General features: G+C 67.8%; 34 protein-coding genes and 1 pseudogene (2 of these 35 cut by a window edge). 13 read left to right on the top strand and 22 right to left on the bottom strand.

Annotation, left to right across the window (positions count from 1 at the left end; genetic code table 11):
* On the bottom strand, positions 1-315 hold the 5' end (the start) of the coding sequence (locus D6M19_RS34550) for an RNA polymerase sigma factor (RefSeq protein ID WP_206428490.1). 1,191 nt of this gene lie to the left of the window's left edge; only the first 315 of its 1,506 coding nucleotides appear in the window; its start codon is at positions 313-315; its stop codon lies beyond the left edge, outside the window.
* A 180-nt stretch (positions 316-495) separates the two neighbouring features.
* Positions 496-1,080, bottom strand: a complete 585-nt coding sequence (locus tag D6M19_RS09730; protein WP_123024979.1) for an XRE family transcriptional regulator — start codon at positions 1,078-1,080, stop codon at positions 496-498.
* Positions 1,081-1,368: 288 nt separating this feature from the next.
* On the opposite strand from D6M19_RS09730, the gene D6M19_RS09725 reads away from it, so the two are divergent.
* Positions 1,369-2,310 carry a hypothetical protein gene (locus D6M19_RS09725; protein ID WP_234834790.1) on the top strand — a complete coding sequence of 314 codons (942 nt, stop codon included), beginning with the start codon at positions 1,369-1,371 and terminating at the stop codon, positions 2,308-2,310.
* A gap of 14 nt (positions 2,311-2,324) precedes the next feature.
* On the opposite strand, the gene D6M19_RS09720 is transcribed toward D6M19_RS09725, so the two are convergent.
* Positions 2,325-2,942, bottom strand: a complete 618-nt coding sequence (locus D6M19_RS09720) for a hypothetical protein (protein ID WP_123024978.1) — start codon at positions 2,940-2,942, stop codon at positions 2,325-2,327.
* A 95-nt stretch (positions 2,943-3,037) separates the two neighbouring features.
* Positions 3,038-3,706 (bottom strand): TetR/AcrR family transcriptional regulator, encoded by a 669-nt coding sequence (locus tag D6M19_RS09715; RefSeq protein WP_123024977.1) that lies wholly within the window; start codon positions 3,704-3,706, stop codon positions 3,038-3,040.
* 57 nt (positions 3,707-3,763) lie between these two features.
* Between D6M19_RS09715 and D6M19_RS09710 the strand changes: the two genes are divergently transcribed.
* Together D6M19_RS09710 and D6M19_RS09705 are read left to right on the top strand one after the other, a co-directional pair.
* The gene (locus D6M19_RS09710) at positions 3,764-5,209 is read left to right on the top strand and encodes a carotenoid oxygenase family protein (RefSeq protein ID WP_123024976.1); all 1,446 of its coding nucleotides are present in this window, start codon (positions 3,764-3,766) and stop codon (positions 5,207-5,209) included.
* A 14-nt stretch (positions 5,210-5,223) separates the two neighbouring features.
* Positions 5,224-6,630, top strand: a complete 1,407-nt coding sequence (locus tag D6M19_RS09705; protein ID WP_164478411.1) for a flavin monoamine oxidase family protein — start codon at positions 5,224-5,226, stop codon at positions 6,628-6,630.
* Here D6M19_RS09705 and D6M19_RS09700 read toward each other — a convergent pair.
* From D6M19_RS09700 to panD, 3 genes are read right to left on the bottom strand one after another with little or no spacing between them, the layout of a single operon-like run.
* Entirely contained in the window at positions 6,605-6,856 is a 252-nt protein-coding gene (locus D6M19_RS09700) for a hypothetical protein (protein WP_123024974.1), read from the bottom strand. The genes D6M19_RS09705 and D6M19_RS09700 overlap by 26 nt on opposite strands.
* 8 nt (positions 6,857-6,864) lie before the next feature.
* Positions 6,865-8,190: a lysine N(6)-hydroxylase/L-ornithine N(5)-oxygenase family protein gene (locus D6M19_RS09695; RefSeq protein WP_123024973.1), complete on the bottom strand. Its 1,326-nt coding sequence runs from the start codon at positions 8,188-8,190 to the stop codon at positions 6,865-6,867.
* Positions 8,190-8,597, bottom strand: a complete 408-nt coding sequence (gene panD / locus D6M19_RS09690) for an aspartate 1-decarboxylase (protein WP_123024972.1) — start codon at positions 8,595-8,597, stop codon at positions 8,190-8,192. The genes D6M19_RS09695 and panD overlap by 1 nt, the downstream gene beginning before the upstream one ends.
* 263 nt (positions 8,598-8,860) lie before the next feature.
* Between panD and D6M19_RS09685 the strand changes: the two genes are divergently transcribed.
* Positions 8,861-9,769, top strand: coding sequence for an ABC transporter substrate-binding protein (locus tag D6M19_RS09685; protein ID WP_123025057.1), 909 nt, complete (start codon positions 8,861-8,863; stop codon positions 9,767-9,769).
* Between the two features lie 14 nt (positions 9,770-9,783).
* On the opposite strand, the gene D6M19_RS09680 is transcribed toward D6M19_RS09685, so the two are convergent.
* Genes D6M19_RS09680 through D6M19_RS09665 form a run of 4 tightly spaced genes read right to left on the bottom strand, consistent with a single transcriptional unit; the run spans position 9,784 to position 39,234 of the window.
* Entirely contained in the window at positions 9,784-35,487 is a 25,704-nt protein-coding gene (locus D6M19_RS09680; RefSeq protein ID WP_123025056.1) for a non-ribosomal peptide synthase/polyketide synthase, read from the bottom strand.
* Positions 35,484-37,265, bottom strand: a complete 1,782-nt coding sequence (locus D6M19_RS09675; protein ID WP_123024971.1) for an ABC transporter ATP-binding protein — start codon at positions 37,263-37,265, stop codon at positions 35,484-35,486. Before D6M19_RS09675 ends, D6M19_RS09680 begins: the two co-directional genes overlap by 4 nt.
* Positions 37,262-38,989 carry an ABC transporter ATP-binding protein gene (locus D6M19_RS09670; protein ID WP_164478410.1) on the bottom strand — a complete coding sequence of 576 codons (1,728 nt, stop codon included), beginning with the start codon at positions 38,987-38,989 and terminating at the stop codon, positions 37,262-37,264. The genes D6M19_RS09675 and D6M19_RS09670 overlap by 4 nt, the downstream gene beginning before the upstream one ends.
* Positions 38,986-39,234, bottom strand: a complete 249-nt coding sequence (locus tag D6M19_RS09665) for an MbtH family protein (protein WP_123024970.1) — start codon at positions 39,232-39,234, stop codon at positions 38,986-38,988. Before D6M19_RS09665 ends, D6M19_RS09670 begins: the two co-directional genes overlap by 4 nt.
* Before the next feature lie 88 nt (positions 39,235-39,322).
* Between D6M19_RS09665 and D6M19_RS09660 the strand changes: the two genes are divergently transcribed.
* Positions 39,323-40,267 carry a methionyl-tRNA formyltransferase gene (locus D6M19_RS09660; protein ID WP_164478409.1) on the top strand — a complete coding sequence of 315 codons (945 nt, stop codon included), beginning with the start codon at positions 39,323-39,325 and terminating at the stop codon, positions 40,265-40,267.
* Here D6M19_RS09660 and D6M19_RS09655 read toward each other — a convergent pair.
* The 5 genes and pseudogenes from D6M19_RS09655 to D6M19_RS09635 form a co-directional block, all read right to left on the bottom strand.
* Positions 40,246-41,046, bottom strand: coding sequence for an ABC transporter ATP-binding protein (locus D6M19_RS09655; RefSeq protein WP_123024968.1), 801 nt, complete (start codon positions 41,044-41,046; stop codon positions 40,246-40,248). The two genes, D6M19_RS09660 and D6M19_RS09655, sit on opposite strands and share 22 nt — an antisense overlap.
* Entirely contained in the window at positions 41,043-42,104 is a 1,062-nt protein-coding gene (locus D6M19_RS09650; RefSeq protein ID WP_123024967.1) for a FecCD family ABC transporter permease, read from the bottom strand. The genes D6M19_RS09655 and D6M19_RS09650 overlap by 4 nt, the downstream gene beginning before the upstream one ends.
* On the bottom strand, positions 42,101-43,153 hold the full coding sequence (locus tag D6M19_RS09645) for a FecCD family ABC transporter permease (RefSeq protein ID WP_206428489.1): 1,053 nt from the start codon (positions 43,151-43,153) through the stop codon (positions 42,101-42,103). Before D6M19_RS09645 ends, D6M19_RS09650 begins: the two co-directional genes overlap by 4 nt.
* Before the next feature lie 5 nt (positions 43,154-43,158).
* The gene (locus tag D6M19_RS09640) at positions 43,159-43,962 is read right to left on the bottom strand and encodes a siderophore-interacting protein (RefSeq protein ID WP_123024966.1); all 804 of its coding nucleotides are present in this window, start codon (positions 43,960-43,962) and stop codon (positions 43,159-43,161) included.
* Between the two features lie 34 nt (positions 43,963-43,996).
* Positions 43,997-44,453, bottom strand: a pseudogene (locus tag D6M19_RS09635) (OsmC family protein).
* A 66-nt stretch (positions 44,454-44,519) separates the two neighbouring features.
* On the opposite strand from D6M19_RS09635, the gene D6M19_RS09630 reads away from it, so the two are divergent.
* Together D6M19_RS09630 and D6M19_RS09625 are read left to right on the top strand one after the other, a co-directional pair.
* Positions 44,520-45,653, top strand: a complete 1,134-nt coding sequence (locus D6M19_RS09630; protein WP_123024965.1) for an FAD-dependent oxidoreductase — start codon at positions 44,520-44,522, stop codon at positions 45,651-45,653.
* Complete coding sequence (locus D6M19_RS09625; RefSeq protein WP_123024964.1) at positions 45,650-46,540, top strand: SDR family NAD(P)-dependent oxidoreductase; 891 nt, start codon at positions 45,650-45,652, stop codon at positions 46,538-46,540. Before D6M19_RS09630 ends, D6M19_RS09625 begins: the two co-directional genes overlap by 4 nt.
* 5 nt (positions 46,541-46,545) lie before the next feature.
* Here the strand turns inward: D6M19_RS09625 and D6M19_RS09620 are convergent, their stop codons facing one another.
* Both D6M19_RS09620 and D6M19_RS09615 read right to left on the bottom strand, forming a co-directional pair.
* Positions 46,546-47,709: an acyl-CoA dehydrogenase family protein gene (locus D6M19_RS09620; RefSeq protein ID WP_164478408.1), complete on the bottom strand. Its 1,164-nt coding sequence runs from the start codon at positions 47,707-47,709 to the stop codon at positions 46,546-46,548.
* Positions 47,702-48,892, bottom strand: a complete 1,191-nt coding sequence (locus tag D6M19_RS09615; protein WP_123024963.1) for an acyl-CoA dehydrogenase family protein — start codon at positions 48,890-48,892, stop codon at positions 47,702-47,704. Before D6M19_RS09615 ends, D6M19_RS09620 begins: the two co-directional genes overlap by 8 nt.
* 150 nt (positions 48,893-49,042) lie before the next feature.
* Here D6M19_RS09615 and D6M19_RS09610 point away from each other — a divergent pair, with 150 nt between their 5' ends.
* From D6M19_RS09610 to D6M19_RS09600, 3 genes are read left to right on the top strand one after another with little or no spacing between them, the layout of a single operon-like run.
* The gene (locus D6M19_RS09610) at positions 49,043-50,263 is read left to right on the top strand and encodes a PP2C family protein-serine/threonine phosphatase (RefSeq protein WP_123024962.1); all 1,221 of its coding nucleotides are present in this window, start codon (positions 49,043-49,045) and stop codon (positions 50,261-50,263) included.
* Positions 50,260-51,885 carry a sensor histidine kinase gene (locus D6M19_RS09605; RefSeq protein WP_123024961.1) on the top strand — a complete coding sequence of 542 codons (1,626 nt, stop codon included), beginning with the start codon at positions 50,260-50,262 and terminating at the stop codon, positions 51,883-51,885. Before D6M19_RS09610 ends, D6M19_RS09605 begins: the two co-directional genes overlap by 4 nt.
* The gene (locus D6M19_RS09600) at positions 51,882-52,322 is read left to right on the top strand and encodes a response regulator (RefSeq protein WP_123024960.1); all 441 of its coding nucleotides are present in this window, start codon (positions 51,882-51,884) and stop codon (positions 52,320-52,322) included. The genes D6M19_RS09605 and D6M19_RS09600 overlap by 4 nt, the downstream gene beginning before the upstream one ends.
* A gap of 6 nt (positions 52,323-52,328) precedes the next feature.
* On the opposite strand, the gene D6M19_RS09595 is transcribed toward D6M19_RS09600, so the two are convergent.
* The gene (locus D6M19_RS09595; protein WP_123024959.1) at positions 52,329-52,781 is read right to left on the bottom strand and encodes an ATP-binding protein; all 453 of its coding nucleotides are present in this window, start codon (positions 52,779-52,781) and stop codon (positions 52,329-52,331) included.
* A gap of 48 nt (positions 52,782-52,829) precedes the next feature.
* Complete coding sequence (locus D6M19_RS09590; protein ID WP_123025052.1) at positions 52,830-53,189, bottom strand: STAS domain-containing protein; 360 nt, start codon at positions 53,187-53,189, stop codon at positions 52,830-52,832.
* A gap of 97 nt (positions 53,190-53,286) precedes the next feature.
* Here D6M19_RS09590 and D6M19_RS09585 point away from each other — a divergent pair, with 97 nt between their 5' ends.
* The gene (locus D6M19_RS09585) at positions 53,287-53,718 is read left to right on the top strand and encodes a PPOX class F420-dependent oxidoreductase (RefSeq protein ID WP_123024958.1); all 432 of its coding nucleotides are present in this window, start codon (positions 53,287-53,289) and stop codon (positions 53,716-53,718) included.
* On the opposite strand, the gene lipE is transcribed toward D6M19_RS09585, so the two are convergent.
* Together lipE and D6M19_RS09575 are read right to left on the bottom strand one after the other, a co-directional pair.
* Positions 53,697-54,962 carry a lipase LipE gene (gene lipE, locus D6M19_RS09580; RefSeq protein WP_123024957.1) on the bottom strand — a complete coding sequence of 422 codons (1,266 nt, stop codon included), beginning with the start codon at positions 54,960-54,962 and terminating at the stop codon, positions 53,697-53,699. The two genes, D6M19_RS09585 and lipE, sit on opposite strands and share 22 nt — an antisense overlap.
* Entirely contained in the window at positions 54,959-55,444 is a 486-nt protein-coding gene (locus D6M19_RS09575; protein ID WP_123024956.1) for a peroxynitrite isomerase, read from the bottom strand. The genes lipE and D6M19_RS09575 overlap by 4 nt, the downstream gene beginning before the upstream one ends.
* A 22-nt stretch (positions 55,445-55,466) precedes the next feature.
* Here D6M19_RS09575 and D6M19_RS09570 point away from each other — a divergent pair, with 22 nt between their 5' ends.
* A complete protein-coding gene (locus D6M19_RS09570) occupies positions 55,467-56,237 on the top strand; it encodes a beta-phosphoglucomutase family hydrolase (RefSeq protein WP_123024955.1) in 771 nt (256 codons plus the stop codon).
* A protein-coding gene (locus tag D6M19_RS09565; RefSeq protein WP_123024954.1) for a glycoside hydrolase family 65 protein crosses the window boundary here: on the top strand, positions 56,237-57,671 show its 5' portion. It continues 923 nt past the right edge of the window; the window shows 1,435 of its 2,358 coding nt (coding positions 1-1,435); its start codon is at positions 56,237-56,239; its stop codon lies beyond the right edge, outside the window. Before D6M19_RS09570 ends, D6M19_RS09565 begins: the two co-directional genes overlap by 1 nt.

Raw genomic sequence — 57,671 nt, 5'->3', positions numbered from 1 at the left:
GGAGAGGGTTTCGCGGCGGCGGTCCCGCAGGCGGCGCAGCGCCTCATTGCGGGCGATGGCATACAGCCACGGTCGAAGCTTGTCGGCGTCGCGCAGCTGGCCCAGCCGTGAAGCGGCAGTGCAGAACGCGTCCTGGACGCAGTCGGCGGCGTCGTCGCGATCGCGCAGCATCCCGACGCAGAAGTCGTGGAGTCGGTCGGCGTACCGGTCGTATATGCCTGCGAACGCCACACGGTCACCGGCAGCCGCGGCGCGGGCGAGGTCCGCGTCGGTTTCGGCTGGGCCCACGATGTCCCAGTGGGGTACTGCCGTCATGACTGCGCTTCCCATGACACGGGTAGTGCGGTTATTCGATCAGGTCAGTCGGGAATAGGCAAGGGTGTCGGTCATGTGTGCTCCTCTCCCACGGCGAACCCGGCTGGGTCGCACTCATAGGTAGGAGACGCGGGCGCCGCGGCGCCGGACACTTTTTCTCGGAGAATTTTCAGCCGGAAACTAGCCGGCGTTCTCTTCCGCGAAATGCTCTTCGTGACCGTTGACATGTGACCCGTCGTGGTCGTGGTGCTCCTCGGCCTCATGATGCTCGGGCTCGGATTCGTGATGCTGCAGGTGTTCGGTGCCGGGCACTCCGCCAAGCGCGGCGATGGTGTCCCGGATCTTTGCGGCCTCGTCATCGTTGGGCGTGCCACCTGCCTCGAGCTCATCGGGCAGATGGGTGGGCAGTCCGGCCCCGTTGGCCACCTCCTCCGCCGACAGCTTGGCGTGCACCCGTGTGACGTACAGCTGCTGGCCCAGACTCGATCCGGGGGCGGCGGCGGCATGCTCCATGAGGGAGTCATACCGGCGCCGTACGTTGCTGAGCTCGACGATCACGGCAGGTGAGGGCCTGCTACTGCTTGCTGCGTCACCCAGGGCCGAGCGCAGTTTCCGCATTCCCTCGAGCACGACATCGGCCCGCTTATGGAACTTCTTGTCCTCGGCGAACGGCAGGGCGTCGATCGCGGCGCTGTACATGTGCATCGCCGCCTCGGACAGACTGACGATGATCGACGAATCATCTTGTGGCGCGGCTTGTCCCATGGGCAACTCGAATCTCTCAAAGGTCAGTTCCGTTAGCGGTGAGCAGCCGACGACGTGTGCCTCCCCGTCGCCCCGCTCGACTTGAGCACGGGTTGACACTAGCGGGCGTGCCGCGCTTCGTCACCGCGAGTCCCTGGCGCGGGGCGTTACCTGCAAGACAAGCGCGGCCGAACGGCCGTGAGGCCGGGTCGGCCGGACGGTGTGATGACGGCGCGCGGGGTTCCCTAGTCTGTACCCCGAGTCTCTACCCGGAACGCGGGGAGGCTCGGGCGGAACGGGAGATCGGTGATGACAGGACTTGTCGAATCCACGGCCAGCGACCAGTCAGAACGCGGCGAGGTGCGGGACGCGAGCGAGCCGACGCCCGGGACCGCGCTGGCCCGGACGGACGGCGGCTGGTTCGCTGCGATCGACGGCTGGCGCGGAGTCGGCTGGCTGTCCTGCGGTGCCGCGGGCGGACTGGCCATCGCGTGGTTCATTCTGCTCGGCCCCGGCGATGCCGGCTCGAAGGCGGACTGGTTCTTCGGCGCCGCCGTGTTCTGCGCGGTGCTGGTCATCATGTGGCAGACCGTCAACGTCCAGCGGCAGGCGAACCAGCGAGCGGCTCAGGCGGAGGACCGGTTGCGCATCGAGCTGGCGGCCGCCGAGCGGCGCTCGACGGTCGAGCGGGCCGCGGCCGAAGAGCGCTCCGCGCGCGAGTTGGCACTCACGCAGAAGCTGCACAAGGTCGAACTGGAGAGCCAGCTGAAATCGCATCGCGCCGCGATGGATGCCCACCACAGGCAGGCCGAGGTCGAACGCACACAATTGCGCAATCAGCTTCAAAAGCAAGCGGTGATCGAGGTGTCGCGGGCGGTCGGCCTGCATACCCAGATGCTGGCGACGCTGTGGAACCGGGGCGCGGGCATCCTGGGAAGCAAGGATCGCGGTGAGCGGGAGCAGGCGATGCTGCCGATCTTCGAGCAGATCGGCCACGTCGTGAACGACTTCTCGGTCGAGCTCGCCAATGCCCACCAAATCGTTGACGACGCTCGCCTCGATCAGGCACTCGAGGGTGTCAACGAGGCTGTCCTGCTGGGGATTCGGGTCGCTCAGGACGTGTGTGACGACATCGTCGACGGGCGCGCGACAGAGCCGAATCCGATCCCGTCCGTGCAGCGGGTGATGTACGAGAAGGCCGCCGAGGCCCGGCGCCTGGCGTGGGACCTACTTCGGACCGGGCTTACCTGACGAGGGCCTCGGCCTCAGGACTCGTCAGGGTTGGTCGGGCTGGTGCCGTTCTCCCTTTCTGCTCCGTCACCGACTCCGTCGGAGTCGGTGTCGGAATTCGCCGGGTCGGTGCCGTACAGCTGCACCTCGTCGACATCGAACAAGCCGTCACCATCGCCGTCTTCGCGCGTCTGGTTGTCGGCAACAAGGGGATTTGTGCTTTCGTACACCTCGGCACCGTCGGACCCGCCGTCGCCGTCGGTGTCCGCCACCTGGGGATTCGTGCGGTAGACGTTCTTTTCGTCATCGTCGAAGAGACCGTCGCCGTCGGTATCCGGCCGTTGGCCGCCAGTGCCAGTGCCTGCCGCCGGTGTGTCCACCACAGGGTCAGGCGGGCGGGAGTTGGGATCGTCTGGGTTGCTGCCTTTGTCCAACTCGTAGAAGTCGGGGTAGCCGTCCTTGTCAACGTCGATCGCGTACGAGTTCGGGTCATTGGGGTTGGTGCCGATCAGGTTCTCGAAGACGTCCGCGGTGCCGTCGCCGTCGCTATCGGTACGGTCAAACGCCGTCGCCGGGGTGGCGAACAGGACAGATCCGACGACAACGGGCGCGGACAGCGCAGCTACGGCGCGCCATGCGAATGTGTTGGACACGGGGCCTCCAAAAGGATGCGATCTTTGCTGTAAACCTTGGCACGTTCGCAGCGACTTGGCGGGTAATGCGGAATAGTTCTATGTAAGGCGGGAGGCTAGATCCGATCGCCGACGCGGGCGACCGCTGTAGCCAGCGATTGGTTTGCTCGCTCGCGCTCGTCACCCATACCGACCAGAACGTCGATGGTGATCGGCGCCAGTATCTCGGTGACTGCGCGCCCAACGTGTCCGAAGAAGCCGGCGATCTCGAGCAGCACCGCGCCGTGGATGATGCTCCACAGCCGCCCGGCGATCGCCGATTCCCCGTCGTCGCGAATCCGGCCCGCCGCAGTCATCCGCCGCACCACGCTCAGCAGCGCCTCGAAGGACACCGCGAACTCGGCCCGGTCGCTGGCGTTGCCGGTGACGGTCAGGTCGGCGTGGTGGCGGTCCAGAGACTCCGCCGACGTGCCGAACATCAGCTGATAGCGCTTCGGGTTGGCGAGTGCGAACTCGCGATAGTGCACCCCCATCACCATGTAGTCGGCCACCGGGTCGTCGGTCTGGTCAATGTCGGTCAGCGCGTGGGTGAAGCGGGTGAACGCCTCGCTCGCGATGGCGTCGATCAGCCCGGTCATGCCGCCGAAGTGGGTGTAGACGGCCATCGTCGAGGTGCCGGTCTCCGCGGCCAGTTTTCGCGCGCTGAGAGCGGGCATGCCGTCGCGCTCGAGCACCCGTATACCCGCATCGACCAGTTGATCCCGAACACCGTTCACGGTTGCCATGGTGCCATAACGGTGTTATACAAGAGCATCGATAACACCGTTATAAGGGGGTGTCGCGTGACGAACCGCTATCTCGAGGCCGAATTCGCGCCGGTGGACCGTGAATACACACTGACCGACCTGGATGTGGCCGGGACGATCCCGCAGTATCTGGATGGGCGCTATCTACGCAATGGGCCCAACCCGGTCGGCGAGATCGATCCCGAGCTGTACCACTGGTTCGTCGGCGACGGCATGGTGCACGGCATCCGCATCCGGGACGGCAAGGCCGAGTGGTACCGGAACAGATGGGTGCGTGGCCCGCAGACCGCAAGAGCACTGGGCGAGACCCCACCCGCAGGTGAATTCCGCCTCTCCGGAATCGGCGCCAACACCAACGTCATCGGCCATGCCGGCCGGACCCTCGCGTTGATCGAGTCGGGTGTCACGAACATGGAGCTGACCGACGAACTCGACACCGTCGGCGTCTGCGACTTCGACGGCACGTTAACCGGCGGGTACACCGCGCATCCCAAGCGTGACCCGGAAACCGGTGAGCTGCACGCCGTTTCGTACAGCATGTACCGCGGCAACACCGTGCAGTACTCGGTGATCGGCACCGACGGCAAGGCGCGACGCACCGTCGACATCGACGTGGCGGGCAGCCCGATGATGCACGACATGTCGCTGACGGAAAAGCACGTGGTGTTCTACGACCTGCCCGTCACCTTCGACGCGGCCCAGGCAGCCACCATGACGGTGCCGCGCGGTTTGCGGTTGCCCGCGCGAATGTTGTTGTCGGCCTTGATCGGCCGCGTCCGCATTCCTGATCCCATCTCAGCCCGTCAGCCAAGCGCCAGCGGCGCCGACCGGCGCTTTCCGTATTCGTGGAACCCGCGCTATCCCGCCCGGGTGGGAGTGATGCCCCGCGGCGGCGACAACTCCGACGTCCGCTGGTTCGACGTCGAGCCCTGCTACGTCTTCCACCCGATGAACGCCTACGACGACGGCGACACCGTCGTTCTGGACGTGGTGCGGCATCCGAAGATGTTCGACACCGAGCACCTCGGGCCCGCCGAAGGTCCGCCGACTCTCGACCGGTGGACGGTCGATCTCGCCGACGGCAAGGTGCGGGAATCGCGCATCGACGACCGCGGCCAGGAGTTCCCCCGCGTCGACGAACGTCTGGTCGGCAAGCGGCACCGGTACGGCTACGCGCCGACGGTCGCCGAGGGCGCCAGCGGAAGCGACGTCCTTCTCAAGCACGACCTGGTCGGCGGCAACACCCAGGCGCGCTCCTTTGGGAAGCAGAAAGCGCTCGGCGAGTTCGTCTTTCATCCGTCGTCTCCTGATGCGGCGGAGGACGACGGGGTCCTCATGGGCTACGTCTATGACCGTGCCGGCGATCGAAGCGAGCTCGCCATCCTCGATGCGCAGACCCTTGACGACGTGGCGAGCATCAAGCTGCCGCACCGGGTTCCTGCGGGATTCCACGGGAACTGGGTGCCGACACCGGTGGCGTAAAGCACTATGGCGCGGTGAGCGGAATCATCGACCCCGTCGAGCGGGTCGTCGTCGTCGGTGCCGGCATCGCGGGACTGGCTGCCGCGTCCCGGCTGCAGCGGGCAGGCGTCTCGTGCGTGGTGCTCGAGGCGCGCGACCGCATCGGCGGTCGGCTGCACACCATCGACCTGGCGGGCACGCCGGTCGACCTTGGTGGCTCGTGGATTCACCATCCCATCGGCAATCCGTTGTCGGCGTTTTGCGACGAGCGCGGCATCGCGCGCGATCCGGGCGACGCAACCATGTCGCTATCGGCGTACGACCGACTCGAGCGCCGGCGCCTCGACCACGGGGAGGTAGAGAAGTACACGCAGGTGGAATCGGACGCCTTCTGGAACGTTGTCGACGCGCTGAGCGATCGGCTGGGTCCGGACGCGACCGGCCTCGACGCGATCGAGGCGTTCGTCGCCGACCGCGGCCTCACCGGGGCGATCGCGCGGCGGGTACGCCAGGAGCTGCGCGCGGAGGTCGAAGCGGATGCCGCGGACCGAGCAGACAACGACTCGTTGCGCTGGATGTCGTTCGGCGAAGAGTTCGACGGGCCGGTATTCGGCGACCTGCCCCGCAACGGATATCGCTCGGTGATCGACGTGCTTGCCACCGATGCCGATGTCCGGCTGAACACCGAGGTGGTATCGGTGGACGTTGCGGCCGACGGCATCCGAGCCATCGGCGCGGACGGCTCGGTCGAGGCGGGCTCGCACGCGATCGTCACGGTGCCCCTCGGTGTGCTCAAGCGTGGCAGCATTCGGTTCGATCCGCCGCTGCCGACGTTGACGCAGCGTGCCGTCGATGCACTCGGGTTCGGCCGCTACGAGAAGATCGCGCTGTGCTTCGAGTCGGCGTTCTGGCGCGACGACGGGTTGTCGCATCTGGTGGTGTTTCCGCCCGACGAGGACGAGCCTGCGATGTGGGTGTTCGATCTCGACGGGTTCGGTGCTGGGCCGGTGTTGTGCGCGCACCTCTTCCACACCCTGACGCCGTACGCGCTCGCCCGCCCGCCCGCGCAGGCCGTCGACTGGTTGATGGGTGTGCTGGCAGATGTTTTCGGCCGTGCCGTGCCCGATCCTGTCGCGAGCGTGGTGACGGCGTGGGCCGACGACCCGTTCACCCGCGGCGCCTATTCGCATTGCCCACCCGGCGCTGAGCCGTCGATGCTCGACCTGCTCGGTGAGCCAATGCACAGGCGCCTGCTGCTGGCCGGCGAGCACACCCAGAGCGCTCGCTACGGCTATGCCGACGGCGCGTACGTCAGTGGCCTTCGCGCCGCCGAGATCTGCATGAGGGTCGCGATCGGAACAGAATCAACGACCCTACGGCAGAAGTCGCGGATGAAAGAGACCCGGGCAGACCCGTCTAGTAGGCGTCGACCGGGGGATTGACGCCGTTCGGCGCCGGATCCGATACCGGAACACACAGGCCGGTCTGCACATCGAGCGCCTTGCCGGGCAGACAGAATGGCGCGCACGCGGTGGGGCCCGCTGTCTCGCCGGGCAGGCATGCCGAGCTGACAGCGGGCGAGATGATCATGCCTGCAGCCATCGGCACCGTGGCCAGCGCAGCAGCCGCCAGCGCCGTGCCTGTCAGTCGTCGCACCGTGTGAGTCATCCTGGCTCCTAGGAGAGAGATTGCGTCCCGACCGCCGGCCCCGCTACGCAGTCTAGGCGGCGAGCGTCGATCGACTGCAGGATCTCCGCGCTGCGCACCGCGATGTTGGAAAGCAACGACGACGTCAACCCGTGGCTGTGCTCGGTGTTGCCCTGGATGTAGAGCCCACCGGCGATGTCCCTGGATGTGGTCAACCGGTAGTCCCGCGACACCACCGGCATACCGGCCTCCAGCACCAGGTCACCGTGAAGCTCGCCCAGGATGTCGGTCAACGGAGCGGGTAGAAAACCAGTCGCGTAGATGACCGCGTCGCAATCCAATTCGTCGATGTCGCCGGTCGGATGGTGCAGGATGTGGACACGCACTCCGCCGTCGCTCTCGTCGGCCTTGAGGATGCTCGATGCGCCGCGGAGGAAAAGCCGACGCCTGCCCGCCACCCGCTCGGCGTACTCGCGAGCGTAGAGGTCTTCGATCAACGGAAGATCGACAGCCGAGTAGTTGGTGCTGCGGTGATAGTCGATGAGTTGGCGGCGCACCCCCGGCGCGGCGGAGTAGAAGTCATCGACGGCATCGGGGTCGAACACCCGGTTGGCGAACGGGCTGTCGTCGGCCGGGCTGTAGCCGTACTTGGCGAAGACACCGTGCACCTCGGTGGCCTCCGACATGTCGTGCAGATAGGCCGCCACCTCTGCTGCGCTCTGTCCGGCGCCGACGACGACGAAACGGTTGTGTTCCCGGCTGGGGAGACGTTCCAGGTCGTGCAGGAATCCGTGATTGTGTACCTGGCGGGCCGACGGGCTGACGTCGGGCGGCAGATGTGGTGTCAGGCCACCGGCGATCACCACGTTGCGCCCGCGAAGCACGCCCGCGTGCTCGCCCGTCAGCTCGATCTCGAAGGCTCCGTCGACGTCCCGCACCGAGACGGCCCGGGTTCCGTATCGCACCGGAACGGTGACCTTGTCGGCCGCCCACACCAGGTAGTCGTGGAATTCCAGTCGGGTCGGGAAGAAAGTCTTGAAGTTGATGAACTCGGTGAGCCGGCCCCGCTCGGTGAGATACTGCAGAAAGGTGAATTCGCTCTGCGGGTTTCGCTGAGTGACAAGGTCTTTGAGGAACGAGATCTGCATGGTGGCGCCCGGGATCAGCATCCCGGTATGCCAGCCGAACTCGGGTTTGCACTCGACGAACTCGGCGGTCACCGGTCGCGTGACGCCGGGTTCGGCGTTGTGCTCCATGACCGCGATCGCGAGCGCGAGATTGGAAGGGCCGAATCCGATCCCGACGAAATCGAGCATCTGATGGCCGTCCACCCCGGAGGCTGTGTCGGCGGTCATCACGCACCCGCCATCTGATCGACGGCACCGGGTACGGGCTGGGCAGGGTCGGCGCCGAGGGCGACGATCCGGTTGGCGGCGTCGACATGGACGACCTTGGCCTGGTGTGCGGCGCTGTCGGAGTCGTCGATCTGCAGGAAGGACATCACGATGACGAGATCGCCCGGCGAAATCAGGTGGGCGGCGGCGCCGTTGACGCCGATGACCCCCGAGCCCGGCGCACCGGTGATGGCGTAGGTGACCAGCCGCGCGCCGTTGGTGATGTCGACGACGTGGACTTGTTCGCCCTCGATGATCCCCGCCGCAGCCATCAACTCGGCGTCGATGGTCAACGATCCGACGTAGTGCAGGTCGGCCTGGGTCACCGTGGCTCGATGAATCTTGCCTCCGAGCAGTGTGCGTTGCATCCTCGTCCCCCTGGCCGCGATTGACGTCCGCGGCCCTCTGACGTGCCGACTCAACGATTTCTAAGCGAAGGCTAACCTATCTTGAAGGGTTCGCAACCCCTCCGTCTTTGGACGGAACAGGGGTGGGACCCCTGGTTAAGCAAGCCTAAGCTAACCTGTTGCGCAAAGGTGCCAAGCGAAGGGATACGCGCGTGAAGCTGCACTACCGGGGGTGGCGTGGGGCCACCGCGATCATTGCCTCGTTCGTCCTCGCCGCAGGCCTGATGACCGCCTGTGGGTCGAGCAAGACCGAGTCGCCGCAGGCCGAGGCGGTGACGATCAGCCACAAGTTCGGTGAGACGTTGGTGCCCGCCAACCCAAGCCGGGTGGTCACGGTCGGGTGGACCGACCAGGATTTCGTGCTTCCGTTCGGGGTGGTCCCGGTGAGCACCAGGGAGTTCTTCGAGGAGTACAACAACTATCCGTGGGTCAAGACGGCGACCGACGGCAAGGGCGTAACCACCTGGGGCGCAGACGAAATCGACTTCGAGGCCATCGCGGCGCAGAAGCCCGACGTGATCTTCGCGATCTACGAGACGATCGACAAGCAGACCTACGATCGGCTCTCGCAGATCGCACCAACGGTGATCCAGTCGGCCGACTACGCCGACGAGGAGACACCATGGGACGTCCAGCTACTCACCACGGGCAAGGCGCTCGGTAAGGAAGCAGAGGCCAAGGAGCTGGTCGCCAAGGTCGCGGGTCGCATCGACGAGGCACGCAAGGCCAACCCGGAATTCGAGGGTAAGACGCTTGTGGTCGACTTCGGGCCAGAGGCCGGCGGCCACTACCTGCTGCCCGAGAATGACCCGCGTCGTTCGCTTTTCACCGCATTGGGATTCGAGACCCAAGACATCGACGGCGACGTCAGCGAAGAGAAGCTGAACCTGCTCGATCGCGATGTGCTGTTCGTCAACGGTGCGACGAAGCAGCAGATGCTCGACTCGCCCGCGTTCTCCCGGCTCGGTGTGGTTCGCGACGACCGCACCCTCTACACGACGTTCGAATCGAACCTGAGCGGTGCGCTGACCTACAGCGGGCCCGATGCACTGCTGTACGCACTGGACGTGCTGACGCCGCAGCTGGCGAACGCGCTCAACAACCGTCCGGTCGCCGATCTGGCCAACGCCTGACGCGGCGGTTGGTTTCAGTCCTGTAGCGCGGCTGCGATCAGCGGACCCAACCGTTCGAGAACAGCCGCGTCCAACAGGTCGGAGTGGCGGCAGTCCATCGCGATTACCTCGAGCTCGCCTGCGACATGGTCCCGCCATGCCTGCGACGCGATTCCCAGCGAGTCCATCTCCAGCATGGCATCGACGAAGAACACGTCGCCGTCATAGCGGCCGTACTTCGCGCCGATACTGAATCGCTCTGCGGCGACATAGCTTTCGATGGCGGTCGCGATCGCGGTGTCGTCGAGCACGGCGATGGCGTCGTCCGACGTGTGCATCAGCGCGACCGCGTCGTCGACCGTCATCGCGGTGTCGGGTTCCACGTCGAACCCCATCTCGCGCAGCAAGCGGGGTAGCACGAACTCGGGCTCGAAGCTGCTGCTGTCGACCACCTCGGGATACGAGTCGAGCATCCCCACCCAGCTGACGTCGCGCCCGCGACCGGTCAGTTCCGCGGCGACGAGAAACGCCACCGCACCGCCGAACGACCAACCCAGAAGCCGGACCGGGCCGCTGGGCGCCACTTGAGCCACGGTGTCGGCGTAGCCGGAAGCCAACTCGCCGATGGTGGCGGGTAGCGAACCGCCGGAGAACAGCGGGGACTGCAACCCGTAGAGCGGGATATCCTTCGGCAGATATCTCTTCAGCCCGACATACTGCCAACTCAGTCCGCTGGCCGGATGTATGCAGAACAACGGCGCGGCGCCGCCCGACGCCCGCAACGGCAGCAATGGCGCGAAGCTGTCCGCCGACGGGCCGGTGTCGCCTCTGAGCCGGCCGGCGACATGGGCGACCGTCGGCGCCACCATCAGTTCGGCGACCGACAAGTCGACATCGAACGTTCGTCGGATCGCTGCAGCCAACCGGACCAGCAGCAGCGAATGTCCGCCGAGGGTGAAGAAGTCGGCGTCGATACCGTTCACCTCGGTGCCGAGCACATCGGTGAACAGCTCGCAGAGGCGACGTTCGTCGGCGGTCCTCGGACGCCGTCCGGCATCTGCATCGACCGCCGGGTCGGGCAGGGCTCTGCGGTCCAGTTTCCCGCTGGGCGTGAGGGGAAAGTCGGGCACCTCGACGAACGCAGACGGGACCATGTGGACGGGCAGGGCCGCCGCCGCATGGGCCCGCAGCGCGTCGACGGTGGACGGACTCACCGGTCCGGACGGCACGTAGTAGGCCACAAGGCGGCCTGCGCGCACGACGACGCGCACCGATGCCACCGCGGAATGGCTGCCGAGCACCGCCTCGACCTCGCCCGGTTCGATGCGGACGCCGCGCAGCTTGATCTGCTCATCGGTGCGCCCGAGGTATTCGAGTTGGCCGTCGCCGCGCCTGCGCACCACGTCGCCGGTGCGGTACATGCGCGCACCGGCATCGAACGGATCGGCCACGAAACTCGTTGCTGTCAGCGATGAGCGGTGCAAATAGCCGTCCGCCAGCTGCACGCCCGCGAGATACAGCTCACCTGGCGCACCTACCGGCACCGGCTGCAGGTACGCGTCGAGTACGTACGCCCGCACATTCCAGCCCGGTTCGCCCAGCGCGACCGGTCCACCGTCGGCGGTCCAGCCGAGCACGTCGACCGACGCCTCGGTGGGGCCGTAGAGGTTGTGCAGCGGAACGCCGAGTGTCGCGGTGAACCGCTTTGCCAATTCGTTGGACAGCGCCTCACCGCCGACGGTGACGCGTCGTAGCGATGTGCATTGCGCCGACATCGGCTCGTCAAGGAAGAGTTCCAGCATCGAGGGCACGAAGTCGACGGCCGTGACTTCATGCGAGGCAATGGTTTCCGCGAGGTAGCGAGGGTCGCGGTGGCCGCCGGGCTGCGCCACGATCAGCGTCGCCCCCGCGCTCAACGGCCAGAACACCTCCCACACCGAGGTGTCAAAGCTGATCGGCGTCTTCACCAGCATGCGGTCCACGGCGGAGAGCGGGTAGGTGTGCTGTAGCCATCCGATGCGGTTGACGATTCCCGCGTGCGGCACCGCAACTCCCTTGGGCCGCCCGGTCGATCCGGACGTATAGAGCACGTAGGCCCATCCGGTCGGATCGACGTCCGGCAATGCTCGGGCGGACTCGGTATGGCGGGCGGCCCGTACGGCGCTCGCGTCGTCCAGCACCGCCGCGGGCATGGCGTCGTCGGTCATGTACGCCAGCCGATCTCGCGGGTAATCGGAGTCCAACGGCAGGAACGCCGCACCGGACTTGGCCACCGACACCAGTGCGACGACGAGCTCGACGGAGCGTGGCAACGACACTCCGACGATCGACCCGGGCCCGGCACCGTCGCCGACCAACCCGGCCGCCAACCGGTCCGACCAGTCGTCGAGGTCGGCGTAGCTCAGCTGGGAGTCACCGAAGACGACCGCGCTCGCATCCGGTGTCAGCTCGGCTTGTCGAGATACCAACGCGGCCAGACCGATCGGGTCGACGTCGTGCGCGGTGTCGTTGGCTTCGCGGACCAGCGCGTCGCGCTCGCCTGGCTGCAGCAGCCCGATGTCACCGATCCGGTTGCCTACGTCGGCCGCGATCTCGCCGAGCACTGCGACGAGACGCCGGGTGATGCCGTGCACGGTCTGTTCGTCGAAGAGGTCGCTGCTGAACTCGGCCAGCACGGTGGCGCGCTGTTCATCGATCAAGGTGAAACCGATATCGAACATTGCGGTCGACACCGGCGCCAGGTCCCAAACGGTATCCAGCCCGAACATCTCGGCGTCCTCACCGTCGCTTAGGTGATACCCGATGAAAACGTTGAAGAGTGGGTTGCGGCCCGCAACACGCGGCGGGTTCAGATCCTCGACGATCCGCTCGAACGGCAACTCCTGATGAGCGAAGGCCGCGAGATCGGCCGTGCGGACACGGGTCAGCAGGTCGTCGATGCTCGGGTTGCCCGACAGGTCGGTGCGCAGCACCACGGTGTTCACGAAGAACCCGATCACCTCGTTGAGTGCGGCCTCGCCGCGGCCCGCGACGGGAGTGCCCACCACGATGTCATCGCCTGCGCCCAACCGGTGCAACAGCACTGCGACGGCGGCGTGCAACAGCATCAGCATGCTCGTCTGCCTGTCACCGGCCAGTGCGCGCAATGCCGCAACGGTTTCCTGCGGCACCTCGACGTGCAACACCCCGCCCGCGCCGGTGGGCCGCAACGGCCGGGCGCGGTCGGCGGGCAGCGCCATCTCGTCGGGTGCATCGGCCAGCGCCGAACGCCAGAACTCCAACTGCTGCTCGCCGACGTCGGCCAACAGGTCCCGCTGCCAAAGTGTGTAGTCCGCGTACTGCACCGGCAGGTCGGGCAGCGCGGCACCGCTACCCGACAGGCGGGATCGGTAGGCGCTGTTGAGGTCTGCGATGAACGGTGCGTCCGACCACTCGTCGGTCGCGATGTGGTGCAGCAGCAGCACCACCGTGTGGTCGTCGGGCCCCGTGCGAAAAATGTTGACTCGCAGCGGGATCTCCGACCCCAGCTCGAACCGGTGCTGCACGGCCTCGCCGATCAGCGCAGGCAGGGCCGCCTCGGCACATTCGAGCACGTGCAGCGGAGCTTCGGTGCCCGCAGGCGCAATGAGCTGGATGTACCGGGAGTCGTGTTCTTCGAAGGTCGTGCGCAGAGACTCGTGCCGGGCGACGACGTCGGTGACTGCGCCGCGAAGTGCGTCGATATCGAGCGGCCCGCGGACCCGGAACACTAACGAGTAGTTGTATGCGGTGCCGGTTTCACCGATTCGGTCGAGAATCAGCAGCCGCTCCTGCGCCGGTGAGGCCGGAATGCGCTGCGGTCTCGGCATCGCGCCCAACTCGGGTCGCGAAACCGACCCAAGTGTCGGTTCGGAGGCCAGACGCGCGTCGAGCAGCGCGACGGTGGGGGAGTCGAAGACGTCGCGGATGGACATCTCCACGCTCAGCGCGGCGCGCACCGCGTTGACCAATCGAATGCCGAGCAGCGAGTGTCCGCCGAGCGCGAAGAAGTCGGCGTCGATGGTGTTGACGTCCGCGCCGAGGACGTCTGCGAAAATCGCACAGAGTCGGCGTTGCAGCGCGGTGCTCGGCGGTCTGCCGGTTTCGGCTCCGATCTCCGGCGCGGGCAGGGCCTTTCGGTCGAGCTTCCCGCTGGGGGTGAGCGGGAAGGCCGCCAGCTCGACATAGGCCGACGGGATCATGTGGATCGGCAGGGCCGCCTTGACGTGCGCACGCAGCGAATCGATCGTCGATCCTTCCGTGTCGCCTGCGGGCAGGTAGTAGGCGATCAGACGGTCGGCGCGGACGACGACGCGGGCCGACGACACCGACGGATGCGCCGAAAGCACCGTCTCGATCTCACCTGGCTCGATCCGCACCCCACGCAGCTTGATCTGGTCGTCGCTGCGGCCCAGATACTCGAGTTGGCCGTCTCGGCGCCAACGCACGACGTCCCCGGTGCGATACATCCGATCCCCGTCGCCGAACGGGTTGGCGACGAACCGTTGCGCGGTCAGCCCGTGCCGCTGCAGATAACCGTCGGCCAGCTGAACACCGGCCAGATACAGCTCGCCGGGCGCGCCGTCCGGGACCGGTTCGAGGTACGTGTCGAGCACGTAGGCCGCGACGTTCCAGCCGGGCGCGCCGAGAGCGACCGGCCCGCCGTCGGCCGTCCAACCCAGCACGTCCACCGACGCCTCCGTCGGCCCGTACAGGTTGTGCAGCGGCACGGACAGCGTCGCGGCGAACCGGTTGGCAAGCTCGGTGGACAGCGCCTCGCCGCCGACGGTCACCCGGGTGAGCGACGTGCACTGAGTAGACCGCGGCTCGTCGAGGAACAGTTCGAGCATCGACGGCACGAAGTCGACCGCCGTAACACGTTGCGACACGATGGTTTCAGCAAGATAGTCGGGTTCTCGGTGTCCACCAGGACGGGCCATCACCAGGGTCGCACCTGCACTCAGAGGCCAGAACACCTCCCACACCGAGGTGTCGAAGCTGATTGGCGTCTTGACCAGCATCCGGTCGGTGGCCGTCAACGGGTAGGCCTCCTGCAACCAGGCGATCCGGTTGACGATGCCCGCGTGGGGTACGGCGACCCCCTTCGGCTTTCCCGTCGATCCCGAGGTGTACAACACATACGCCCATCCGGCGGTTTCGGCGTCGGGCAGCGACGCGGCGCGCGATGGGTCGCCTTCAGCCCGTGCCGCCGCTGCATCGTCGATCACGGTGACAGGTCGGGCGTCATCGATCATGTAGGCCAACCGGTCCGGTGGGTACTCCGGGTCAAGGGGCAGAAACGCCGCACCGGACTTGGTCACCGCGAGTAGAGCGACGACGAGTTCGATCGACCGGGGCAGCGCCACCCCGACGACGGCACCGGGACGCACACCGTCTTCGATGAGCTTCGCCGCCAACCGCTCCGAGGCGTGTTCGAGTTCCGCGTAGCTCATTTCGACGTCGTCGTACACCACGGCAGGCGCGCCAGGTGTACGCCGCGCCTGATCGGAGAACAACTCCGCAAGCGACTTCGACTCGACATCGTGCCGGGTGTCGTTGCGCGATACGAGCAGCGACTCCCGCTCATCGTCGCCGAGCAGGTCCACCGCGCCTGCCCTCGTCGCCGGGTCGGCGGCCACCCGGTCGAGCACCGTGATGAGCCGACTGGTCAGTGTTCGTACCGTCGACTCGTCGAACAGGTCGCCGCTGAACTCCGCCATGATCGACGCGCGTGCCGCCCGGTCGTCGATCAGGGTGAAGCCGAGATCGAACATGGCTGCGGTGACGGGCGGTTCGCACCACTCGGTTGGCAGGTCGAACATCGCGTCGTCGTCACCGCGCAGGTGATATCCGATGAACACGTTGAAAAGCGGATTGCGGCCCGCGACGCGCGGCGGGTTCACCTCCTCGACGAGGCGCTCGAACGGCAACTCCTGATTGGCGAACGCGGCCAGGTCGGCGCTGCGCACCCGGGACAGCAACTCGTCGAACGACGGGTTGCCCGACACGTCGGCGCGCAGCACGACGGTGTTGACGAAGAAGCCGACCACCTCGTCGAGCGCGGCTTCGTCCCGGCCAGCCACCGGGGTGCCGACCACGATGTCGTCCCCTGCGCCCAACCGGTGCAACAGCACCGCGACGGCCGCATGCAGGGCCATCAGCATGCTCACCTGGCGGTCGGCGGCAAGGGCGCGCAGTGCCGCGGAGGTAGCCGCAGGAAGCTCGATGTGCAGCGTGCCGCCCGTGCCGGTGGGCCGGGTCGGCCTGGCACGGTCGACGGGCAGCGTCATCTCGTCGGGGGCTTCGGCCAGCGCGGCCCGCCAGAACTCGAGCTGGTGCTCGCCGATGCCTTCGAGCAGTTCGCGCTGCCACAGTGTGTAGTCGGCGTACTGCACCGGCAGTGGATCGAGCACCTGATCCGCGGCCGAAGCCCGCGACCGGTAGGCCGCATTGAGATCGGCGAGAAACGGCGAGTCGGACCATTCGTCTGTCGCGATGTGATGCAGCAACAACACTACGGTGTGATCGTCGGGGCCTGCCCGGAACACGGTGACGCGCAACGGAATCTGCGAGCCCAGGTCGAAGCGATAGCCGACGGCGTCGGCGATCTCGTCGGCGAGGCGCGCCTCGTCGCAGTCGACCACCTGCGCCGGGGGACACGTTCCGGCGGGCAGGATCTGCTGGTAGTAACCGCCGTCGTGCTCGTCGAACACGGTGCGCAGCGATTCGTGCCGGGCCACGACGTCGGTCAGCGCGGCACGAAGCGCGTCGGTGTCAAGGGAGCCGCGAACCCGGAACACCAGTGGATAGTTGTAGGCCGTTCCGGTCTCGCCGAGCCGCTCGAGCGCCAGCAGCCGCTGCTGTGCGGGCGCTGCGGGGATGCGGTCGGGCCTGGCGTGCGCGGTCAGCTGGGGGCGCGTCGGCGACACCTCCGTCGACCCGGTGTCGACTCGCAGTGCGAGCGCGGCTGCGGTGCGTTCGTTGAAGATATCGCCGAGCGTCAGTTCGAGCCCCAACGCATGGCGCACCCGGTTGATCAGTTTGATGGTGAGCAGCGAATGACCGCCGAGGTCGAAGAAGTCGTCGTCGACACCCACCTCGTCCAGGCCGAGCACTTCGGCGAACAGCTCACACAACGTCTCCTCGGCCTGCGACTGCGGTGGCCTGCTCGCCTGCTGTCCACGATCGGGGGTCACGTCGGGCAGCGCACGGACATTCAACTTCCCGTTGTCGGTCAGCGGCAGCGCGTCAAGCACCGCGATGGCGGTCGGTACCATGTAGGACGGCAGCACGCCCCTGAGATGGCTGCGCAGCTCGCCGACCAGATCCGCCGGCTGCCCCGCCGCGGGCACCACGTAACCCACCAGCCGATGCGATCCCGATGTCCTATCGTCGGGCCTGGCGATCACGGCGGCCTGCGAGACGCCGGGATGTGCGGCAACCGCGGCCTCCACATCGCCGAGCTCGACACGGTAGCCGCGGATCTTCACCTGGTCGTCGGTGCGGCCGAGGAATTCGATGTTGCCGTCAGCGCGCCGGATGACGAGGTCGCCCGTTCGGTACATCCGGCCCGCCTCGTTGGGATTGGCGACGAACCGGGACGCGCTGCGCGCAGGCTGGCGGAGGTATCCGCGCGCCAAACCCGCTCCCGCAATGTATAACTCGCCTGCGATGCCGTCGGGAACCGGGCGCAACCAGCCATCGAGGATGTGCGCCTGGGTATTCCAGATCGGTTGCCCGACAGTCGGTGTGGCGCTGTCGTCGGTGCCGCCGCCGAGCGTGTTGATGGTGTACTCGGTCGGGCCGTAAAGGTTGTAGCCGTACCAGCCGTCTCCGTCGCGAAGGCGGTCCCATACCGCTGCCGACACCGCCTCGCCGCCGAGCAGCACCAGCACCGGTGGATGATGGCCTGCGTCGAGCAACCCCTGCTCGAACAGGAGCGCCGCGTACGTCGGGGTCACGTTGATCACGTCGATCTCGTGTTCGTGACAGTAGTTGACCAGAGCGGTTGCGTCCCTGCGCAACACCTCGTCGCAGATGTGCACCTCGTGGCCTTCGATCAGCCAAAGCAGCTCTTCCCAGGACATGTCGAAGGAGAACGACACCGTGTGCGCGATCTTCAGCCGCCGACCGCCCGCCTTGGCGATCGCAGGGCCGAAGATCGCCTCACGGTGATTGAGATGCATGTTGGTCAGACCCCGGTGCGGGGTGACCACACCCTTGGGCTTACCCGTCGAACCCGAGGTATAGATCACGTATGCCGGTTCGTCGGGACCCGGTGAGTAGCCGTCCCAATCGGACCGTGCCGCGTCAACCGCCGACGTCGCTTCGTCATCGTCGAGCACGATCAGAGGGGTTTCATGGACAACGGCCGCGATACGCGCCGCGGTCGCCGTCGTCGCGAGAACGCATACGGGCGAGGCGTCGTCGAGCATGACGGCAAGCCGGTCGTCGGGATAGTCCAACTCGAGAGGGAGATAGGCGGCCCCGGCGCGCAGCACGGCGAACAGCGCCACCACGGCGTCGATGGACCGTGGGATTGCCAGCGCGACAGTACTTTCGGGTCCGATGCCGCGGTCCCGCAAGACCCACGCCAGCCGGTTGAGCCTGGCCTGCAACTCGGTGTAGTCGATCCGCTCGGCGCCGCACACCAACGCGGTCAACGCCGCGGACCCGTCGCTGCGCTCGGCAAGCAGATCCATCACCGTCGCCTCGGGCAGGTCGTGTCGGGTCGAGGACCGCCGGTCGGCCTCCGCCGTGCGCTCGGCGGGCAGCACGAGCGGGACGGTCGCCAGCGTGGTGTCGTCACCGGTGGCACCGCCGATGTGCAGGAGCACCTGCTGCAGCCGGTCGAGCAGCCGCTTGGCGTATTCGCGGTCCACCACGTCGGGCCGGTACTCCAGCTTCACCCACAGGCGTCGTCCAGGGGAGGCCACCCAGGTGAGGGGGTAGTGCGACGCGTCGACCGAGTCGTGGCCGACGATGCCGTGCTCGGCCTCCATGTCGGTGAAGGTGTCGTCGTCGAGGAAGTTCTGCAGCACATACAGGCTGTCGAACAGCGGGCCGCCTCCCGAGATCGCACCGCTGTCCGGGTTGGCCGCCGTGAAGGCGCGCTGGATGTCGCCGAGACCGACGTACTCGTGGTCCATCATGTGCAGCCGGTCGGCCTGCACCGCAGCCATGGTGTCGACGATCGAGGCACCGGGGTCAAGGCGGACGCGTGTCGGCACGGTGTTGAGGAACAGCCCGATGACCGAGTCAATGCCATCGATGTCGGTCGGACGTCCCGCCACCGTGGATCCGAAAACCACGTCTTCGCTGCCGGTTTCGTAGCCGAGGACCAGCGCGAGCGCGGTGCTGATCGCCGCGTTGAGGGTGACGCCTGCCGCCCGACACATGGCGGTCAGCGCCGCGGACTGCTCCTCGGTGAGGAAGAAGTCCAGCCGCAGCGCCAGCGTGGGGTCGGTGCCAACCGCCGAAGGAACCAACAGCGTCGGCGCGGACAGCCCTGCCAATGCGTCCGCCCACTCACGCGCTGCCGCGTCCCGGTCCTGATCGGCGAGCCAGCGCAGGTAGTCGCTGAACTGCGCGGTCGGTGCGGGGGATTCGGTTGCCTGCGTGCCGCGTCGCGCCGTCCGGTATTCGGTGAACAGTTCCCGCAGCAGCGCTTCGCGCGACCAGCCGTCCAGCAGCAGGAAGTGGTAGCTGAAGATCAGTCGGTCGCGACCGCCGGTACGGATCACCGTCATACGGGCAAGGGGCGGGGTATTCAGATCGAAGGTACGGAGCCGATCGTCGGCGGTCAGCTGCGCGACGCGTTCCAAAACATCCTGCTGCGCAAGGTCGGTCAGGTCGATCACCTCGGGCTCCCACACCGGATCCTTGGCGATCGTGGCCAGCGGCTGGGGCAGATCGTCGGCCAAGAAGCCGGACCGCAGAACGGGATTGCGCCGCATCACCGCGGTGTAGGCATCCCGCAGCGCGTCGACGTCGATCGGCTCGGTGAAGTCGAACACGTTCTGCACTATGTAGACCGCGGACGTGGCGTAGCGCGCCTGCAGATATACGCCCTCCTGCAGCGGAGACAGCGGCCAGATCGCCTCGATCGGCCCGGACGCGGCGATGGCCTTGTCGATCTGCTCCTGGGTCAGCGCGAGGAGCGGCACGTCGGATGGGGTCAGCGCACCAACCGTCGGAGCCCCGGCCGCGGCCTGACCAAGTTCACGCAGCGCCGCAACCCACCGCTCGCCGAGGTCGGCAACGGCGTCTCGGCTCAGGCCGCCGTCGGCATAGGTCAACGTGGCGCGCAGGCGCGGACCGTCGGCGGTGTCATCGCAGATCGCGTTGATCTCCAATAGGTATGGGGTGCCCATGTCGGGGTTCGGTTCGGCGGCAAGCGCGTCCACCTCCTGGGCCGAACCCCAATCGTCGTCGCCGTTGGTCGCCCACCTGCCCAGGTAGTTGAACAGCAGCTGAGGATTCGGCAGCCGACCCAACGCCGCGGCCGTGCGCGGATTGCAGTAGCGCAGCTGACCGAACCCGAGCCCGCCGTCGGGCGCGGCGCGCAGCCGTTCCTTCACGGCCTTGAGGACCGCGATCGCATCGTCGTCGTCGGATGCGGGCAGCCGCACCGGCGAGATCGCGGTGAACCAGCCGACCGTGCGGGACAGGTCGAGGTCCTCTGGCCAGCCGTCGCGTCCGTGCCGCTCCAGATCGAGCACCACCGGTGCATCGGCTGGCAGGCCGTTGCCAACACGCCAGCGGGCAACCGCGAGATGCAACGCGGCGAGCAGGGTTTCGGTCACATCGGCGTTGGCCATCGCGGGCACGGTGGTGAGCAGCGGCACAGTCTCGCCGGTGGTGAGCGCAACCTCGTGATCGCGTGTCTGCCCGACGGTGAGGCTGACCAGGTCCGCGTGCGGGTCGAGTTCGCCGCCGGGTGCCAACGTGGTGGTCCAGTGCTCGTATTCGGCCAATCGTGCGGCCTGCTGGGCGTTCTCGTTGACGGCGCGGGCATAGGAGCGGATAGAGGTGGGCACTGTCGGCAGCGCGGGGCGGTGACCGTCGCGCAGCTGGCGGCACGCTTCGCCGAGATCGTCGATCAGGATGCGCCACGACACCCCGTCGACGGCGAGGTGATGCACGACAAGCAGTAGCCTCCCCTGTGCGTGCGGCCCGAGGTCGAACCACACCGCAGCCACGATGACGCCTGCGCCCGGATCCAGCCGGTCCGCCGCGGCGTCGGACTGCGTCGCGATCGCGGCCCGTAGTTCGTCATCGCTGTACTGGGTGGCGTCCACCCTGAGCACCGAGATCGGAGCGTCTGCAACGGTTTCCAGTGACCACAGCATCGGTGCGGGGCGGTGCAGCCGCAGCCGCAGCGCGTCGTGCCTGGCGATGACGGCGTTGACGGCGGCGTCCAGCAGGTCCACGGTCACCCCGACGGGGGTGAGCAGCAGTTCGGCCTGATTGAACCGGTCGATTGTGCCGCCGAGTTCGGCGAGGCGCGCGACGATCGGGGTCGGCAGCACCTCGCCGACGTCCGGTCCGGAATCGTCATCGGCCGCCGGTGCGGAGACACCCCCGCCACACACTTCGGCGAGCTCTGCGGGTGTGCGATGGATGAACACCTGTTGCGGGGTGATCCGAAGTCCGCCGCGGCGCGCCCGGTTCACCAGCTGGATCGCCACGATGCTGTCGCCACCGACGGCGAAGAAGTCGTCGTCCACACCGACTGCGGTGCCCAGGATTTCGCCGCACAGCGCGGCCAACAACGAAGCGGTGTCCCGCTCGCCCGTGGTGTCCGCCTGCGTCGAATCGGACTGTGATGCCACGGTCGGCGCGGGCAGCGCCGCGCGGTCCAGCTTGCCGTTCACGGTGAGCGGCAACGCATCCAGTTCGACGATCACCGAAGGCACCATGTAGTCGGGCAGCCGCTGCGCAAGCCGCGTGCGAAGGCCCGCCACGTCGACCGTCTCGCGTCCGACCACATAGCCGGTCAGGCGACTGCGGCCGGTCCCGTCGGTGTGCACCGCCGCCGCCGCGTTGGCCACTTCGGGCAGCGCGGCCAGCGCCGACTCCACCTCGCCGAGTTCGATCCGGTAGCCGCGCACCTTGACCTGCTGATCGGATCGGCCGACATAGACCAGCTCACCGTCGTCGTTCCACATCGCGGTGTCCCCGCTGCGGTACAGCCGCTCGCCCGCGGCGTCGAACGGGTTGGCGACGAAGCGGCAGGCCGTCAGCCCCCGACGACCGACATATCCGCGGGCGAGCTGGCCGCCCGCGATGTACAGCTCACCGACCACCCCGACCGGCACCGGCCGAAGGTTGCTGTCCAACAGGTGGATTCGCAGGCCGGGAATCGGTCCGCCGATCACACTGTCGGCAGCGCCGGTGTCATGCGCTGCGAGCGGCCGGTGTGAAACGTGCACGCACGTCTCGGTGATGCCGTACATGTTCACCAGCCGGGGCGCTTCGGGTCCGTGCCGGCCGTACCAGTCGGCGAGCCGTCTGACGTCGAGCGGTTCACCGCCGAAGATCACCCAGCGCAGGGCAAGTGAAGGCGCTGCCCGCCGGTCGGCGTCGATCAGCGGATAGAACGCCGACGGTGTCTGGTTGAGCACCGTAACCCGTTCGGCCTCGAGCAGTTCGGCGAAGCGGTCCGGATCGCGGACCACCTCCTGTTCGACGACCACCAGCCGGCCGCCGTGCAGCAGCGGACCCCACAGCTCCCACACCGAGAAGTCGAAGGCCGCGGAGTGGAACATCGTCCACACGTCGTCCGGCCCGAAATCGTAGAGCCCCGCCGCACCGTCGAACAGCGCCGCGACATTGCGATGGGTGACGGCCACCCCCTTCGGCACGCCGGTCGACCCGGATGTGTAGATGACGTAGGCGGCATTGTCGGGGTGAACGGCGGGGGTGAGACGCGATGCCGGTCGCGCGGCGGCGTCGTCGAGCACCACGACCGGCGCGCCGGACGCATCGACCCGACCCTGCCTGTCGACGAGCACACAGACGGGCTCCGCGTCACCGAGTATGTGCTGCAGACGGACCTGCGGTGAGTCGATGTCAAGGGGCACATACGTTCCGCCCGCCTTGATGACGGCCACCAGCCCGACAATCAGGTCGACCGATCGCGGAAGCGCAACCGCAACCCTGGCTTCGGGTCGCACCCCCAGCTCGACCAGCGCCGCCGCCACCGCCGAGGCCCTGGCGTCGAGTTCTGCGTAGGTGAGCTGTTCGGCACCACACGTGACAGCGACGGAATCCCCGTTGCGGCGGGCCACCGAGGTGAACGCCTCGTCGAGTGTCCGGTCAGGGCCGCGCCGTGACTGGGTGTCCGCGCCGAGTTCCCGCTCGCCCGCAGTGCGCAGGTCGATCCCGCCGACGGGCGCATCCGGCTGGTCGGTGAAGGCGATGAGGATCTGCTCCACCCGCTCGGCGATCCGGCCTGCCTCCTGTTCGGTCACCACCGCGGCGTCGTATTTGATCTCGACCGTCAGCTGTTCGTCGAGATACGCGACGAACGAGACGGGGTAGTGCGGCGAATCGGTTCCGGTGAATCCGCGGAATTCCAACGTTGCGGCGTCGCCTACTTTCGCGACGGTCGGGAAGTTCTCGACGACGACCATGGTGTCGAACAGATCCCGCACGCCCGCCAACCGGGCGAGCTCCGCCAGACCCAGCCCTTGGGCGTCAAGCAGCGCGGACTGCCGATCCTGCAGCTCGGCCATGACCGCCGAGATCGGGCTCTGCCGCTGCCATGACATCGGCACCGGGATGGTGTTGATCAGCAGCCCGACAATCGATTCGGTGCCGGGCAGGTCGCCGCCGCGACCCGACACGGTCGATCCGAACACCACGCGTGTGCGGTTGAGCAGCCCGCCGAGAAGCAGACCCCATGCCCCGTGCAGGACGGTGCTGAGCGTGACCCCATGTTCCCGGGCGGTCTCGGCCAGTTCACGGGTGCGATCCCAGGAGAGCCGCCGCATCGCACTGCGATGCTCACCGACGGTGTGTCCTTCAGTGGGCAGGAGTGTGGTGGTTTCGACGTCGGCGAGCGCGGTCGACCATGCCCGGCGGGCAGCTGCCCGGTCGCCGGTGGTGACGGCCTCGATGTGGTCGCGCAGTGTGACGCTCACCGGTGTCGGGTCCGTCGCCGCGCCGACTCTGGCGTTGTAGTCACCGACGATGTCGCCGAAGATCACCGGGTACGACCAGCCGTCGGCGACGATGTGATGCATGGTCTGAATCAACCGGTGTTCGGTCGGGCTCAGCTTGACAAGGGTGTAGCGCGCCAGGGGTGCGTGCTGCAACTCGAACGGCCGCGAAAGTGCTTCGCCGGCGATGGTTTCCAGTTGTCGCGCATCTGCCTCGACGAACTCGAAGTCCGCGGGCACATCTGTCCAGATGACCTGCGCGATGCGGCCGTCCTCGAGCGCGCGGAAGCTTGCTCGCAGCGCTTGGTGTCGGCGCATCACCGCGCTGATGGAGGCGCTGACGGTATCCGGGTCCGCAGGTCCGACGAGTTCGGCGATCTGCTGCACCCGGTAGGTGTCCCGATAGCCGTCCACCCCTTCACCGAAGGCGCTGTGGAAGTACATGCCCTCCTGAAGCGGCAGCAGTGGCAGCACATCGTCGATCGGGCCGATCCGTTCCCACTCGTCCACGTCTGCCTGTGCGACCGCGATCAGTGGGAAGTCCGATGGCGTGTGCCCGGCCAGCGCGGTGCACCTGGTCAGTGCGGTCAGCGCCTGGCTCCACAGCGCCGCGAGCTCTTCGACGTCGCCCGCGGAGAGCAGGCCATCCGGCCAGGCCAATGTGATCGTCAGGACTGTGCCTTCCGGCCGGTCCTCGGCAAGGGCGTTGATCTCAAGGGCCACAGCGGGGTTGGTGGGGTCGACGCCTTCGCGCAGCGCACCGATCTCGGCGACCGGCTCCCATTCCCTGCCGCTACCGCCTGCGAACCGGCCAAGATAGTTGAACAGGATCTGTGGTGGCGGCCCATCCACCGGCGCGGGCTTCTGCAGGTACCGGAGCACGCCGTATCCGAGGCCCTTGTTAGGAACGGACCGCAGCTGCTCCTTGACCGTTTTCGCCGCCGCCGCCAACCCCGGACCCGCGCCGACGACATCGGACCAGGCCAGCGCGCCGGGATCGATTCGCACCGGGTAGATCGCGGTGAACCAGCCGATGGTGCGGGACAGATCCAGATGCCCCGCCGCGACGTCGGTTTCGCGGCCGTGGCCCTCGAGGTTCAGCACGGCCGCGGTGCCTTCCGCACGGCCGCGGTCGGTCCGCCACTTGGCCAGCGCGAGGCCGAGTGCCGCAAGGAGCGCGTCGTTGACACCTCCGTGCATGGCCGCGGGCACCGACGACAACAGCGCCGAGCTGACCGGGTGAGGCAGCGAAATGGTATGGGTGCGAACGGTTTCCGCGACATCGGCGGCCGGGTCGAGCGGCCGGCTGCCGAGATCGGGGTCAGGGGTGGACAGTACGTTGTTCCAGTACTCGATCTCGTCGTCGAAGCGCGTCCGGGTGATCGACTGCGACCACGTCACAAACGATGTCGGGACGTCGTCGACAGAGGCTTCGCCGCGGGTCGAAATCTGCTGCCAAGCACGGGCCAGGTCCTCGCCGATGATGCGCCAGGACACCCCGTCGATCACCAGATGGTGGATCACCAGCAGCAGTTGGCCCGTCGCGCCTGGGGCGTCGTACCACACGGCGCGCAGCATGGTCCCGTCCTCGGGCGCGAGGTCGGCGGCAGCGGCCGCCGTCGCCGCACCGAGGTCGGAGGCGGTGAGTGTTCCGTCCCGGCGGGTCACCGAGACGGCGTCGGCTGGATGCGACTCGGGAACGGTCAGCGTCCAGCCGTCGTCGGTGACATCGAGGCGGGCCCGCAGCATCCCGTGGGCGTCGAGCAAAGATCCGAGGACACGATCCAGTTGGTCACCGGTGATCCCCGTCGGAACCGACAACACCATCGACTGGTAGAAGTTGGCCAGAGGCGTGTCCGATTGCGCCGTTTCGGCCAGCATCGGTGTCGATGCGACTACCCCGACGCCGGTGTCAGGCTCGTAGGTTCTCGGCTGCGAGACGGTTTCGGCGGCCGCAGCGACCGCGGCGATGGTGCGGCGCCGGAAGATGTCGCGTGGAGTGATTGCCAGGCCAGCTTTACGGGCCCGGCCGCATACTGCGATCGAGGAGATGCTGTCGCCGCCGATGGCGAAGAAATCGTCGTCGACACCAACGCTTTCGATGCCAAGCACGGCCGACACCACATCAACGAGTGTGGCCTCACGTTCGCTGCCCGGTGCGCGACCGGCGCCGGAAATGGCGGCCGACGGCTCCGGCAGCGCGGCCACGTCGAGCTTTCCGTTGATGGTCAGCGGAAGGGCATCGACGACGGCGTAGCGGGTCGGCACCATGTATCCAGGCAACACGGCGGCCAGATGATCGCGGAGGGCGGCGACGAGTTCGGCGTCGTCGCGGTGTTCGTCGACCGGAACGATGTAGGCGGCAAGCGTTTTGACCGGGGGGGCGTCTGGACTTTTGCGGCTCTTGCGCACCACGACGGCGCAGCGCCCCACCTGCTCTGCCGCGGCGAGTACGGCTTCGACCTCGCCGAGTTCGACGCGGTAGCCGCGGATCTTCACCTGGTCGTCGGCGCGGCCGAGAAAGTCGAGATGTCCGTCGCCGCGGCGGCGCACCAGATCACCCGTGCGGTACATCCGGCCGCCGGGCACGTACGGGTCGGCGATCATGGTGTTCGCGGTCACGCCGGGGCGGCGGTGGTAACCGCGGGCCAGGCCGGTACCCGCCAGGTAGAGCTCGCCCGTCGCGCCGTCGGGCACCGGGCGAAGCGCCGCATCGAGTAGGTAACCGCGGGTGTTCCAGATCGGCTGTCCCACAGTGGGTGTGCTGCTGTCGTCGGTGCCGCCGCCGAGGGCGTTGATGGTGTACTCGGTGGGGCCGTACAGGTTGTAGCCTGCGGAGGCGGGATGGTCGTGCAGGGTTGACCAGACTCCGTCGCCGACCGCTTCCCCGCCGAGCAGCACCAGCGCGGGGGTGTGCCCGGCCTCGTCGTCACCGAGCAGCCCGGCGTCGATGAGGTGGTGCGCATAGGTCGGTGTGACGTTGATGACGTCGACGCGGTGCTGACGGCAGTAGTCGACCAGCGCGGGAGCGTCGCGGCGAAGCTCCTCGTCGCAGACGTGCACGCGGTGGCCCTCGACGAGCCAGAACAGCTCCTCCCACGACATGTCGAAGGAGAACGACACGGTGTGCGCGACGTCGAGTTGGCGGTCGCGTCCGGCCGCGTTGGCCCGCCGAACCGTCGGCTCGAAGATGGCCTCGCGGTGGTTGTAGTACATGTTGGTCAGGCCCGCGTATCCGGTCAGCACACCCTTTGGGCGCCCGGTCGAGCCGGAGGTGTAGATCAGGTACGCGGGGTGCTGCAGCCGCTCGTATCCGTCGGTGAAGCCGCCGAGTTCGGCTTCGGTCAACGGATCCGATCCGACGGCGGCCAGTGCGGCGGACGTGTCGGCGTCATCGATGGCGATCACGGTCGCTCCGTGCCCATGGGCGCAGGCGGCCAACTCGGCGTGTTCGGCGGTGGTCAGCAAGAGCAGAGGGCGGGCGTCGTCGATGATCGTGCGCAGGCGTTCGATCGGCAGATCCAGTTCAAGGGGCAGGTATGCCGCGCCGGCCCGCAGCACCGCGAACAGCGAAACCACCATGTCGATGGATCGCGGAAGTGCCAGCGCGACAAACGTTTCCGGGACGGCGCCGCGTGAGCGCAGATACCTGGCGAGCTGCGACACCCGATCATCGAACTCGCGGTAGGTCAGCGACTGCGCACCGAACACCAGGGCGGTGTCGTGTGGGGTGCGGTCGGCCTGACGTGCCAGAAGTTCGGCGACGGTGACCGGCTCGACCGGCCGCGCGGTCGACGACCAGCGCTGTTCCAGTTCGGCCAGTCGCGGCGGCCCGACCAGCACCAGGGAACCTACCGGCGCATCGGGCTGCGCCGCAAGGGCTTCGAGTACCGACAGCAGCTGCGCGACCATCTCCCGGGCCCCGGGGTCGTCGATGACCCGGTGCTCGAGTTTCACCGTCAGCTCGCGGCCGGGCGTGAGCACCCAGGTCAACGGGAAGTGCGTGGTGTCGTGGTAGTCGACGCCGACGATCCCGAGCCCGGACTCGAGGTCGGTGAAGGTGTCGTCGTCGAGGAAGTTCTGCAGCACCAGCAGCGAGTCGAACAGTGCGCTGCCGGAATCACCTGCGGCACGCTGTATCTGACCGAGCCCGAGATGATCGTGGCGCATCATCGCGACCCGCTGCTCCCCGATGTCGCGCATTGCTTCCGATGCCGATCGCGCGGGGGAGACGTCGACACGGACGGGCACGGTGTTGAGGAAGAGTCCGATCGTCTCGTCGATGCCGACCAGCTCGCCCGGCCGGCCCGCCACGGTGGCGCCGACGACGACGTCGGTGGTGCCCGCGTGGTATCCGGTGACGATCGCCACCGCGGCGGTCACCACGGCGTTGAGCGTCACACCGAGTTCGTTGGCGCGCGCAAGCAGCCGCGCGGTGGTGGCCTCGGGAACCGACACGACGATGCGTCCCGGCTCATTCGCCGGCGTGGCGCGCGGGTCGCCCGGCTCAACACCGCTGGCCAACGTCGGTCCGTCGAGGCCGGTCAGCAACTCGCGCCATGCGTCGGAAGGCGAGCTGTCACCTGTCCGGCCCAGCCAGTCGAGGTGGCGGACGACGAGATCTGAGTGCGGATCGATCGCGCCGCGCTCACCGCGAGAGTCGTAGAGCGCGAACAGCTCACGCAGCACCAGCTCACGCGACCAGCCGTCGAACAACAGGAAGTGATAGGTGAACAGCATCCGATCCCGGCCGCCCGGCAGGCTAAGGATCGTCAGCCGCAACAGCGGCGGATTGGCCACATCGAACGGCGCGGTGCGATCGGTGTCGGTGGCGCGCTGTGCCGCAAGGGCCACGGCGTGGTCATCGGCGGGGTATGCGCTGAGGTCGACGACGGTGATGTCGGACGGCGGATCGGCGACCAGAACCGCCACCATTCCGGTTGCGTCGGCGGCGGGCTCGGCTTCGGCATGCTCGACGGTCCGGAAGCCTGCGCGCAGTTGTGGGTGGCGGCGCAGCAGCGCGGTGAACGCCGCTTGCATCGCATCGACGTCGACGCGGCGGTCGAAGTCGAATACGTTCTGGGCGATGTAGGTCGTTGCGGCGTCATCGAGCATGCTCTGGTAGTAGACGCCCCGCTGAAGGGGCGACATCGCCCAGATGTCCTCGACGGCATCGGCGGACGTGATCCGGTCGATGGTGGCGTCGGACAGTCGCACGGTGCCGAACCGCGGTATCGCCGCCGCGGGCATACCGGCATCGCTCGCCGCACCCGATTCACCGATCAGCGCGGCCAGCCCGACGGCACTGCGGCGGCGAAAGACGTCCTCGGTGGTGAGGTGGTAGCCGGCCCTGGCGAGCCTGCTGGTGACGCGGATTGCGGCGATGCTGTCACCGCCGAGTGCGAAGAAGTCGGCATCGGCGCCGACGGTGTCCCTGCCGAGCACCTCGCCCATCACCTCGACGATCGCCCGCGTCACGTCGTCCGTGGGAGCCGGCGTGGCCGTTGCCTCGGCGTCGGCATGCGGCAGCAGCGTCAGCATCGCCGCGGGGTCGCGTTTGCCGTTGGGCAACAGCGGAATCGCCTCGACCGCGACAACGGTCGTCGGCACCATGTGACGAGGCAGCGCGGCGGCGACGTCGGCCAGCAGCATGTCGGGGGCGCGGGAACCGGCGGTGGTGACGACGAGTGCCGCCAGCGCCGAACCGGCACCGATCACGGCGGCTTCGGTTACTTCGGCAAGCCGCGTGAACGCGGCCTCGATTTCGCCCGGCTCCACCCGATGGCCGTTGACCTTGAGCTGCCTGTCCACCCGGCCCGCGAACGTGACCCGGCCGTCGGAAAGCCGGGCGCCGAGATCGCCGGTGCGGTACATCCGCTCACCGTCTGCAGCGGCGACGAACCGGGTCGCCGTCTGCCCGGGTCGATCCAGGTAGCCGCGCGCCAGTTGCACACCGCTGACGTATATCTCGCCTATCACCCCGTCGGGCAGATCCCGCAGGTACGGGTCGAGCACGCGAACGCCCGCACCGGGCACCGCCGTGCCGAGCGTGATGCCGTCGACGTCCTGTGTGCCCGCGAGCACGTCGCCGGTGACCTCGGAGGAACCGTAGGAGTTGACGATCTCGGCGCCGGGGCATGCGGTGCGCAGCGCCGCAGCGTGGCCGGGCTCGAGGGGTTCACCGCTGACGATCCACCGGCGTACCCCCGCCACGGACGCGGGGTGTTCATCGGCCAGCGCCGCGGCCAGTGATGGGACGGCCAAAAGTTGACCGACGTCGTGAGCGGCGACCAAGCCTGCCAGCAGGCGGCCGTCGCGGACGGAGTCGTCGCCGGCCAGCACGGTGCGCGCACCAGAGGCCAGACCGGCCAGCAGTTCGGTGGTGCCGTCGATGAAGGACAGCGAACTCTTGGCGAGTCGGATCGGCGCGGGCCACGCCTCGATCGCCCATGTCAATCGGTTCGCCAGCGCCCCATGGGTTCCGACCACGGCCTTCGGCTCCCCTGTCGAGCCCGACGTGTAGAGCACGGAGACGGCGTCGAGTGGTCCGACCGCGACGGGATCGAACGCTGGGTGGTGATCGAACGGGCCTTCTGCGGACACCAGCGTCGTGACATCGGCGACCGCGCCCGCAAGAACCGCCCGGCCTGCGTCGTCGATCAGCGCAGCGCGCGGCTTCGCGTGGCCGAGCATGAACTCGATACGCGCCCGCGGATAGGACAGGTCGACTGGCAGGTACGCGGCACCGGTCGAGATGATCGCCCACATGGCGGAGACGAGGTCCGCCGAACGCGCCATGGCAAGCGCAACGACGTCGCCGCGCCGCACCCCCGCATCGACAAGCCGTCGCGCCATTACAGCTGCGCGTGAGTCGATTTCGCCGAAGGTCGGCGAGTCTTGGCCCGAAACGACCGCGATCTCGTCACGGTGACCAGCGATGGCGCGCGAGATCAGATCGCTGACCGTGCCCGCCGCCGTTGCGTCGACCGGGAGGTCGGGGCCCGCAAGCACGATCTGTCCGCATTCAATGGCGGGATCGGCCGCGACGGCGGATATCAGGTCGGCGAACGCATGGGCGACGGCGTCGGCGAAGGCGTCGGAAACCTGACCCCGATTGTTGGTGACGGTGAGCGTGATCGTCTCCCGGACGGCGATCATCACCGTGACGGGGTAGTGCGGGGCCTCGATGACCCCGATCTCGCCCAACACCAGCCCACCCGTGGAATATGTGGTGGCACCGAGGTTCTCGATGACGACAAGCGAGTCGAACAGTTCCCCGACACCGGTGATCCGGTGCGCCTCTGTGAGCGGGATGTGGTGGTGGTCGGCGACCTGCGACTCGGCGACCGCCAGCTTGGCGGCAACGTCTGTGACCGAGTCGGCCGCGTTCCACCGCACCCGCACGGGCACGGTGTTGACCAGCAGGCCGACCATCCTGTCGATGCCGTCCACGTCGCCGTCGCGTCCGGAGACGACGGTGCCGAACACGACGTCGTCGCTACCGGTGAGGCGACCGACGGTGACACCCCACGCGCTGTGCAGCAGCGTTCCCACCGTCACCGATGCCCGGCCCGCGGCCGCGGCGAGCGCTGTCTTCGATTGCAGAGTCAATGTGCGGCTGCCGAATCCGTCGGCACGCGGGGAGTCGATGCCGCGGGTGCCGTCGGACGCCGCGATCAGGGTCGGCGCGGCGACTTCGTCGAGCGCCACCGCCCATGCGGCCCGGTCCGCGGCGTCGTCGCGGTCATCCAGCCAGTCCACGAAGCGCGCGAACTGCGGTGCGGGACCGTCGAAATCGGCCCCGGAGTAGGCGGTCAACAGGTCGCCGAGCACGATCGGGACCGACCAGCCGTCGGCGACGATGTGGTGCACCGTCTGGATCAGGGTGTGCAGGTCGTCGGCGCGCCGGACGAGGGTGTAGCGCGTCAACGGCGGGGCGGCCAGGTCGAACCGGCGGGTTCGCTCCCATTGGGCGCGCTGCGCGACAACGGCGGCGGGGTCGGAATCGCCACGCGCGTCGACCACGTCGAAATCGGGCGGCACGGCTGCGGCATGCACCGCGACGGGCATGCCGTCAGACAGGGTGGTGAAGGCCGCCGACAGGCTCGGGTGGCGGCCGACGACGGCTTCGGTGGCCCGCTGAAACCGATCGGCGTCGAGTGGGCCGGTGATGTCGACGATCTGCTGCACGACGTAGGGATCGTCTCGCCGGTTGAACGTGGAGTGGAAGTAGATGCCCTGCTGCGTTGCGGTCAACGGCAGCACATCGACGAGGCCCGGGTAGGCGGTCTCGAGATCGGCGACGTCGTCGTTGTCGAGCCCGACCCTGGGAAAGTCGGAGATGCTGTGGCCGCGGACGTGGGGGCTGGCGGCGATCGCGGCCAGCAGGGCGGTCCAACGATCGGCCAGCCGCGACACGTCCGCCTCGGCTACCGCACCTGACGGCCAGCTGAACGTCGCGCGCAGGATCGAGCCGTGCGGGGAGTCGACCGCCTCGGCGTTGACCTCCAGCAGCCGCGGCAACGGCATCGCCGGGTCGCGGCCCTCCATGACGGCGACGTCGTCGCCTGCGAACGCCCACGGACGCTCCGCGGTGTCGAACCGACCAAGGTAGTTGAATAGCACCTGCGGTTGCGCGACGAGGTCGGGGTCGGCTTCGGAACGGTATCGAAGCGCGCCGTAGCTGAGCCCGTGCGACGGCACGTCCCGCAGCTGATCCTTGATCGATCGCACCGCCGCGCCGAGGGCCTGGCCGTCGGACAGCGCTGCGCGCCAGTCGAATTCGACCGCGCTCAGCGCAACGGGGTACAGCGTGGTGAACCAACCGACGGTGGCCGACAGGTCGACATCACCGACCTCGTGCCCTTCGCGGCCGTGCCCCTCCATCTCGACGAGCAGGGTGTCGGCGTCCGCGCCTTTGTCCGCCTGCCATTCGCGCAGTGCAAGGTAGAGTGCGGCGACCATGGCGTCGTTGACGTGACCGTGGATCCGGTCGGGCACTGCGGCGAGGATGGCTTCAGTGATCGCCGCGGGCAGCGCGACCGTCAACCGCGCCTCGGTCGCGACGGTGTCCCGTGCCGGGTCCAGCGGCCTGTCGCCCCAGGGCTTTTCGGAGATCGCGCAAACCCGTCGCCAGTAGTCCAGGTCGTCGTCGAGCGCACCGTCGGCGGCGGCCCGACTCAGGCACATGGCCCAGTGCCGCCATGTCGTGGCTGTCGGAGAAAGCTGCGCGGGCCGTCCAGCGGCGATGTGTTCGTGGGCGGTCGCGAGATCCTCCGCCACGATGCGCAGAGACACGCCGTCGACGACGATGTGATGCCCGATGACCAAAAGGCGACCAGGGCCGGTGGTGCGGCGTTGCCACCCGAAGGCGACCATCACCCCGGCGGCCGGGTCCAGCGTGGCGACCAGGTCGCCGAGCAGGCGGTCCATATCCGCATCGGAGTCGACGACCCGGAGGTGAACCGGTGCAGGCGCGTCGGGGATGACGAGCTCAGCGGCCCCGCCGGCCGTCGCCGCCCACAACACATGGTGGCGCGCCAAGGTCACCCGCAACGCCTCTCGCAGGGTGGCCTCGTCGAGTTCCGCAGGCGTGACGAGGGACATGCCCTGGTAGAACCCGTTCAGTGCAGATCCCGATGCGGCGAACCCGTCGAGCCAGTGCAGGATCGGCGTCGCAGGCACCGGGCCGGTGGGCTCGGTCTGTTCGGCGGGCGAGGCCGCGGTCTCGGCGAGCAGCGGCGCGAGCGCCGCGACGGTCCGGTGCGCGAACATCTCGCGAGGCGCAAGGGTGTAGCCCGCGGCCCGGATCCGGCTCACCACCCGGATCGCGACGATGCTGTCGCCGCCGAGGGCGAAGAAGTCTTCGTCGACGCCGACCTCGTCGAGATCGAGCGCCTCGCCGAATGCCTTGCAGAGCACCGTCTCCCGCGGTGTACGCGGCGGGTTCACCCTCCGGGCCGCGCCGGATTGCGGCTCTGGCAGGGCTCGGCGGTCGGTCTTGCCGTTGTTCGTCAGCGGCACCCGCGCCAATGCGACAAACAGCGTCGGCACCATGTACTCGGGCAACCGGGTCCGCGACCAGTCGGCGATGTCGCGATGCAGCGCATCGTCGTTGGTCACGCCGTCGACGGTGACGAGGTAGCCGACCAGATGTTCGGCCCCGCCGTGCCGGTGCACGTCGACGACGGCCTGGCGCACTGCGGGGTGCTCCCCGAGCTGCGACTCGATCTCCTCCAGCTCGATTCGTCTTCCGCGGATCTTGACCTGGTTGTCGGCGCGGCCGAGGAACTCCAGTGCGCCATCGGCGGTCCACCGCGCCAGGTCACCCGTGCGGTACATGCGAGACCCGTTGTCGTCGAACGGGTTAGCCACGAATCGCGATGAGGTCAGCGACGGTGCGTTGACATAGCCGCGGCCAAGCAGGAAGCCGGCGGCGTACAGTTCGCCGCCGACCCCCGGCGGCACCGGCCGCATATCCTCGTCGAGGACGTAGAGCTGCGTATGCGGGTTAGGCCTGCCGATCGACGTCGCGATCCGCTCTGCGGTATCGCGGTAGATCACATGGGAGACACCGATCGTCGCTTCCGCTGGGCCGTAGCCGTGATAGAGCGTCGTGGTCAGCTGGCTGCGGAACCGCGCGAACAGCGCGGGGGTGAGGACCTCACCGCCGCACCACACGTGTCGCAGCGATTGCAGCGAGCCGGGCTGCCCGGCGGACACGGCGATGCGGTCGAGTTCGAGCAGGGTGTCGAGCATCGACGACACCAGGTAGACGAAGGTGACCCGTTGGGTGCGGATCAGGTTCAGCAGGTATTCGGGATCCTTCTCGCCGTCGGGTTCGGCGACCACCACGTAGCCACCGCTGATCAGGGGGAGCAGGATCTCGTTCACCGAGATGTCGAAGGACAGTGGCGCTTTGAACAGCGCCGCGTCCCCACCGGTGAAGCCGAGGACGCTGTCGCGTTGCCAGCAGAGGCGTTCGGCGATGGCGTCGTGGCGGATCATCGCGCCCTTCGGCTTGCCCGTCGACCCGGAGGTGAAGATGACATACGCGAGTTGTGCGGGGTGCACCGTCACCGCGTGAGGGTGGCCGGGCCGATCGGCGTACCGCCAGTCATCGAGGTCGACTCCGAGAGTCGGTACGCCCCAATCGGACTCGTCACCCCGGCCGATGAACGCTGCGGACGCGCCCGCGTCGGCCAGCACCTGCGCGCGGCGGTGTTGCGGCCACGTGGGATCCAATGGCACGAATGCGGCGCCTGCGAGCATCGCGGCCAGCACGCAGACCACCATCTCCGCCGAGCGGGGAACTCCGACGGCAACCATCGTCTCGGCGCAGGAGCCGTTGTCGGCCAGCGCGTCTGCCAGCTGACCGACACGGTCGGCGAGCTCGCGATACGTCAGGCGGCGCTCACCGTGGACGACCGCCACCGCATCCGGGGTGGCCGCGCATTGGTTGGCGAACAGCGCGGGCACCGTGGAGGTGGCTTCCGGTGTCGAGTGGTTGTTCCACTCGTGCAGCAGATCCGCGATATCGACCGACTCCGTGCTCACCCGTGTGTGCTCCAAGCCCGCCACAATCGGGCGTAACGGCCGTCGAGCGCGACCAATTCGGCGTGGCTGCCGCTCTCGACAATCCGTCCGTCGTCCATCACGGCGATCTTGTCGGCGGTGGCGGCCTGGGTCAGCCGGTGCGCGACGACAAGGGTGGTGCGGCCCTTCGTCGCAGCGGCCGCGGCCGCCTCCAGTTCCGCGGCGTGCGCGCTGCCCGCCTCGGCGGTGGCTTCGTCGAGCACCACCACCTGCGCGTCGGCCAGAACCAGCCGGGCCATCGCGATGTGTTGTGCCTGGGCCGCCGTCAACGCCAGGCCCTGCTCACCGACCAGCGTGTCCAGACCGTCGTCGAGCGCCTCGACCCAAGCGCCGGCGCCGACCTGGTGCAGCGCCGCCCATACCTCGTCGATGCTTGCATCCGGGGCGACCAGGCGCAGGTCATCGATCAACGGACCGGAGAAGACGTGAACCTCTTGGGTGATGGTGGCCACCCAGTCGCGGAGCGACCCGCGATCGATCTCCCCGACCGGGACACCGCCGATGCGGCTTTCTCCCCGGGTGGGGGCCAGCAGGCCGGCCACGACGGCGGCAAGGGTCGTCTTGCCCCCGCCCGTGGTACCGACGAGCGCGCATCGTGTGCCGGCGGGGATGGTCAACGAAACATCATGCAGCACTTGCGGTCCGGCGCCGTAGGCGAACGAGACTTCGTCGATCTCGACGTCGGACCCCGCAGGCACCGATGTCGGCTTGCCCGCGGCCGACTGGGTGGCCGCAGGGGTTGCCATGTCCACCACCCCGACGAGGCGGGCCAGGCACGCGGCCCCGGCCTGGATCTCGTCGAAGTTGTACATCATCATGCCGATCGGGTTGAACAGCCGGTGGAACATGAACGCCGCCGCCGTGGTCTGTCCGACCGTTACGGTGCCGGAGCGCACCAGCAGGAAGCCGACCACCAAAGTGGCTGTGAGCCCGATGAACTCGGCGCGGTTGACACGGCCGACGAGACGGGTGAACAGGGTGAAGACCGCGACCGAGATGTCGCGGGCGCGCGCCGACTCGCGGTCGATGTCCGCCAGCCGCCGGTCGTGGATCTCGTAAGCGTCGATGGTGCGGACACCCTGGACGGATTCGACGGTGGCCTGGGCGCGGGCCGCGATCGCGACCCGTTGTTCGGCGTAGCGCGGCGCCGATCTCGGCAGGTACCACTTCAGCCCTGCGGCGTAGGCGGGTATGCACAGCGCGCCCGCAAGCCCGAGCCGCCAGTCGATGCTGGACATCCCCGCGACGGTGACGATGCCGAGGAAGAACGCGTTCAGCATCTCCGGCAGAACCTGGGACACCGCCTTGGCGACGGCGCCGATGTCTGCGCCGACACGGGACAGCAGATCACCGCGGCCGGTCTCTTCGATCATCGTGGCGGGCACGTTGAGCGCGCGTTCGAGGACGTCTTCGCGCAGGTCGGCGACCGTCTGCTCGCCAAGTCGGGTGACCAGGTAGGTGGAAAGGCCGGTGCCGAGCCCGCCGATGAGCGCAGTCACCCCGATGACGACCGAGACGCCGACGAGCCCGCCGACGGTGCCTCCGTCGCTGACCCGGTCGACGAGGGTGCCGAGCAGGTAGATCGGGACGGTCGCCATACCCGCGGCCGCCAGGCCGACAAGGACGGCGACCGCGGTACCGCCGCGTCGGCGGCGTAGGTCGTTGGTGAGCCACGCCCAGGAGCGTGAAGGAGTGGCCACCGGCAGCACCGGCGGCGTGATCGATTCGCTGATCGTCACCTTGACACCACCGCGCGGTATTCCGTGTGCGCGTCGGACAGCTCGGCGTGGGAGCCCTGCGCCGCAACGCGGCCGTCGCCGATAAGGACGACCCTGTCGGCGGCGGCGAGCAGCGCGGGACTACTGGTCAGCACGATCGTGGTGCGCCCCCCGGCGCCGCGCAGCCGCCGGATGCCGTCGGCGATGGCCTGTTCGGTGACGGCGTCGACGGACGTGGTCGGATCGTGAAGGACCAGCACGTCGGGATCGGCGGCCAGCGCCCTTGCCAGCGTCCAGCGCTGCCGTTGGCCGCCGGACAGGCTGGCGCCGCGCTCGACCACAGGGTGGGCAAGGCCGTCGTGGTGCAGCGCGACGACATCGGTCGCGCACGAAGCCTCCAGCGCGGCCTGTATCGCCTCGGGGTCGGCGCCGGCGACCGCGAGGTTCGACCCGAGGGTGCCGCTGAAAAGGTCGCCGTTGTGGTGCTCGACGAGAAGGCAGCTTCGCCTTCCGCCAGGGGGGATCTCGCCGATTCGGCGGCCGCCGACCAGCACGGTGCCCGCGTCGGGCGATCTGACCTGCCCGGACAACAGGTCGATCAGTGCCGAGGCATGACGCGCGTCAGAGGTCAGCACGGCGACGAACTCGCCTGGCTGCACGTCAAGGGCCAACTCGTCCAGGCCCGCGTGGTTGGCCTTGTCGATCGTCAGGGCCCTCGGATCGATTCCGGCGGGCGCGGATACTGCGATTTCGGGCCGGTGGCGGGCGGGTGAGGATGCCACCTTTGCGACCCGGTTCGCCGAACCGCGGGACTCGGCGACCTCACTGGGCGCGACGGCCAGCAGCGAGAACGGCTCGACTAGGAACTGGGCCAACCCGATCACGGTGATCAGCTCGCCGAGCGACAGGTCCCCGCGGAGTGCGAAGTACGTCGCGGCGACCGCCACCGCCATTGCCGCCAGCGCGCCCGCCGCCGCGGCGGCTCCGGCGTGCACGCTCTGGATGCGGGCAGCACGCAGGGCGGCGACCAACGACCGGCGGCTCGCGGCGCGGTACCTGGCGGCGGCGTTGGCCTGCGCGCCGATGCCCTGCAGGGGACGGTGTCCGCTGATCAGGTCGGTGGCCAGCGCGGTGGCGCGGCCGACCTCGGCCTGCTGATCTTCGACGCGCTGCGCAATGATCGGCGCGGTCAGCTGCAGTCCCGCCACCACGATCGGCACGCCGACGAGAACCATCAGACCCAGTGGCAGATCGATGCTCAGCAGGATCGCGCCGCAGGCGATGGTCGCGACGATCGCACCGGCGATCCGGGCCAGGTAGTCGATGACGTAGCCGGTTTCCTCGGCGTCGTTCGACGTGATCGACAGCAGTTCGCCGACCTTGTAGTCGGTGTGTATGCCAAGGGGATCGAGGATCTTGGCGCTGAGCTCGACCCGCAGCAGATGCGATTCGCGGGCGATGGCGAACATCAACATCCTGGCGCCGATGCGATACACCAGCGTCAGCACCAGGAACAGGGCGGCGAGTGCGGCGATCCATCTGATGATCGCTTCGACGCTGCCGGTGGCCACCGCGCGGTCGACGATGATGCCGATCAGTACCGGAACCGCCACCTCGCACAGCTGATGCACCGAGATGAGCGTGGTTCCCGGTATCAGCCAGCGCAGGTTGCGCGTCAGCGTGCGACGCAGCACCGCAGCGCCGGTCCGTGTGCCTGCGGGGTCGCCCGTGGCGGCAGCGGTCACGCCGTCGAGCCGGCGTCGGCGGTCTCTTGGTTCATCCGGTCACGCAGCGACTTGGGGCGCATATCGGTCCAGTTCTCATCGACCCAGCCGAGCGCGCTTGCACGGTCGGTGCCGTCAGGGCCGCCGAACCGAACGGTCCAGCCTGCGGGAACGGCGGCGAAGGTCGGCCACAGCGAGTACTGCTCCTCCTCGTTGACGAGCACCAGAAATCGGCCGTTCTCGTCGTCGAACGGATTGTTGGACAAGGCGCTCCCCTCCCGTGGCAGTCGGGAGGCATGCTATCAAAGGTTAGGCTAACCAATGTGAGCTAGCCTCGGGCCATGGGAGGGCGCTGTGCGAGTTGTGATGTTCGGCTACCAGACGTGGGGTCATCGCACGCTGCAAGCGTTGCGCAAGTCCCGCCACGAGGTGTGTCTGGTCGTGACGCATCCGACCAGTGACCATGTCTACGAGTCGATTTGGGCCGATTCGGTCGAGGATTTGGCGCGCAGCGAGGGTATCGAGGTGCTCCTCGCCAAGCGGCCGACCCCCGACCTGATCGCGCGGGTGGCCGCGGTCGCGCCCGATGTGATGGTGGCCAACAACTGGCGTACCCGGTTGCCGGAGGATCTGTTCGGGATCCCCACGCACGGCACCCTGAACCTGCATGACTCGCTGCTGCCGGAGTTCACCGGGTTCTCGCCGGTGATCTGGTCGCTGATTAGCGGTGCAAGCCACACTGGTCTGACAGCACACCTGATGGACGCCGAACTCGACACCGGTGACATCCTGGTGCAACGCGCCGTGGAGATCACGCCGACGAGCACAGGAACAAGCCTTGTGCTGGCGACACTCGATCTCGTGCCCGATGTGCTTGACGAGGCCTTGGATCAACTGGAGTTCGGGACCGCCGACCCGGTGCCGCAGGACCTGAGCAAAAGGACCTTCTTCCACAAGCGCTCCGATCGGGACAGTGTTGTCGACTGGACGTGGCAGGCATCCGACATCGAGCGCTTCATCCGCGCACTGTCGGACCCGTACCCGAACGCCTACACCTACTTTCGCGGCGAACGGCTGCGGCTGATCGCGTCGCACGTATCGCGCTGTACCTACGGTGGAACGCCGGGCCGGGTGTTCATCGAGGAGGACGGCGGCATGGTGATCGTCGCAGGCGCCGATGCGTATCGCGGCCAGTCGCCGGGGTTGGTGCTCGATGTGGTGCGCACCGACGACGGCGTCGACCACAACGCGCTGGACTATTTCGGACGCGGCGGAGGCTATCTGGCCCCCGCCCCATAAGGCGACGCCCGCGGTATCACCAGCGGCGTAGCGGTCTGCGGGTCGTCGATGATCTGGCATTTGAGGCCGTAGACGTCCTCGACCAGGTGCTCGGTGATGACATCTTTCGGATTACCCTGCGCGACAATGGCTCCCGACTTCATCACGATGATCTGATCGGCGTAGCGGCAGGCGTGGTTGAGGTCGTGGAGCACCGCGACGACCGTGCGGTCCTGCTCGCGGTTCAGCATCGCGAACAGGTCGAGCAACTCCACCTGATGGGCGATGTCCAGATAGGTGGTCGGCTCGTCGAGCAGTATCAACGGAGTCTGCTGGGCCAGCAGTACCGCCACCCAGACGCGTTGGCGCTGGCCGCCGGACAGTTCGTCGACCAGTCGTCCGGCCAGCTCCGAGACCCCGACGCATGCCATCGCGTCGGCGACGGCGTCGGCGTCATCACGCGACCACTGGCGTAACACCCGCTGATGGGGGAACCGGCCACGGGATACCAGGTCGGCGACGCTGATGCCTTCAGGGGCGATCGACGTCTGGGGCAGCAGTCCCAGCCGGCGGGCCACCTCCTTGGTGTGCAGCCGACCGATGTCGTGGCCGTCGAGAATCACCTGTCCGGCAGACGGTTTGAGCAGCCGGGCCAGGCCGCGCAGCAGTGTCGACTTACCGCAGGCATTGGGGCCGACGATCGCGGTGATGCGTCCGTCGAGCACGTCTACGGAAAGGTTCGTGACGACGGTGGTGTCGTCGTAGCCGAGTGACAGGTGCTCGGCACGCAGTCGTGTCATGCCTGCCGCCTCGCTTGGGCGACCAGTAGGTAGATCAGGTAGCCGCCACCAAGACACACGGTGACCGCCCCAACCGGAAGTTCGTTGCCGCCCAACAACTGTTGTGCGATCACATCGCTGACCAACAGCAGCACCGCGCCCATCGCGGCGGACGGCACCAGGCTGATGCCTGCGCTCGCGGTGAGCCGCCGCGCGATCTGCGGTGCCGCAAGCGCGACAAACGAGATCGGGCCTGCCGCCGCGCAGGCCACGGCGATGAGGCCGACGCCGATGACGAGATACTCCAGGCGGGCGCGGTCGGGTCGCAGGCCGAGCGCACCGGCGGCATCATCACCCATCTGCAGCACCTGCAGCCGCGGGCCGAGTGCCAGCAGCGCGGCGGTCACCGCAGCCAGACATGCCGCCATGGGCAGCACCTGCGTCCAGTCCAGCCCGTTGAGCGTGCCCTGCTGCCACACCGATGCGGTGACCGCGGTGTGGTAGTCCAGCTTGATGACGATCCATTGGTTGACCGAGTTCAGCACCGCGCTCACGCCGATTCCGACGATGATCAGCCGATAGCCCGCCAGGCCGTTGCGGTAGGAAAGGGCGTACACGACGACGGCGATCACCAGCCCACCGACAAGCGCGCCCGCGGCGATCGCGTAGTAACCCCCGCCGATGCCCGCGATGACCACGAGCGCGCCGGTGTAGGCCCCCGAGTTGACACCGATGATGTCCGGGCTGCCAAGCGCATTGCGGGTCAGCGCCTGAAAGATCGCGCCGGACACCCCGAGCGCCGCTCCGATCAACAGGGCCATCAGCATGCGGGGCATCCGCCAGTCGAGCACCACCACCCGGTCGAACGAATTGTTCGTTCCGACAAGGACACCGAGCACATCGCCCGGCGCGACGGTGTACTTGCCGATGCCGACGGCCATGACGGCAAGCACCAGCGCGCCCGCGGCCAGCGCCGCCACCACGACAATCGCCCGCCACGACGCCCGTGTCGAGACCGAGCCGACCCGGACTACACACTGCCGTCGGCCGAACTCGACGCGGTTCGCAACGATGGTCATGACCGGTCGCCTCCGCGCTTGCGAATCAACCAGATGAGCACGGGCGCACCGAGAAACGCGGTGACGATGCCCGCGGGCAACTCGGCGGGACGGATCACGACCCGGCCGAGGATATCGGCGGCCATCAGCAGTGTCGGAGCCACGACGGTGGCGTAGGCGAGGATCCACCGCCAGTCCGGTCCGGTGAATCGACGTACGGCGTGCGGCACCATAAGGCCGACGAAGCCGATCGGACCGGCCCCTGCGGTGGCCGCCCCGGCCAGCAGTGTGACGGCCGCCAGGCTCAGCACCTGCGTGCGGGCGACGTTGCCGCCCATGCTCTTTGCCAGATCGTCGCCAAGAGCGGTGACGTTGAGTGAGCGGCTGACAACGATGCACAGGAGGGCGCCGACGAGGATGAAGGGGGCGATGGTCGCGGCGACATCCAACGGCCTGCCGTCGAGCGCGCCTGCGTCCCAGAACCGCATGTTGTCGAAGGCGCGGGGGCTGTGCAACCGGACGGCGAATCCGATGCCGTCCATCACGGCGCCGACCGCGACACCCGCGAGCAGCACGCGGACCGGAGTGGCGGTGGCACGCCCGGTCATCCCGACGAGATAGACGAGCGCCATCGCAAACAGTGCACCGGCGAAGCCGAACCAAATATAGGTCCATATCCCGGTCAGGCCGAGGAATGCAATCGCCGAGACGATGAAAAGCGCTGCGCCTGAATTGATCCCGAGTATCTCGGTGTCGGCCAGCGGATTGCGGCCGACCGACTGGATCAGGGTGCCCGCCAATCCAAGCGCAAGTCCGACCAGCAACGCAAGGACCGTGCGGGGGATTCGCAACTCGTAGACGATCCACTGATCGCCGACGTCGCGGTAGTCGGTGACGGCTTGCCAGACGGTGGCCAGGCTGACGTTCTGGGTGCCGATCGCCAGGCTCGCGACACACGTCACCGCAAGCAGCACGACGGCCAGGAGCAGCCCGAAGATTCTGCTACGTGCCGTCGGGTAGCGCGTCGCGGGCGCGGTCGACGCGGGCGGCGTCGTCGTCTGGACGGTCACGGTGCCTAGAGGCCGGCCCGCTCGAGGGCCTCATCGAACGCTTCGTCGGCTGCCCGTTCGCCCCTGCCTTCGCGCATGGCGTCGACCCACACCGCCTCGACCTCCTCGGCCACCAGTGCGTACTTGGCGTCCCAGGTCTCCGAGTCGAACCGCCAGTAGCCGGTGACATCCATCTGGTCGATCGCCCAGCCCATGCCGCGCAGGTATTTGCGGACGGCCCGTGACTCGGCGGCCTCACCGGCGAACCAGCAGTAGCCGCGGCCGGCAGGCACGGTGAAGTCGCGCACCGCAGCCGCCAGTCGGCTCGGGGCCATACCGTTCCCGGTGCCGACGCACGCGATCACCGTCACGCTCTCGCGGCGCGGCAGGTAGTCGAGGTCATCCTGGTCGGCAACCTCGACGATTGCGGTGGCGGGCACGCCTTCGGGTAACTCCTCGATGATTCGCGCGGTAGCGGGAAGCCCGGAAAGGTCCGCGACCAGCAACTGCCAGTGAGTGCTTGGCTCGGGTCGGTACCACGAGCGCGCGTGGTCGAGGCCGACGCGGTCGCCGGGCCGGGCGCCGCGAGCCCAGGTCGTCGCGAGGCCGCGAGCGTGGAGTACGACGTCGAGGGTGATCCGGTCGCCCTCGTGGTATCTCACCGAGTAGTTGCGGCCTTCGCCCTGCGGCGCTGAGAAGTAGACGCCGACGGCTGAGTCGCCGCCCGACTTGACGGCCAACGCTTCGGGGTCATCGATCTGAAGGACCACTCGGCGCACGCGCGGACTCAACGCAAGCGTGTCGACGACGGTCGCCGAGGAGAAGCTCATTCAAGTTAGGTTAGCCTCAGCGACCTAACTGGTGTTAGTCGACCGTGGGCTCGCAGTCGACGGGGAAGTTGACCGACCGGGCGATGAAGCACATCTGGTGGGCGCGGGAATGCAGCTCAAGGGCGCGGGATCGGTCGTCGGGGTCGGTGATGGTGACCGATGGCCGCAGGACGACACGCTCGAACTGGCCACTTCCGTCGGCGTTGACGACCATGGTGGCGGTGGGGTCGTCGACATAATCGGTCACGACGACACCCGCCCTTGCGGCCAGATCGAGGTACCACAGCATGGCACTGCGACAACGAGGTGAGCAGGAGTTCCTCCGGGTTCCACCGGTCGGGGTCGCCGCGGAAACCCGGATCCGATGATCCCGGCAAGCCCTTGTCGCCCGCGGTGGTGACGGTGTCCCGCCGATAGTCGGCGTAACCGGTGGTGCCCGTGCCGGTGTTGCCGGTCCACGTGACACGAACGCCGTAGGTGTGCGTCTTCACGTCTGCGGATGCTACAAAATGTCGAGCAGGCAATGGCGCGCGATGTCGGCATGGGAAGGCGCTGCAATGAGCCGCAAACGTGTCGTCATCGCCGGCCTCGGCGACAGCGGGGTGCTGACCGCCATTCGGTTGGCCCGGCAGTTCGACGTCGTCGGCATCTCGGCCAAGCCCGCATTGGTCAGCGGCCAGGAACTGGGCTGGCGGCTCTCCCGGCCCGACGAGTGGGCCAGGGCCAACTGGATTCCGTTCGACCGGTTCCGCGCCTTGGATCGGGTGCGCACCGTGCACGCCACGTTGACCGGCGTCGACCTCGACGCGCGCACCGTCGCCGTCCGCGGTGACGACGGGGTGACCAGCCAGGAGCCCTACGACGCACTGGTCATCTCCACCGGCGTCAGCAACGGATTCTGGCGAACGCCGAACCTGCAGTCGCACAACGAGATCGGCGCCGATCTACGCCAGGCGCACACGCGCCTCACCGATGCCGATTCGGTGATCGTGATCGGCGGTGGCGCCGCGGCGATCAGCAGTGCCGCGCAGGTTGCGACCACCTGGCCCGACAAGCGGGTCGACCTGTATTACCCCGGGGAGCGTGCACTGCCGTCACACCACCCGCGAATCTGGGAGAAGGTGGCGCGCCGGCTCGACGAGGCAGGCGTCGGCCGCCATCCCGGCCACCGGGCGGTGATTCCCGACGGGTTCATGTGCGACGAGATCACCGTCGAGCCCGTGCAATGGAGCACCGGGCAGCCGCAGGCGTCGGCCGATGCCGTCCTGTGGGCGATCGGCCGGGTGCAGCCCAATACCGGCTGGTTACCCGCCGAACTCCTCGACGAGTCGGGCTTCGTCCGCACGACGCCACAGCTGCAGGTGCCAGGACACCCGGCGGTGTTCGCGGTGGGAGATGTCGCGGCCACCGATCCGCTTCGCAGCTCGGCCCGCAACCGCGGGGACGGGATCCTGGCCCGCAACATCCGCGCGGAGTTCGCGGGCAAGCCGTTGCGCTCGTATCGGGCGCCGAAGCGGCGCTGGGGCTCGGTGCTCGGTGTGCAGCCCAACGGTCTTGAGGTGTTCACCCCCAAGGGCCAGGCGTTCCGTTTCCCCGCGTGGTCGTTCGACCGGGTACTGATGCCGGTGATCGTCCGGTGGGGCATCTACCGCGGGGTGCGCGACAACCAACCCATTAACCTTGCCCCGTGACGACGCACTGGACGGCGGCCCGGCTCGGTGATCTGACAGGTAAGCGCATCATCGTGACCGGTGCGACGAGCGGTGTCGGCCTCGGCACCGCGCGTGCGCTGACCCGGGCGGGCGCGCACGTGATCATGGCGGTGCGCAACACCGAGCTGGGGGCGCAGCGCGCCAAGGAGATCGGTGGTTCGACGTCGATCGCGAAGATCGACCTCGCCGACCTGTCGTCGGTGCGGGCGTTCGCCGAGGCGCTCGACGGTGACGTCGACATCCTGATCAACAACGCGGGCGGGCTGACCCAAGAACGTGAGGAAACCGTCGACGGTTTCGAAAAGCAGCTCGGCCAGAACATGTTGGGGCCGTTCGCGTTGACCAACCTCATTTTTCCTCGGGTGCGTTCGCAGATCATCAACGTCGGATCGCAGGCGCACCGTGGTGGCACTCTGCGGCTCGACGACATGCATCTGCGCACCCACAAATGGACCTCGTGGGGCTCCTACGCGCGCTCGAAGCTCGCGGTGATGCTGTGGGGGCTTGAGCTGGATCGCAGGCTGCGAGCGGCGAAATCGCCTGTCGTCAGCCAACTCACGCATCCCGGGTGGGTGTCCTCGAACCTCTCCAGTATCTCCGAGCGCACGGTGATGGCGGCCGCCGACAAAGTGGTCAAGAGGTTGGCCGACATGTTCGGCAACGACATCGACGCGGGCGCGGCGACCAGCCTGTACTGCATCAGCGAGCCGATCCCGCCGGGCGCCTATGTCGGGATCGACAGCAGGTTGGGGCTCAAGGGCGGGCCGGTGATGATCGGACGGTCGGCGGTAGCCTGCGACTACGACGCCGCGGCAAGCCTGGTCGAGTTCGCCGAAAAGGAAACCGGCACCAGCCTTCCCGTGTAGTTGAGCTAGGCCGGGGTGCCGTCGGCGACCCGGGGAGCCCGGCCCGCCGCGGAGCTGTCGAGGTTGTCCAACACCAGCTCGGCGACCCGTGACCTGTGCTGTTCGGCGCTTCCCAGCAGGGCCGCGTCGGTGCTGGCCCGCTTGAAGTACAGGTGCGCCTGGTGCTCCCAGGTGAACCCGATTCCGCCGTGCACCTGGATGGTGTCCGCCGCGATCCGGCTGAGCGCCGCCGAGGCCGTCGCCTGCGCGATGCTCGCGGCCAGCGCAGGATCGTCGGAGCCGTCCGACAATGCCCACACCGCGTGATAGGCCGACGACCGCGCGTGCTCGAGGTCGACGAGCAGATCGGCCAGCTTGTGCTTGACGGCCTGAAACGATCCGATCTGCCTGCCGAACTGCAGCCGCGACTTCGCATACTCGACCGACAGGTCCAGCAGATGCTGGCCCGCGCCGACCTGCTCGACAGCCAGCAGCGCCGAACCGACCTGCAGTGCGTGGGTGATGACGCGGTCCGCCTCGTCCGGACCCGCCACCAGACGACCACGCGCGCCGGACAGCGCGACGGTGGCCTGCGGCCTGGTCAGGTCCAGCGTGACGAGGGCGGTGCGGTGCACCTCCGGCGCCTCGGCGTCGACGGCGTAAAGGGCGACTCCGCCGGCACCGCGCGCGGCCACGAGCAGATCGTCGGCTGTACCCGCGTCGACGACCCGCTCGACGGTGCCGGTGAGTGCATCGCCGTCAGCGGTGACCGTGACCGATGCGGCGTCGAAGGCTCCCGCCCGGTCCGCGACGGCGAACGCCGCGGTGCGCCGACCTTCCACCAGGTCGGCCAACAACTGGTCGCGCGCTTCGCCCGCCGAGGCGGCCACCAGCGCGGGGATCGCCAGGAACACGGTGCCGAACAACGGTCCGCACGCCAGCGCGGAGCCGAGTTCCTCGACCGCGACGGCCTGGTCGACAAGTGTGCCGCCGACACCGCCGTCGGCTTCCGGCACGGACAGCCCGAGCACGCCGAGCTCGGCGCCGAGCCGTGCCCACACCTTGGCGTCGAACGGCGGATCGGAATCCATCAGGGTCCGCACCGTCTGCTCGTCGTAGTTCTCGCTGCAGAACTTGCGCACGGCGGCGCGCAGCTGGTTCTGCTCGTCGGTGAAGGCGAACTCAGCCACGGGGAATCTCCTTCCATGCCATTCCCGCATCGGCACGCAGATCACCCGGCAGGCCGAGGACCCGCTCGCCGAGGATGTTGCGCATCACCTCGGACGTGCCGCCTTCGATTGTGTTGGCGCGGCTGCGTAGGAATCGCTGCTGCACCGGACCACGCCAGTCCGCGCCGTCGCCCGCGCCGTCGCTCATGCCGTAGCCGTGGTACAGAATCCCCTCCGGCCCAAGGAGATCCATGCACCACTGGTAAATGTGCTGATTCAGTTCCGCGCCTACCAACTTGCCGATGGAGCCCTCGGGGCCCGGTCCGCCAACGGTCGCCGCGGCACGTGAGCGCTCGGACGTCAGACGCTGGGCCTCGGAGCGCAGCCAGAGCTGGGTGAGCCGGTCCCGCAGTACCGGGGTCTGCAGATCCGGCCGCGACGCCCACAGCGAAACAGCGTCGGCGATCGTGCCCGCACCCCGCCTGCTGCCGCTGGCGCCGAGCGCGCTTCGCTCGTTCATCAGCGTCGTCATCGCGACCCGCCAGCCGTCACCGACGCCGCCGAGCCGGTGCGTGTCGGGGATGCGGGCGTCGGTCATGTACACCTCGTTGAACTCCGCCTGCCCGGTCATCTGTCGTAGCGGGCGGGTCTCGACGCCCGGCCCGTGCATGTCGATCACGAAGTAGGTCAGGCCCTTGTGCTTGGCGATGTCGGGGTTGGTGCGGGCGAGCAGCAGACCCCACCGCGCGCGGTGCGCGAGGCTGGTCCACACCTTCTGGCCGTTGATGATCCACTCGTCGCCGTCGGGCACCGCCGAGGTCGCCAAACCGGCCAGGTCCGAACCGGCGCCCGGCTCCGAGAACAGCTGACACCAGATGTCTTCCGTGGTCGCCAGCGGACGCAGCAGCTGCCGCTTGACGTCGTCGGACTGGGCGTGCTCGCGCACGGTCGGCGCCGCCATCCCGTATCCCATCGGGTTCAGCCCGAGCGGCACCGGACCGCCCGCCCCCGCAAGGATGCCGTCGGCGACGGCCTGCAAGCCGCGCGACACCCCCAGTCCGCCGAGGCCCTCCGGGAAATGCACCCAGGACAGCCCCGCGTCATAACAGGCGCCGAGAAACTCGGGAATGGGGACGGATTTCGGGTCGTGGTCGGCCACGACCTTGCTGGCGAGATCGGCGACCCGATCAGCGTCGGTGCTCATCCAGCCACGATAGGAAACGTCGCGGCGCAGGCGAAGGCCGGGTGGACCAGTGTGCGGCAGCGCGGCGGTAGCGTGGGTATTGTCTAGGCGTTGTCACTGAAGCAGAGGGTCGCGCGACCGGGTGACGTTACGTAAAGGACGTGATCACCCATGCGCGCGCCGCTTGAGCCGTATACCAAGTCTGTGCCGGACCCGGCCACGGTCCGTACTGCGGGCGGGCGACGGCTGTCGGTATTGCTCGTAGAGGACGACCGCGGCGACGCCCTGCTGGTGGAAGAGCTCATCGCCGATGCGGCCGCCGACATCGACTGCGCTTGGGCTCAGTCGCTGTCGGAGGCCGAACGCGAACTGTCCGTGACGCGGCCCGACTGCGTGCTGCTGGATCTCAACCTTCCCGACGCCGACGGCATGGCCGCGCTCGAGCGCATCAGGAATGCCGACGCCAACTTGCCGATCGTCGTCCTTACCGGGTTCTCCGATGAGCATTTTGGCGTCTCGGCGGTCGCCTCCGGCGCGCAGGACTACCTGGTCAAGGGTCGCGTCGAACCCGAGATGCTCAGGCGCGCAGTGCTTTACGCGATCGAGCGCAAGCGCGCCGAGATCACGGCGGTGGAGCTGCACGCCAGCCAGCTTCGCGCCATGGAGAACGCCCGCCTCGAGCGTGGACTTTCGCCGTCGCCGCTGCTGCTGGACAACCCAGGCGTCGACATCACCGCGCGATACGTGCCCAGCCGGGAGAACACCCTGCTCGGCGGCGATTTCTACGACTTCGTCCAGACGCCGGACCGGACGGTGCACGTGATGATCGGCGACGTCGCAGGCCACGGCCCCGACGAAGCCGCGCTCGGCGTGGCACTGCGCATCGCCTGGCGGGCCCTGACCTTCGCCGGTCTGCGCGGTCCGGATCGGATGCGCGGACTCGACCGGATTCTGCGCACCGAGCGCGCAGGCAAGGGCATATTCGCCACGGTGCTGAGCCTCGCCATTCCACCCGAGGGGCCGGGTTTCCGCGCCGTTCGGGCGGGGCATCCCGGAATGCTGCTGCACGGGCATGGGTCGGTGGAGTGGTTGGAACCCCCGGGCGGCCCCGCGCTCGGTCTGAACTCCGGCGATTGGGACTATCACCACGTGGACTGGCCTGCGGGCACCGGCCTGGTGCTGTTGACCGACGGACTCTTCGAGGGACATTCGGGGCGCGGCAACGAACGACTCGGCGAGGACGGCCTGCTGGAGTTGGCGCGCGAACATGCGGCGTTGCCCGGCGCGGAGTTCGTCGATGCGCTCATCGAAGAGGCCGCAAGACGCGCAGGGGCGCACGGCGGCCTGACCGACGACATCGCGGTGGTCCGCGTGGAGCGCTCCGCGCGATGACGGACCGCCATGCGCGAGCACCTGAAGCCAAGCGCAAACACGGGCGGCGGCTCACCGTGCAGGGATGGCAGAGCCTGGTGCTGTCGGCGATGGGTGTGGTGGTGCTGTTCGGGTTGGTTGCCGGCGGCCTGCTGATGTACCGCACCGACCAACTTTCGCGAGAATTGATCGACAACATTCAACCGGCGCGGGTGCAGGCCTATGCGCTGCAGTCGGCGCTGCGCGACCAGGAGACATCGGTACGCGGCTATGTCATCACCGCGGACAAGCAGTTTCTCGAGCCGTACTACGCGGGCCAAGCCGCCGAAAAGCAAGCGGCAGAAAGTATTCGGGAGCGAGTGGGCGCCAATCCCGAACTGATGTCCAATCTGGATGACATCGAACAACGGGCGGACGCGTGGCGGACGTCGTACTCAGAGCCGATCATCGCCGATATCGGCCGCGGCGGCTCCGCTGCCGGGAGCCGCAACCTGACCGATCGCGGGAAGACCGAATTCGACAGTCTCCGAGCACTTTTCGATACTCAGAATGAGAATCTGCGGAAGGCGCGGACCGAGGGGATCACGCAACTCGACAGCATGCGGCAATGGCGCGACAGTTTGGCGATAGCCATGGTGGTGGCGTTCATCGGCCTTGGCGTGGTTCTGTCGCTGCTCGTCCGAAGTGCCGTCACCCGCCCGCTGGCGGCCCTGGCCGCGGCATGCCGTCGCATCACCGAGGGAAACTTCTCCGAACGCATCACGCCGCGCGGGCCACGAGACATCCGTGCGATCGCGGCCGATGTCGAGGACATGAGGCAGCGGATCGTCGATGAACTCGAGGCGTCACGGGCGGCACAGACCGCACTCGACGTTCAGACCGAGGAGCTGCGCCGGTCCAACGCCGAACTCGAGCAGTTCGCCTACGTCGCCTCCCACGATCTGCAGGAGCCGTTGCGCAAGGTCGCATCGTTCTGCCAGCTGCTGGAGAAGCGGTACGGCGATCAGCTCGACGAACGCGGGGCCGAATACATCGGCTTCGCGGTCGACGGCGCCAAACGCATGCAGGCCCTGATCAACGACCTGCTCACCTTCTCCCGGGTCGGGCGGCTGAACTCCACCCACACCGAGGTCGATCTCGAGGAGACGCTCCAGATCGCGCTCGGCAACCTGTCCACGTCGATCGGGGAGGCGAGCGCCGAGATCGACCGGCCCGCCCAGCCGCTTCCGACCGTCGATGGCGACCCGACGCTGCTGACGATGTTGTGGCAGAACCTCATCGGAAACGCGGTGAAGTTCCGCCGAGATGGCGTCGCGCCGCAGATCGTCATCGAGTGTGAGCAGGGCAGCGGCGCTCAAGATGGCGACTGGATATTCAGTGTTTCCGACAACGGTATCGGGATCGCCCCCGAGTTCGCCGACAAGGTCTTCGTCATCTTCCAGCGCCTGCACGTCCGCGAGGTGTACAGCGGGACCGGCATCGGTCTAGCGTTGTGCAAGAAGATCGTCGAGCATCACGGCGGATCCATCTGGGTCGACAAGGACTACAGCCCGGGAACCCGAATTCAGTTCACCCTGTCCGCCACCCCCACGACCGAACCGAATGAGATCCCAACCGCTCTTCTGGAAGGAACACACGAGTGACATCAGCTACTCGAGCCATCGACGTCCTCCTGGTCGAGGACGACCCCGGCGACGAGCTCATCACCCGGGAAGCGTTCGAGCACAACAAGATCAACAACAACCTTCACGTCGCGCACGACGGCGAGGAGGGCCTCGACTTCCTCTACCAGCGGGGTGCGCACGTTGGGGCGCCGCGGCCGGATCTGATTCTGCTCGACCTGAACCTGCCGAAGTACGACGGCAGGCAGCTTCTCGAGCAGATCAAGTCCGACGCCGATCTGTGCCACATCCCGGTAGTGGTGCTGACGACCTCCTCGGCCGAGGAGGACATCCTCAAAAGCTACAAGCTGCACGCCAACGCTTACGTCACCAAGCCGGTCGATCTGGACCAGTTCATGAGTGCGGTCAGGCAGATCGACGAGTTCTTCGTTCAGGTGGTCAAGCTGCCGAAGCCATGAGCGAGGTCAGGTCACCGCGTTCTGCGCTGCGGCGACGTGATTCCACTCCAGGCAGACCCGGGTGCCCGCCGGGGTCGAGTCGATGGTGGCGCGATCGGCCAGTGCGCGCATGAGGGGTATGCCCCTGCCGCGGGAGATGCTTTTCCTCTCGGAGTCCGCGATACGCCAGGCACCCTCATCGGTGACGGTTACGGACAGCACCGCGGTGCGGCTGTCATAGTCAGCCAGCAAATTCATCGCGCCGGGCTGCGGCGCTGTCGTGTAGGCGAACTCGGCCGCGTTTGCCAATGCCTCGTTGACCGCAAGCACCACATCGCTGACCTTCGTCGCATCGAGGGCGAAATGCCGTTTCAACCAGCCGGCGAACGCCTGGCGCATCTGTGCGGCGGATGCGGCATCGGCGAGGACGTTCGTCGGTGCGAACCGTGTCCTCGAGTCGCTTGGCCCGGAATCTTCCATCTCAGGGTTCTGGCTACCCGATAGTTGCCCTTTTAACTCGTCAGAGCATCAACTCGTCAAGGCGCCAAGTGCTTCATCGAGCGTGGCGTATAGGTCGACCACGTCCGTGACGCCGACCAGCTTCAGCGGCCGGCTGGTGGCGGGTCCGTCGGCGACGACCGCGAACCGGATGGCCGGCGAGAGCTCATCCTGGGCGGCGATCAGCACCCCCATACCCGCGGATGCGAGGAACTCGACGTCGCTCATGTCGACGACCACGGCGGTCGGGGAATTCTTGGCGGCCTCGGCTATCGCCTTCTCCAGGTCGGGGGCCGTAAGCATGTCCACCACACCGGCCACCGCCACCACGCTGACGGAATCGATGCGGCGTTCTTCGATCGCGCAGCTACTTGATGCCGCACCGTCCATGCTTACCTCCAGGTCTGTCCGCCCCACCGGCGACAGCACCGCGAGTTTACCGGGCAGTACCGGAATAGCGGACAGATGGTCGCAGGTTGCCCACGGCATGACCGCCTCAGGATTCGACCCCCACACGCTGCTCGCCGAGAGCCGCATCGGTGTGCTCGCGACGATCAAGTCGAACGGACTGCCGCAACTGTCGCCCATCACCCCGTTCTACGACCGCGACGCCGGCGTCATCTATGTATCGATGACCGAAGGCCGGGCCAAGACCGCGAATCTGCGGCGGGACCCGCGGGCCGCTCTCGAAGTCACCAGCCCCGACGGGTGGGCGTGGGCCACCGCGGAAGGCTCGGTGACGCTGACCGGGCCGGGAACCGATCCGGATGGCGTTGAAGTCCAGGCGCTCGTCGACTACTACCGCAGCGCGGCGGGCGAACACCCGGATTGGGACGAGTACCGGTCGGTGATGGTGTCCGACCGCCGGGTGCTGATGGCGTTGACGGTGCGCAAGGTCTACGGCGAGAAGATCCGCTGACGCGCGATCTCGGCGGTGATCCGGTCCATCAGCGCCGGGTAACGCTTGGCCTGCGGGTGACCGCCCGGCTTGCCGCTGCTGATCACCCCGGCGGCGAGACCGCGTTCCGGGTCGGCCCACACCGCGATGTTGGTCAGGCCGGTGTTGCCGAAGGCCGCGGGCGCATTGCGGCCGAACGGCCCGAACCGCTTGTTCCCGAGCATGTAGCCGGTGCCCCAGCGGCGGGGCGCGAGCCCGTCGGCGATGTCGGGGCGGAGGCGGCGGCATTCCTTGGTCGCCGCACGTAGCGTTTCGGGCTGCATCACGCGAACACCGTCGAGTTCACCACCCCGTCGCAGGATCTCTGCGAACCGGGACATCTCGTCTGCCGTGGAGACCAGGTTGGACGACGGCACCACGCCGGTGAGGAACATGGGAGTGTTGCCGAACGGGATGATCTCGCGCATGGTGCCGCCGACAGCGATCTTGAACGCCTTCGCCATCGGTGCGGGCAGCGGCTTACCGGTGTTGTGGCTCGGCGCCACGAGCGGCACATCCTGCTCGGCGACACCGAAGTTCGTCCATCGGAACCCGAGCGGGTCGAGGATCTCGGTGGCGAGTATTTCGCGGATGCCCTTTCCTGTTGCGGCCGAGACGATTTCCCGCACCAACGGCCCCCACGTCACGCCGTGGTAGATGTGCACGAGGCCGGGCCGGTGTATCGGCTTCAGCTCGCCGAGTTTGCGCTGCGCATACTCGGAGTCGTCCATCCGGTCCAGGTTGGGCCGCGGACCGGTGGCGAACGGCACACCTGCGCTGTGGGTGATGACGTGCCGGATCGTGGTGCGGTCCTTGCCGTGGCTGGTGTAGGTGGGGAGGTAGTCGCACACACAGTCGTCCAACGAGAAGGCGCCACGCTCGACGAGCATGTGCACCACCGTCGTCGCGACGAACTTGGCCGCCGACCACGCACAGAACGGTGTATCCGTCGCGACCGCGACCTTCTCCGCGTCGGGTGGGTCGTCGGGGGCGTTGCCCCAGCCGTGGCCGATCGCCCGGTTCAGGACCACCTTCCCGTTGTGCCGCAGGCACACCTGGATGGCCGGATGCATGCCCGCGGCATACCAGTGCCGCGCCGCCTGCCAGATCCGTTCGATCGACGCCGGGTCGATGTCGGAGTGGTCTTCTGTGCCGACGTCGGTGACCGCGTCGAGGTCGGCGGGGACCCGGATTCGTCCGTCTTCGGTGGTAGCGGTAGGGGTCATGCCTGCTTCCTGTGCAGCGTGGCCGTCAGGTGGTCCTGCAGCGGTTGGCCGACAGCGCCCATGCGCACCGTGTAGAAAAGCTCATCGCCGTCGACGCGAATGAACCGGCCAAGCGCCGTCACTTCCTTAGCCGACGCGGTGCGCCCGATCGTCGTCGCGACGAGGTCCATCTCGATCGTCGTGCCCGTCACAGTCAGCGTGCCCTCGTCGATCTCGGTGACACCGGTCGGGTGTGCGAGCACCAACTCCAGCCGCCCCGCCGACGGTACCCGCAGATAGCCGGTCTCCGCGTGCAACGGACGACCATCTTCGACGGCCTTGGTCGCCTGGCTGTAGCGCAGGAACGGCTTGCCGACATGATCGAACGTGACCTCTTCGAAGTACTCGAACGGCGCGATGGTCGGATACTGGCCTGCGCCCTGACCGGCCCAAACACCGAGAAGAGGAGCAAGAGCAGCGACGCCGGGATGCAGATCGGCCATTTAGCCAGTCTATGGTCGGGCGATGGTGGGTACCCCTGCGCGTGTGGCCGAGACGCTGGGTTTACCCGAAGGTGTACATGTCTGCCTGTTCGACCTCGACGGTGTGCTCACCGACACGGCCAGCGTGCACCGCAAAGCATGGAAGGAAATGTTCGACGCCTACCTGAAGGCGCGGGCCGAGCGCAGCGGAGATCAATTCGTCCCCTTTGACATCGACGCCGACTACCAGAGGTATGTAGACGGCAAGAAGCGCGAAGACGGCGTCCGGTCGTTTCTGGACAGCCGCGGCATCAGTCTCCAAGAGGGGAAACCGGACGACGACGCCGAAGCCGAGACGGTGCACGGTCTGGGAAACCGGAAGAATGCGCTGTTTCACCAGACACTGCGAAACGACGGCGTGGCAGTTTTCGAGGGATCCCGCCGCTACCTCGACGCCGTCGCCGCGGCCGGGCTCGCGGTGGCGGTCGTGTCGTCCAGCTCCAACGCCCGCGAGGTGCTCGAGGTCACCGGTCTGGCTTCCTGCGTCAAGGTCCGCGTCGACGGGGACACCATGCGTAAGGAGAACATCGCAGGCAAGCCCGCACCCGACTCGTTCCTTCGTGCCGCCCAACTGCTCGATGCGTCGGCCGCGCAGGCGGCGGTGTTCGAGGACGCGCTCGCAGGGGTGGCCGCGGGCCGGGCTGGCGACTTCGGGCTGGTGGTCGGGGTCGACCGCAACGATCAGGCAGAGGAGTTGCGGCGCAACGGAGCTGACGTCGTCGTGTCGGATCTGGCCGACCTGCTGGAGTCTTGATGATCGACGACGACGCCTTCCCGGTGGAGCCGTGGCATGTCCGCGAGACCAGCCTGGACCTGGACCGGATCGCTCAGACCGAGTCGCTGTTCGCACTCTCGAACGGCCACATCGGGCTGCGCGGAAACCTCGAGGAAGGTGAGCCCCACGGACTGCCTGGCACATACCTGAACGGGTTCTACGAAACCTGGCCCCTGCCGTACGCGGAGACCGGATTCTCCTATCCCGACGAAGGACAGGCGATCGTCGACGTCACCAACGGCAAGATCATCCGGCTGATCGTCGAGGACGAGCCGTTCGACGTTCGCTACGGCGACCTGCACACCCACGAGCGGGAGCTGGACATGCGGGCAGGCACGCTCACCCGCACCGCGAGGTGGACATCCCCGGCAGGCAAACAGGTGGCGGTGCATTCCACTCGGCTGGTTTCGTTGGCGCAGCGCGGGGTTGCCGCCATCGAGTACGTCGTCGAGGCCGTCGACGACTTCGTCCGCGTCACGGTCCAATCGGAATTGGTCACCAACGAGGACCTGCCGGACCGTTCGAAGGATCCGCGGGCGGCCGCCTTGATGTGCAATGTGCTCGCGGCGGTGCGCCACGAAGCCACCGAAAGCGGCGCGGTGCTGGTGCACACGACACGGGAGAGCGGCCTGATGATGGCCGCCGCCATGGAGCATGACGTCGAGGTCCCTGGCCGCGTCGAGGTCAGCACAGATGCGCAGGAGGATCTGGCGCGCACCACCGTGATCTGCGGGCTGCGGCCGGGACAGCAGCTGCGCATCGTCAAGTACCTGGCCTACGGGTGGTCGAGCATGCGGTCGCGGCCCGCGCTGCGCGACCAGGTCGCCGGTGCGATCGCCGGCGCGAAATACGCAGGCTGGCAGGGTCTGCTCGATGCGCAACGTGAGTTCCTCGACGATTTCTGGGACGGTGCGGATGTCGAGGTCGACGGCGATCCCACCTGCCAACAGGCGGTACGGTTCGGCCTCTTTCACGTCCTACAGGCCAGCGCGCGTGCCGAGCGCCGTGCGATCGGCGGCAAGGGGCTGACCGGAAGCGGGTACGACGGCCACGCCTTCTGGGACACCGAGGGCTACGTGTTGCCCGTGCTGACCTACACCGCGCCCGGTGCGGCCGCCGACGCGCTGCGTTGGCGAAGCTCGACGCTCGACCTCGCCCGCGCCCGCGCCGAGGAGCTCGACCTTCGGGGTGCCGCCTTCCCGTGGCGCACCATCCATGGCGAGGAATGCTCGGCGTACTGGCCCGCAGGCACCGCCGCGTGGCATGTGAACGCCGACATCGCGATGGCGTTCGACCGTTATCGGGTCGTCACGGGCGACGACTCGTTGGAGGCCGAGTGTGGCCTCGAGGTGCTCGTCGAGACGGCACGCCTGTGGTTCTCGCTGGGACACCATGACCGGCACGGTGTCTGGC

The sequence above is a fragment of the Mycolicibacterium stellerae genome, assembly GCF_003719305.1.
Lineage (GTDB): Bacteria > Actinomycetota > Actinomycetes > Mycobacteriales > Mycobacteriaceae > Mycobacterium > Mycobacterium stellerae.
The sequence above is the reverse complement of the archived record's forward strand: the minus strand, read 5'-3'. Positions and strand labels throughout refer to the sequence as shown.

Coding starts and splice junctions, on each gene's coding strand:
- D6M19_RS09730 (WP_123024979.1), bottom strand. CDS start 1,080: ATGGGACAAGCCGCGCCACAAGATGATTCGTCGATCATCGTCAGTCTG.
- D6M19_RS09725 (WP_234834790.1), top strand. CDS start 1,369: ATGACAGGACTTGTCGAATCCACGGCCAGCGACCAGTCAGAACGCGGC.
- D6M19_RS09715 (WP_123024977.1), bottom strand. CDS start 3,706: ATGGCAACCGTGAACGGTGTTCGGGATCAACTGGTCGATGCGGGTATA.
- D6M19_RS09700 (WP_123024974.1), bottom strand. CDS start 6,856: ATGACTCACACGGTGCGACGACTGACAGGCACGGCGCTGGCGGCTGCT.
- D6M19_RS09695 (WP_123024973.1), bottom strand. CDS start 8,190: ATGACCGCCGACACAGCCTCCGGGGTGGACGGCCATCAGATGCTCGAT.
- panD (WP_123024972.1), bottom strand. CDS start 8,597: ATGCAACGCACACTGCTCGGAGGCAAGATTCATCGAGCCACGGTGACC.
- D6M19_RS09685 (WP_123025057.1), top strand. CDS start 8,861: ATGACCGCCTGTGGGTCGAGCAAGACCGAGTCGCCGCAGGCCGAGGCG.
- D6M19_RS09655 (WP_123024968.1), bottom strand. CDS start 41,046: ATGACACGACTGCGTGCCGAGCACCTGTCACTCGGCTACGACGACACC.
- D6M19_RS09650 (WP_123024967.1), bottom strand. CDS start 42,104: ATGACCATCGTTGCGAACCGCGTCGAGTTCGGCCGACGGCAGTGTGTA.
- D6M19_RS09640 (WP_123024966.1), bottom strand. CDS start 43,962: ATGAGCTTCTCCTCGGCGACCGTCGTCGACACGCTTGCGTTGAGTCCG.
- D6M19_RS09630 (WP_123024965.1), top strand. CDS start 44,520: ATGAGCCGCAAACGTGTCGTCATCGCCGGCCTCGGCGACAGCGGGGTG.
- D6M19_RS09615 (WP_123024963.1), bottom strand. CDS start 48,892: ATGAGCACCGACGCTGATCGGGTCGCCGATCTCGCCAGCAAGGTCGTG.
- D6M19_RS09610 (WP_123024962.1), top strand. CDS start 49,043: ATGCGCGCGCCGCTTGAGCCGTATACCAAGTCTGTGCCGGACCCGGCC.
- D6M19_RS09605 (WP_123024961.1), top strand. CDS start 50,260: ATGACGGACCGCCATGCGCGAGCACCTGAAGCCAAGCGCAAACACGGG.
- D6M19_RS09595 (WP_123024959.1), bottom strand. CDS start 52,781: ATGGAAGATTCCGGGCCAAGCGACTCGAGGACACGGTTCGCACCGACG.
- D6M19_RS09590 (WP_123025052.1), bottom strand. CDS start 53,189: ATGGACGGTGCGGCATCAAGTAGCTGCGCGATCGAAGAACGCCGCATC.
- D6M19_RS09585 (WP_123024958.1), top strand. CDS start 53,287: ATGACCGCCTCAGGATTCGACCCCCACACGCTGCTCGCCGAGAGCCGC.
- lipE (WP_123024957.1), bottom strand. CDS start 54,962: ATGACCCCTACCGCTACCACCGAAGACGGACGAATCCGGGTCCCCGCC.
- D6M19_RS09575 (WP_123024956.1), bottom strand. CDS start 55,444: ATGGCCGATCTGCATCCCGGCGTCGCTGCTCTTGCTCCTCTTCTCGGT.
- D6M19_RS09570 (WP_123024955.1), top strand. CDS start 55,467: ATGGTGGGTACCCCTGCGCGTGTGGCCGAGACGCTGGGTTTACCCGAA.